The following is a 57,671-nucleotide window of genomic DNA, read 5'->3' on the forward strand; positions in this document are numbered from 1 at the left end:
GTACGGCCCCGCGGCCGGGCGGGCTCGGGCCGGGCCCCCCGGGGGTCAGCTCTCCCGGGGGCGCCAGGCGTCGACGAGGTCGTCGGGGGCGACCAGTCTCGCCTCGGCGGTCTCCGTGCCGCTGCGGGAGACGGCGAAGAGCGGGACCTCGGCGCCGGCGCCGGGCAGCTTCGAGCGGCGGATGATGAGCTCGTGCAGGTCGCGCCGGTCGAAGGGCCGGTCCTCGCGCCAGGTGACCGCGCCGACCATGGTGATCGTCTCGCCGACCGGCTCGCGGTCCGCCCCCACGATGTCGATCTCCGGGTCGCCGGTGCGGGTCCAGTAGCCGCCGATCGCGTCCGTGCGCCGGGGCAGCCCGTCCATCCGCCGCAGCGACTGCCTGACCAGCGGGACCACGGCCGCGCCGCGCCAGGAGTCCCAGGACCGGAGCACGCGGGCGAGGGTGAGGTCGCCCCGCCCGCGTTCGATCTCCGGGAGCCCGGGGCCGACGAAGGACAGCCAGAACCACAGGTGCGCGTCCGCGACCCGGTAGCGGGTCTCGCGTGACGGCCGGGTGGCCAGCGGCAGGTCGGCGGCGACCAGCCGCCTGTCCACCAGGGACTGCAGCGCCCGGTTGAGCGAGGCCCGGGGGACCTCGGGGACGGCGCGGCCGATGGCGGAGTGGGTGCGCGCCCCCGAGCCGACGGCGTTCAGTACGGCCCGCGCCTGCGCGTCCGGGGCCAGCTCCGCGGCCAGGGCGCGCTCGCCGGTCACCACCAGGGCCGAGGCGGGGTCGGCCAGGGCGCGCCGGAGGTACTCCCTGACCCTGAGCCCCCGCGGCCACCTCCCGCAGATCATCGGCAGGCCGCCGGAGACCAGGCGGGCGTCGACGGCCTCGGCCGCGGGCAGTTCCAGGGCGTCGGCCACGTCGGCGGGGGTCAGGGGGTGGACCACCATCTCGGTGGCCCGCATGTAGAAGGGCCTGCCGGGCCGGTTGACCGCCTCCATCACCGGCAGGTCCGAGCCGACGAGGACGAGCAGCACCGGGCGGCGCGACAGCTCGCGGGCGAACGTCACCTGCAGCGTGCCCTCGAAGCCGGGGTCGCCGGCCAGCAGGTGGGGCAGGTCGTCCACGACGAGGATGCTCGGGGCGTCCTGGGGCAGGGCCGCCGCCACGAGGGCCAGCGCGTCCTGCCACGATCCGGCGGACCGCCCGGCCAGGGACTCGGCGCCGGGGAGGCCGGAGGCGCCGGCCGCGGCGAGGAACTCGCGCAGCTGCTGGGCCGGCGACCCTCGGGGAGCGGAGTAGAACACGCACGGGACGCCCGAGCGCCGGGCGAACTCCTCCACCAGGCGCGACTTGCCGACGCGGCGGCGCCCGCGCATCAGGACGGCCCGCCCGGGCCGTCCTCCTCTGCCCCCCGACTCCACCCTGTCCAGCAGGAGCTGGAGTTTTCCCAGCTCAGCGGGCCTTTCAATGAACCGGTCCATCGCCCTCCGATGGTCTCAGCCGTGAGACTCTCTCCAGTGAGACTCTCCGGGCCGAGACCATCCCAAGCGGGCGTGTCATCCATGAGATGGCCAAATGCGCTCAGATTCCCGCCGGGAACGGTCGGGCGGCCCCCAGGCCCGGCGGCTGCAGACCCGGGACGCGCTGCAGACCCGGGACGGCTAAAGGCCCAGGACGGCTAAAGGCCCAGGACGGCGGACAGGTCGCTCTTCAGGGCGTCGAGATCCCGTACGGCCCGCGCCCGCGCGTCGGCGACCTCGCCGTCCACCGGGACGACGACCTCCAGATAGCACTTGAGCTTCGGCTCGGTGCCCGAGGGCCGGACCACGACGCGGGCACCGCCCGCCAGGACGTACCGAAGGCCGTCGGTGGGCGGCAGGCCGCCCGCGCCCGCGCTCAGGTCCTCGGCCGACTCGACCGCGCAGCCGCCGAGCTCCGCGGGCGGGTCGGCGCGCAGGCGGGCCATGGCCCCGGCGATCAGCGACAGGTCGGCGACCCGCACCGAGAGCTGGGAGGTGGCGTGCAGGCCGTACCTGCGGGCCTGGTCGTCGAGGAGGTCGAGCAGGGTACGGCCCTCGCGCCTGGCCCCGGCGGCCAGACCGGCGACGGTCAGGGCCGCGCCGATGCCGTCCTTGTCGTGGACGGGCAGGCCGGTCTCCGAGCCGACGCTGTAGCCCAGCGCCTCCTCGTAGCCGAAGACCATGCCCTCACCGGCCTTCATGATCCACTTGAAGCCGGTGAGGGTCTCGGCGTAGCGCACGCCGTACTCCGCGGCGATCTTGCCGAGCAGGGACGAGGAGACGATGGTGGTGGCCACCAGCCGGTCGCCGGAGGTGCTCCTGATCACGTGCTCGCCCAGGAGCGCGCCGACCTCGTCGCCGGTGAGCATCCGGTAGCCGCCGCCGGGCAGCGGCACGCCCACCGCGCAGCGGTCGGCGTCCGGGTCGTTGGCCAGCACGATGTCGGCGTCGATCTGCCCGGCCAGCTCCAGCGCGAGGTCCATCGCGCCGGGCTCCTCCGGGTTGGGGAAGGAGACGGTGGGGAAGTCCGGATCCGGGTCGGCCTGGGCCTTCACGGTCGCCGGGCTCGCGAACCCGGCGGCCAGGAAGGCGGCCGTGAGCGTGAGGCCGCCGACGCCGTGCAGGGGGGTGTAGGCCACCCGCAGGTCGCGGTCCTCGCCGAGCGGCAGCAGGGTCACCGCGTCCAGGTAGGCGGCGACGATCTCCTCGCCGAGGTCGGTCCAGCCGGGGTCGGCGGGGGAGCCGAGAGGCAGTTCGGAGACCGGCCCGACGGCGTCGATGGCCGCGGAGATCTCCGCGTCGATCGGCGGCACGATCTGGGAGCCGTCGCCCCAGTAGACCTTGTAGCCGTTGTCCCGGGGCGGGTTGTGGCTGGCGGTGACGGTCACGCCCGCGTCCGCGCCCAGGTGCCGCACGGCGAAGGCCAGCACGGGCGTGGGCAGCGGGGCGGGCAGCAGCGAGGCCCGCAGTCCCGCGCCGGTGAGCACGGCCGCGGTGTCGCGGGCGAAGACGTCGGAGTTGTGGCGGGCGTCGTAGCCGATCACGACGTGCCGGTCGGGACCGAGGACGGCGGCCAGGCCGGCGGCGGCGCGCATGACGGTGACCCGGTTCATCCGGTTGGGCCCGGCGCCCAGCTCCCCGCGGAGCCCGGCGGTGCCGAACTCAAGCTTGGCCTGGAACCGGTCGCGCAGCGCCGCCTCGTCGCCGCCGGAAAGGAGGGTCTCCAGTTCGGCCCGGGTCTGCGGGTCCGGGTCCTGGGCCAGCCAGGCCTGTGCGAGCCGTACGAGATCGCTGCTCATGTCACCTCATGCTCCGGGGCGGGGGGATCACCCCCGCCGGTTGTGCCTGGAGTCCGCGGGGCCGTGCCCGGGTGGACGGGGCCCCGCGGTCGCTTACAGCTTGCCGACGACCTGGCTCAGCAGCTCGCCCATCCGGGTGGCGGTGGCGCGGCCGACCTCCAGGACCTCCTGGTGGTTCAGCGGCTCGCCGACCAGACCGGCGCCCGGGTTGGTGACCAGGGAGATGCCGAGCACCTCGGCGCCGCCCTCGCGGGCCGCGATGGCCTCCAGCACGGTGGACATGCCGACCATGTCGCCGCCGATGGTCCGGCACATCTGGATCTCGGCCGGGGTCTCGTAGGTCGGGCCGCGGAAGGCGATGTAGACGCCCTCGGCCATGTTCGGGTCGACCTCGCGGACCAGGGCGCGCAGCCGCCGGGAGTAGACCTCGGTGAGGTCGATGAAGGTGGCCCCGGTCAGCGGGTTGGCGCCGGTCAGGTTGATGTGGTCGCTGATCAGGACCGCCTCGCCGACCTTCTGGGTCTCCGGGCGCAGGCCGCCCGCGGCGTTGGTCAGCACGACCGTGCGCACCCCGGCCTTGATCGCGGTCCGCACGCCGTGCACGACCGGCTCGACGCCCCTGCCCTCGTAGAGGTGGGTGCGGCCGAGGAAGATCAGGGCGTTCGCGCCGGTCGCGGTCCGCACGGCGCGGATCCGGCCCGCGTGACCGGCCACCGCGGCGGGGGCGAACCCGGGCAGGTCGGTCACCGGGATCTCGGCGACGGTCTCTCCGATCGCGTCGGCGGCCGGGACCCAGCCCGACCCCATCACCAGCGCGACGTCGAAGGAATCGACTCCGGTGGCGCTCCTCAGCGCGATCGCGGCGTCCGTGGCGAGTGCATAAGGGTCATTGGTCACCTCACCGAGCGTACTCGTCCGACCCTCCGGACCATGCCAGGGGCGCGTCGCGCCGCCCGATGAGGCGTCCGTCAGCCGCCCAGGGACGTGCAGGGACGGCCGCGCAGCGCCTTGACGTAGTCGTCGGGGGCCCCGGCGTGCTCGGCGGCGTCGGCCAGGATGCCGAGATAGCGCGCCGAGGGCAGGCCGCCCTCGTAACCGTCGAGCACGTAGAACCAGGCCACGACCTCGCCCTCGAGGGTCTGCACCCGCAGCCGCACCTTGTGGTAGAGGCCGCGGATGGCGCCCTCCCACTGGTCGAGGGAGGTCTCGTCCCACTCGGGGACGTCGTAGAGGACGACGAAGACCTCCTCGGAGGGGTCCTCGACGATGGTGGCGAGCGCGCCCTCCCAGCCGAGGTCGTCCCCTCCGAAAGTCAGACGCCAGCCCTGCAGCCAGCCCGACCCCCGCATGGGGGAGTGCGGGGCCCGCTGGGCCATCTGCTTGGGGTCCATGTTGCTGCCGTAGGCGGCGTAGACAGGCACGGCATCCAAGAGTAATCCACGATCGCGGAGATGCTCACTCTCCGGCGGCGCGCCGCTAATTTTCTCCGAATATGGGCGGTTTCCGTGATTTCGGGCCGTCACCGAGGGGGACCGGGCGGTGATGCGGTCCGGCGATGCGGGACAATGGGGGACGTGACAAGGATCGTGATCATCGGTGGCGGGCCCGGCGGATACGAGGCGGCCCTGGTGGCGGCGCAACTCGGGGCACAGGTCACCGTGGTCGAGCAGGACGGTCCCGGCGGGGCCTGCGTGCTCACCGACTGCGTGCCGTCCAAGACCCTGATCGCGACCTCCGTCCGCAAGCAGGCGCTGCTCGACGCCGCCGCCCTCGGCGTGCACTACAGCGGCGGCCCCGACGGCGACGTGGGCAGCCCGGTGGCGGACATGCCGCTGGTCAACACGCGTGTGAAGGAGCTGGCCCAGGCGCAGTCCGCCGACATCGCCGCGCGCCTGGCCGCCGAGGGCGTCGAGGTGGTCAGGGCTCCCGGGCGGCTGGTGGACCCGCAGGTGGTCCGGGCCGGCGACCGGACGATCCGGGCCGACGTCGTGATCGTGGCGACGGGCGCCACCCCGCGCATCCTGTCCACCGCCGAGCCCGACGGCGAGCGCATCCTCACCTGGCGGCAGATGTACGACCTGGAGGAGCTGCCCGAGCACCTCATCGTGGTCGGCTCCGGCGTCACCGGTGCGGAGTTCGCCGGCGCCTACCGCTCGCTCGGCTCCGAGGTGACGCTCGTGTCGTCGCGCGACCGGATGATGCCGAACGAGGACGCCGACGCCGCCGAGGTCCTGGAGGAGGTCTACCGGCGCCGCGGGATGAACGTCATGGGCCGCTCCCGCGCCGAGTCGGTCAAGCGCACCGCCGACGGCGTGGTGGTCACGCTGGAGGACGGCAGGACCGCGGAGGGCAGCCACTGCCTGATGACCGTCGGCATGGTCCCCAACACCGCGGGGATCGGCCTGGAGGAGGCCGGGGTCACCCTCGACCGGGGCGGGTTCATCCAGGTGGACAAGGTCTCCCGCACCTCCGCGCCGGGCGTCTACGCGGCCGGCGACTGCACCGGCGTGCTGATGCTCGCCTCGGTCGCCGCCATGCAGGGCCGCATCGCCGTCTGGCACGCCCTGGGCGAGGCCGTGCAGCCGCTGCGCCTGGCCACCGTGGCCTCCAACATCTTCACCGACCCCGAGATCGCCGCGGTGGGCGTCGCCCAGAAGGCGATCGAGGCCGGAGAGATCGACGCCAACGTGGTCAAGCTCCCGCTGGCCACCAACGCCCGGGCCAAGATGCAGGGCTTCCACGACGGCTTCGTGAAGCTGTTCTGCCGCCCGCACACCGGCATCGTCCTGGGCGGCGTGGTGGTCGCCCCGCGCGCCTCCGAGCTGATCCTGGCGGTCTCGCTGGCCGTCCAGCAGCGGCTCACCGTGGACCAGGTCGCCCACACCTTCGCGGTCTACCCGTCGCTGTCGGGCTCCATCACCGAGGCCGCGCGCCGCCTGATGCAGCCGATGACCCCCACCGGCATCTGACGGCGGCGGTTCTGACGACGGGGGTCACGCGGTCCGGCGCTCGCCGACCGGCTGCGGGACGGCGGCCTGCTCGACGCGGTCGCGGCCCCGGGCCTTGGCGGCGTACAGGGCCTCGTCGGCGGCGTTGAGCAGTTCGTCGACGCTCCGAAGGCCGGGGAAGGAGGCGAAGCCGATGCTGACGGTGACCGCGAGCCGGTGCCCGTCGGTTCTGGTCCGGCCCCGCGACACCAGCTCGCGCACCTCCTCCAGGCGGGTGCGGGCCACGTCGTCGCCCGCGCCGGGCAGGACGATCACGAACTCCTCTCCGCCCAGGCGGGCCACGAGGTCGTCGTGCCGGACGCCGGAGGCCAGCAGCCGGGCGACGGCGACCAGGACGGCGTCGCCGGCGGCGTGGCCGTAGGTGTCGTTGACCTGCTTGAAGTGGTCGACGTCGACGACGGCCAGGGTCAGCGGTGTTCCGCCGGCGGCGGCCTCGGCCAGCAGCTCCGGCAGGGTGTCCATCAGGTGACGGCGGTTGTACAGGCCGGTCAGCGGGTCCCGGACGACCTGCTCGCGCAGCAGCGCGTTGGCCTCCTCGACCTCGCGGCGCAACCGGTTGGCCTCGGTCACGTCCCGGGCCGCCATGGCCCAGCCGATGACGTTGCCCTTGCGGTCGCGCAGCGGGCCGATCCGCAGGTGCAGGTCGATCCCGCTGCCCGCCACGTCGGTGAGGGCCTGGTCGGTCTCGCCCTCCTCCCGCAGGTGCAGGTCCGTGCCGAAGACCTCGCGGGCCGGTGATCCGGTGAGCGACGCGGCGAGGGGTACGGCGGGCGGCGCGGACGACTCGGCGGGCGGTGCGGACGGAGATTCGGCGGGTGGGCCGGCGGGCTCGGTGGGCTCGGCGGCGGGTACGGCGGGCGGGTGCGCCGCGTCCGGGTGGATCCGTTCCGTCAGCCGGCGGGCGGCGGGGTTGTGGTCCAGGATCCGGCCGCACTGGTCGGTCACGATGACCGCGTCGGAGAGCGTGTCGAACACCTGCTGCCGCCCCACCGGGATCTGCTCCGGCAGGGTCGGGTGCGCCACCATCCGGTAGGCGATGATCACCGTGATGGCGAACCCGGCGGAGGTCATGTCCGAATAGCGGCCCTCCAGCGGCAGGCCGACCAGGTTGATCAGCAGCGGCGGCAGCGCGGTGCAGAGCGTCCAGTTGTAGATCCAGCGCTGCTCGCGCGGGCTCCGGCGGCGGGCACGGGCCACCCGGAACAGGGCGACGAGCACCAGGATGTAGCCGTAGACGACATGCGGCCAGTAGAGCGGCCCGATCTGGAGGATGAACTCCCCCTGCCAGGCCGCCCTGGTGACTTCGGGGATGAACAGCCGGTGCCACGGGTTGGTGGCGAGCAGGACGATCAGGATCGCCGGCTCGATCAGGAGCGGCGTCACCGTGCGCCACGAGACCCGCCAGGCGCGGTCCGCCACCGTCGACGCCAGGCAGAAGAACCCGGCGGTGACGACGGCCTCCGAGGGGAACAGGATGCTTCCCCACAGCAGCGCCTCGCCGGGGTCGCGGACCAGGAAGGCGATCACATCGGAGACCGCCCACAGCGCGACGCCCGTGGAGAAGAACGACAGCACTCCGAACAACGGAGCCTGGCGCCGCCGGGTCCAGCCGATGACGGCCCCGGAGACGGCCACCATGGCCGCCAGGGCGAATATCGCGATCAGCATCGGCACGGTGGCATTCCCCTCCTCGACGCGCCTGTCACACACCTCGTCGAGGTCCCATCGGCAGCGGGCCGGAGGAGTTGAGCCGATCCGGTCAGTCGCGCAGGGGGATCGAGACGTACGACGGGTTCCCGGCGGGCGAGGAGAAGGCGAGCTCCGCGCCCGGCGGGTTGTGCTCGATGTAGAGCGGATCGGCGGTGTCGACGACGAGGGCGAGCCGGTGACCGGCCGGGACGTCGTAGGCCGTGGAGAACAGCTCCAGGTCGAGGCCGAACGCCCTGCCCGGCCTCCTGCCGTGGAAGGTGGACGGCGCGTGCGTGATCAGCCTGCCCCTGCCGCCCGGGCCCACGTCGTAGAGATGGGCGACGACGGTGCCGCTCTCCCGGGTGGCGGTCACCGTGGTGTGCAGCTTCACCGTGCCGCGCACGCGCAGGCCGTCCGCGTGGCGCGGCGACTGCCAGACGGCGGCGCGTGAGCGCGGCAGCAGGGGGACCGTCACCTCCGGCGGGGCCTTGGCGAACTGGTCGAGGATGCCGGACAGGAACACCGTCCCGCCGTTCGCGCCGGAGTCGGCGTTCGCCGCTATCCGCCGGGTGCCGGTGAGCGGGACCTTCTCGGTCGCCGAGGTCAGGGCCCGCCAGGTGGGGTAGCCCTCGTAACCGCCGCCGGTGCGCGGCAGCACCCGGACCGGGTCCTCCCGGTCGATGCCGTTGTCCGTGCCTTTGAGGTGGTGGTCGAACCAGCGCCGGCAGTTCTTCCACACGTCGTTCGGCAGGCCCAGCAGGCCGGTCGCCTCGGGGGTCGCGTGGTCGCCCGGCCGCAGCTCCAGGCGCTTGGGCCCGGTGAGCCTCTCGTAGAAGCGCGCGTACTGGTTCGGCGGGAACAGCGACTCGCCCCAGGCGTTCCCCAGCATGATCGCGGGACCGTTGGCGTTGATCCTGGCCAGGTGGGCGGCGGGGGAGCGCACCCGGGCCCACGCGATCATCTCGGCCTCCCGGTTCAGCTCCGAACGGAAGAAGCCCCGCATGTGCCGCTGCAGCTCCGCGCTGGGACGTCCGGTGGCGAAGCCGGAGCCGACCAGGATCGCCGACGCCTGGGAGTGCTGGGTGCGGCCGCTGTAGATGGAGGCCACGAGGTCGGCCCAGCCGCTCATCGCGACGACGGCCCTGACCCGCCGGTCGAAGGCCGAAGCCAGCAGGCTGATGCCCGCGCCGTAGGAGACGCCGGCCATGCCGACCCTGCGCGGGTCGGCGGGGGTGTTGCGCAGCGTCCAGTCGATGACCTTCGAGGCGTCGGCGACGTCCCGGGGACCGGCGACGTCGATCTTCCCGCCGGACTGCCAGAAGCCGCGGGTGTTGTAGCTGACCACCACGTAACCGGCGCGGGCCATCTTCTGCGCCTGGACGAGATACTCCACCTGCGGCACGGACCAGCTGGTGGGCAGCACGATCACCGGATGGCGGCGCCCGCCGTTCCGGCCGCCGGGTGCGACGACGTTGGCCGCGAGCTTCGTGCCGCCGGCGCCGGTGACGGTGACGAACCGGATGGACGGCGCGGCCGTGTCCCCGGCGGTCCGGACGGGGGCCGCGTCTCCGCTCGTCCGGGCGGGGGCCGGGCCCCAGGCGGAGCCCAGGAGCGCCGCGGCCACGACGGCGACGGTGGTGGGTCGGGGGCGTGCATGTCTCATGGGCCGTCTCCTGCCGTCGCCGGCCGGTCGCGGCCGGTCTCACCCGGTGGTCGGTACGCCTGAGGGGAAAGTGACCCGACGGTAACCCGTTGTGTTACCGCTGGTAACCAGATGGCATGTTACGCGTCGGTAACAATCGCCGTTCCGGGGCTGTGCGGCAGGAGGGGAGATGTGAAGGAGGAAGGGCGCGCTCCGTCACGGTAAAAGCACCTTCTGCCGGGTACGGCCCGCGCCGAGCATCGCTGGCAGGAGCGGCGGGCGTCCGGCCGCCGCGATGATCGTCAGGAGTCCCCATGCGGCAGCGCGAACCTGGCGTCCCCAGGCGCCGGCGTGACCCCGGTGTCCTCGTACGGTGCGGTGTCCTCGTACGGAGTTGTGTTCTCGTACGGTGTGGCGTTCTTGCACGGCGCGGGCGGCGGGGAAGGACGGCGGCGGCGTTCCTGCTCGCCGGAGCACTGGCGGCCTCGCCGGCGGCGACCGGATCCGCCTCGGCCGCGAGCGGTCGGGCTCCGGCCGTGACGGGCCCCGCCTCGCTCGCCGTGTGCGACTTCACGATCGAGAACACCGACAACGTCATCGGCGACGAGGTCAAGGCGGTCGACCTGCAGGAGGGCGGGAACGGCGACGAGATCTTCCTGCGGATCGGCGGGAACCTCTTCCCGCTGTCCGGGGGGACCGTGCAGTTCCCGACCGCGGGGACGGGCCGGCCGGCCGGCGCGTTCGGGTTCGTTCCGCCGGTGCGCGTGCAGTTCACCGATGGCATCCTGGCCTTCCAGCTGATCGAGGACGATCTCACGCTCAACGACAGGATCGCCAACGTGGAACTGCCGTGCGGCAACGTGCGGACGCAGCTCTCCTTCACCAACCGGGCCGGGAACGCGACGTACGAGGTGGAGTTCGCGATCCGCGTCGTCGGGTGAGGAAGCGGGTGAGGACGACACTGGGCGGGCGCCGTACCGGATGGACCGGATGAACGGGACACCCGGCAGGCGCCGTACCGGATGGACGGGGTGCCGGGCGGGCGCCGTGGCCCGCCCCCAGCGATCCGCCCCCAGTGATCCGCTCTCGTGGCCCGCCGTCAGTGGACCCGGGCGCGCAGCCGTCCCAGGGCGGCCCTGCCGTCCTGTACGGCGCGGGCCACGAAGTGCAGCTCCTGCTCCCGCCTGGCCATCACCAGGGCGTTCTTGGCGGCCTCGTAGGCGTCGATGGCGTGCCGCCAGTCCTGGTCGGCCGTCATGCCGCCGCGCCCGCTGATCTGGAACTCGTAGTCGAGCTGGTCGATCTCCTCGCCGAGCCGGGTGATGTCCTCCTCGGCCCCCCGGCGCATGAGGGCGAAGCGGGCGTTGCGCCTGCTGCGCCGCTGGGCGCTGACGCCCCAGGCCACCACGGTGAGCGCCAGGCCCACCGCGCTGAGCACGACCATGACGAGGCCGATGGAGATCCCCTTGTCCTCCTGCGCGGCCACGGGGTCCGGGTCACCGGTCGGCGACTCCTCATCGGCTGCGTCGGGGGTCGGGAAGGCGAAATCGCTGATGTCCTGCGGGGTGCCCTTGGCGCCCTTGAGGTTCGCGTCGTCGGCCTGGGTGAAGGAGGCGTCCTGGACGGTCGCCCCGGTGAAGTCGGCCCCGCCCAGCTCGGCCTGGGTGAAGTCGACCTCGGTCAGGTCGGCGTCCTTGAAGGTGGCGTTGCGCAGGTTGGCCTGGCCCAGCTTGGCCTCGCGCATCTTGGCGCGGGTGAAGTCGGCCTTGCGAGCCTTGAGCTGACCGGGGGTGCTCTCGGTGAGGTCGGCGTCGACGAGCTTGGCGCTGGTGAAGACGGCCTGGGTCAGCTCGGCCCGGGTCAGGGTGGCCCCGGTCAGGTCCGCGTACGGGAACTGGGCCTGCCCCGCCTCGGCGTCGATCAGGATCGCGCCGCGCAGGTCCGCGTAGTCGGCGTGCATCTGGCCGAGGTTGGCCTCGGTGAAGTCGGCGCCGCGCATGTCGGCGTGCTTCAGGGTGGCCTGGGTGAACCTGGCCTTCTTGAGCGAGGCGTTGCGCAGGATCGCACCCGTCATGTCCTCCTGGACGAACTCGATGCCGTCCAGCTTGGCGCCGGTCAGGTCGGCGCAGCGCAGGTTGTCGGGGAGCTGGGCTCCCTTGGTGAAGTCCTTGCCGCGCAGGTTGGCGCCCTCGCCGGGGCGGCAGGGGTTGGTCTGCGCGGCGGTGACGTGCCCGGCCGAGGCGTGGGCGGGAGCGATGACGGACCCCGACAGCGCGAAAGTCGCGGCGATGAGTGTCAGGGGGATGGAACGACGCACGGGTGCCTCCTTCAACAGCAGTCCCGAGCGTGCCAGTGGATCATTTCATTCCGCTAGACACTCACTTGAACCGCGGACGGTCACCCCGGCCGGGGCACCTTGGCCACCGCGTATCCGCCGGGGGGAAGCAGCAGATTACCGGGGATCTTCCGTTCCCCGCCTCCGTGGTTGATCGCGAACAGCCATTCGCCGCGCCGTACGAGCTCGACCGGGGCGGGTGAGCCGAGGCCGAGCAGGCGGGCGTAGGCGTCGTCGGACAGGCGCGTGGAGACGTAGACGGCCCGGCCGTGACGTGTGACCGCCGGGGTGCCGTCGGGATAGCGGGCCAGGGCCTCGGCTCCGGCCAGGTGGACCCGCTCGGTCCACAAGGACGCGGTGTCGCCGGTGTCCAGCGTGACCGGCTCGCCGATCGGCAGGAACTCCTCCACCCGGACGCCGAGGACGCCGCGCAGGGCGCCCGGATAGCCGCCGACCCGGATCCGCGCGTGCTCGTCGGCGATGCCGCTGAGGAAGGAGACCACGAGGGTCCCGTGGCCGCCGTCCGCGTAGCGGCGCAGGTTGTCGGCCGCGTCCTCGGAGATCAGGTAGAGGCTGGGAACGATCACCAGCTCGTAGCCGGACAGGTCCGCCGACGGATGGACGAAGTCGGCGGTGACGCCGTGCCGGTAGAGCACCCGGTGCGCCTGCCGTACCGCCTCCAGATAGCCGATCCCGGTGGAGGGGAAGCCGGGCGACTGCAGCGCCCAGCCGGCCTCGGTGTCCCACAGGATGGCGGCCGGGGCCTCGACCGGGTCCCGGCAGGCCTCGGCGAGGGCGGGCAGCAGGTTGCCGAGGTCGCGGATCTCGCGGAAGATCCGCGAGTCCGGGCCGGCGTGCGGGACCATGCCGCCGTGCCAGAGCTCGGCCCCGCCCCGCGAGGCCCGCCACTGGAAGAACATCGCCCCGCGCGAGCCCCGGGCGACGTGCGACAGGCTCAGCCGGGTGATCTCCCCGGGCCGCTTGGCGACCATCCGGGGGCCGGTGTAGGTCACCACCGCCTGCTCCATCAGCAGCCACGGCCTCCCGCCCGCCCAGCCGCGCGCGAGGTCGGCGGCGAACGCGGTCTCCTCCGGGGGGTTCTCGGACGGATAGTGGTCGATCGCGACCAGGTCCACCTCCTGCGCCCACTTCCACTGGTCGACCGGGACCCAGTCGCCGAAGACGAAGTTCGTGGTGACGGGGACGTCGGGGGTGAGCTCGCGCAGGATCGCCTTCTGCTCGCGGAAGTGGCCGAGCATCTCGTCGGACAGGAACCGGCGGAAGTCCAGGACCTGGGCGGGGTTGGGCAGGTACTGGGTGGCGCGGGGCGGCATGATCTGCTCCCACGCCGAGTAGTACTGGCTCCAGAACGAGGTCGTCCAGGCGTCGTTCAGCGCCTCCAGCGTGCCGTGCCTGCCGCGCAGCCACGTCCTGAAGGCGGCGGCGACGTGGTCGCAGTGGCACCAGGTGCCGTACTCGTTGTGCACGTGCCACATGGCCAGCACCGGATGGTCGCGGTAGCGCTCGGCGAGCACGCGCGCGATGCGGGCCGAGGCCTCGCGGTAGGCCGGGGCGCTGACGCAGTAGGTGTCGCGGCTGCCGTGGCTCAGGCGGGCGCCGTCGGCGGTGACGGTGAGCGCGTCGGGGTGGGCCAGGGAGAACCAGGGCGGCGGGGAGGCGGTGGGCGTGGCCAGGTCGACCCTGACGCCGCCCTCGTGGAGCAGGTCGAGCACGCGGTCCAGCCAGCCGAAGTCGTAGGAACCCTCGACGGGCTCAAGCCGCGCCCAGGAGAAGACGCCGACGCTGACCAGGTTGACCCCGGCCTCCCGCATCAGCGCGACGTCTTCTCGCCAGACCTCCTCCGGCCACTGCTCGGGGTTGTAGTCCCCGCCGTAACACAACCCGTCGAGCCCTTTCGGCCAGCGCACTCTGGTTCCTTTGTTCGGATGGAATCTAAACTAATTATCCATGGATAACGGATTCGTCTCAAGGGTCGCGACCGGAGACTGGGAACGGGCACTGATCACCGGCAACGGCCGCCAGGGAGCCCTGGTCTACGGCGGTCCCGCCGGAGATCACGACGGTGTCACCGCTCCGGACGGCCCTGGCGGTCATGATGGTGTCGCGGTTCCGGGCGGCCCCGGTGAGCTCCGGGTAACGCTCTCACATGAACGCCTGTTCCTGCCGGTCGCCGAGCCGTTGCCGCCCCCGCGCACCGCCGCCGTCCTGCGTGAGTTGCGGGCCTCGCTGTACGGCGGCCGCCCCGGCGAGGCGGCCGACCGGGTCGTCGAACTGGCGACAGGCGAACACCCCGGCTACGCCGACACCCGCTGGATCGACCCCCTCATCCCCTCGGGCACCCTCGCCTTCACCCCCCGCTTCCCGCTCCCCGCAGCGAACCCCGCCATCCCCCCGCCATTGCCGGTATCGGAGGGCGAGTATCTGCGGAGTTGTGACTTCGCGAGTGGTCTGGTGACCCAGGAGTGGGGCGGGGTCCGGCAGGAGGTGTTCGTCTCCCGGCCGGCCGATGCGGTGGTGATCCGATGGTCGGGGGGCGAGGGCTTGCTGCGGCTGGTCCCGATCGAGGAGGAGCCGCCGGTTCCCATCCGGTTCACCACGGTCGTCGCTCCCGGCCGCCTGGTCCTGAACGCGGAGTTCGAGGTGCGGTGGCCGGGGGCGATCACGGGGTACACGGTCGAGTGCCGGATCGTCGGCACCGCCGAAACGCGCTCCGGCGGACTCCTGATCGGCGATGACGCCCTCATCCTCGCCCGAACGGTGATCCACGGCAGCCGGCCGGATCCCCTGGAAGAGATCCCCGCCGACTTCGACCTCCTCCTCCGCGGGCACACGGCCGTCCACGGCGACCTGTTCTCCCGCTCCTCCCTCCGCCTCGGCCGCCGTACACCGGCGCCGGAGGAGCGGGGGGCGGCGGGGTTCGGGAGGGGGGAGGGGATCGGGCGGTTGTTCGGGGCGGGGCGGTATGCGGTGATCTCCAGTTCGGGGGAGTCGCCGCCGACGTTGCAGGGGGTCTGGAGCGGGACGTACGACCCGCCGTGGCGCAGTGGGTTCACCATGGACGGGAATCTGGCCTCGGCGGTGGCGGGGCTGGCGGTCACCGGGACGCCGGAGCTGGCGACGGCGGTGTTCGACCTGGCGGACGCCATGATGGAGGACTTCAGGGAGAACGCCCGCAGGCTGTACGGCTGCCGCGGGATCCTGGTCCCGGCGCACATGTCCACCCACGGCCTGCACAACCACTTCGGGCCGATCTGGTGCCTGACCTTCTGGACGGCCGGGGCGGGCTGGCTGGCCCGGCTCTATCACGACCATTACGCGCACACCGGGGACACGGACTTCCTGCGTGACCGGGGGCTGCCGTTCATGACCGAGGCGGCCGTGTTCTACGAGGACTTCCTCACCGAGGACGGCGACTTCGTCCCCTCGTACTCGCCGGAGAACACCCCGGCGGACGGCGACTCCCAGGCGTGCGTCAACGCGACCATGGACGTCGCGGTCACCAGGGACCTGCTCCGCAACCTCGTGCACGCCTGCGAGGTGCTCGGCCTCGACCACGCCCGGTGGAGGCGGTTGCTGGACCGGCTGCCGGGCTACCGGATCGCGCCGACCGGAGAGCTGGCCGAGTGGATCGGCACGAGAAAGGGCACGGACGGGGCCGATCACTCACAACACGCCGCAGGCGGAGAGGCCGCGGGAGCGGTGGAGGACAACCACGCTCACCGTCACGCCTCGCACCTCTACCCCCTCTGGTACGAGCGGGACCCGGCCTTCGACGATCCCCGGCTGGAGGCGGCCGCGGCGCTCGCGGTCCGGCGGCGGCTGGAGTGGTGGCGGGGGGCGGACAGCGACGAGATGGCCTTCGGGCTCGTCCAGCTCGGGCTGGCGGCGGCGGCGCTGGGGCTGGCCGGGGAGGCGCACGAGGCGCTGACGCTGCTGGCCACCCGCTACTGGCGCGCCGACAACCTGGTCTCCACCCACAACCGGGACGCGATCTTCAACGTGGACGTCTGCGGCGGGCTGCCCGCCCTGGTGGCCGCGATGCTCGTCCGCTCCTCGCTGCCGCCCTCCGGATACGGCCGGGTCGACCTGCTGCCCGCCCTCCCCGAGGCGTGGCCGTACGGCGAGGCGAGAGGGCTGGTCGTGCGCGGCGGGACCGTCGAGCGGCTGACCTGGGAACCCGGGCGGATCGAGGCCGTGGTCAGGGCGTGGCGGCCGCTCCTGGTCACCTGCGGTCTCCAGCGCGCCCGGGTGCCCGCCGGGGAAACGCTCCCATTGACGTTTGTTGGTTTGGACGCAAAACTAATTCAGGAACTGGAAGCCTGAAGCGCTGGAGCCCCCATGCCGTACCGCCCTCCTCTGATCGCGCACGAGTACTTCGTCGCGGACCCGCCGGAACTGCCCGTGCGCTCGCACGGCGAGGGCGGTCTGTCGGCGCTGACGGCGGCGGAGCCGGTGGCGGCCGACGAGGCGGGGGTGACGCTGAAGGCGTCGACCTCGGCCGGCGAGACCCTCGTGGTCCAGGTCGGCGTGGCGGGCGAGGGTGTGATCCGGGTCCGGCTCGGCCAGGACGCGGACGCCCGGACCCGGTCGGCCCGGGCGATCTCCATGGTCACGCCGGGCACCTTCGCCGGGGCGCGGGTGGAGAGCCTGGCGGCCCCGGGCGGTGACGCGCTCACCGCGGAGGTGGCCGGGGGCGGCGGCGTGCTCCGCGCGGGCGCGGACGGCGGAGTGCCCGGCGCCGTCGTGGTCGACGCGGGATCGCTCCGCGCGGAGATCACCCTTTCCCCCTGGCACCTGAGGTTCACCGACGCCTCCGGGGCGACCGTGCTGGAGCAGGATCCGGGCCACACCGACATCAGCGGCCGGCTGCGCACGCTCCCGTTCGGCCGGTCCCTGGCCGGCGGCGAGGTGGCCGGTTACCACGAGAGTTTCAGCGCCCCCGCCGACGAGGCGTTCACCGGGTTCGGCGAGTCGTTCACCCCGCTGGACAAGCGCGGCCAGCGGCCGGTCATGTGGAACTTCGACGCCTTCGGCGCCGAGTCCCAGCGGGCCTACAAGAACGTGCCGTTCTACCTGTCCAGCCGGGGATACGGCGTGCTGGTGGACAGCGGGACGCCGGTCGAGTTCGACGTGTGCCAGTCCACCCACAGTTGCGTGCAGATCGTCGTCCCGGACGACCTGATCGACTACTACGTGATCGCCGGGCCGACCCCGCCGGAGGTGCTCGACCGGTTCGACCGGCTGACCTGCCGTCCCCTGCTCCCGCCGAAGTGGGCGTTCGGCACCTGGATCTCCTCGGGGTTCTTCGTCGACACCCAGGAGCGGGTGACGAACCGGGCGCGCACCATCCGCGAGCGCGGCATCCCCTGCGACGTGCTCCACCTGGACACCTACTGGCAGACCGACGGGCACTGGTCCGACCTGCGCTGGGACGAGGCCAACTTCCCCGACCCGGCCGGGATGCTGGCCGAGCTGGAGGAGATGGGGTTCAAGGTCTGCCTCTGGATGAACCCCTACATCTCCCACCGCAGCCCGGCCTTCCCGGCCGCCGCCGAGGCCGGGTACTTCCTGCGCAGGCCCGACGGCGAGGTCTACGTGGCCGACTGCTGGCACGGCTCCTACCCGGCCTGCGGCATCGTCGACTTCACCAACCCCGAGGCCGTCGAGTGGTTCCGGGGCCTGCTGCGCCCGCTGCTGGAGCAGGGCGTGCAGGTCTTCAAGACCGACTTCGCCGAGGGCGTGCCGCACGACGCGGTCGCGGCCAACGGGATGACCGGCACCGAGCTGCACAACGTCTACACGCTGCTGTTCAACGACGTGGTCTCGGAGGTGACCCGCGAGGTCGCCGGGCACGGCATGGTCTGGGCCCGCTCGTCCTTCCTGGGCGGGCAGCGGCACTCGGCCCAGTGGAGCGGCGACACCTACACCAGCTACCCGGCGATGGGCAGCACGCTGCGCGGCGGCCTCGCCCACGGCCTGTCGGGCATCCCGTTCTGGAGCCACGACGCCGGCGGCTTCACCGGCCGTCCCACCGACGACCTGTACGTCCGCTGGACCCAGTTCGGCGCGTTCTCCCCGCTGCTGCGGCTGCACGGCACCACCAGCCGCGAGCCGTGGGAGTTCCCCGAGGTGGAGGCCGAGGCCGTGGCCGCGCTCAAGCTGCGCTACCGGCTCATGCCGTACCTCTACACCGCCGCCGTCGAGGCCGCGCGGACCGGGGCGCCGATGATGCGGGCGCTGTGCGTGGACCACCCGGACGACCCGGTCGCCTGGCAGGCCGACCTGGAGTACCTGCTCGGCCGCGACCTGCTGGTGGCCCCGATGACCTCCCCGGACGGCGTGCGGCGGGTCTATCTCCCGGCCGGCGACTGGGTGGACCACTGGACCGGCGAGGTGCACGCGGGCGGGCGCTACGTCACGGTGCGCACGCCGCTGGACCGCATCCCCCTGTTCGTACGGCACGGCGCGCTCATCCCGGTCCTGACGGAGCCGGGCGACGCGGTCGGCGACGGGCCCTTCGGAGAGATCACCCTGGTCGGCTACGGAACGGCCACGGGCACCGCCGTGATCGCCGACGTCGACGGGAGCACCACGGTCACCGTGACCGAGGACGGCGTCCGGGTGGACGGCCCCGCCCGGATCGCGGGTGTCGAGCGGGCCGGCGGCCGCTGACCGGCCCTTGAAGGAAACCTCGGGGGACTCCCCACAGGAAGAGAGAACGATGTCCAAGGTGAGAACCTGTGTGGCCGCTCTGGCCATGCTCGCGGCGCTGGCCGCCTGCGGGAGCACCGAGCCCGAGGCGGGCGGTCAGGCCGCCTCCGGCGGTCCCCGCGTGCTGAAGCTGTGGCACTACGAGAGCGCCGACGGCGCGATGGGCAAGGCCTGGGCTGAGGCGATCAAGCAGTTCGAGGCCTCGCACCCCGGGGTCAAGGTCCAGTTCGAGGAGAAGGCGTTCGAGCAGATCCGCCAGTCGGCGGGCATGATCCTCAACTCGGACGAGGCCCCGGACGTGATGGAGTACAACAAGGGCAACGCCACCGCCGGTCTGCTGTCCAAGCAGGGGCTGCTGACCGACCTGACGCCCGAGGTCACCAGGCGCGGCTGGGACAAGCTGCTCAGCCCGTCGCTGCAGACCACCGCCAAGTACGACGACCGGGGCATCATGGGCTCCGGCAAGTGGTTCGGCGTGCCGAACTACGCCGAGTACGTGATGGTCTACTACAACAAGGACCTGTTCGAGAAGCACAAGGTCGAGGTCCCGACGACGTTCGACGAGTTCACCGCCGCCATGGACGAGTTCGTCAAGGACGGGGTGACCCCGCTGGCGGTCGGCGGCGCGGAGTACCCGGCCCAGCAGATCTTCTACCAGCTCGCCCTGTCCAAGGCGCAGCGGCCGTGGGTGGACGGCTTCCAGCTCTACAAGGGCAAGGTCGACTTCCACGGACCGGAGTTCACCTACGCGGCCGAGACCACGGCCGACTGGGTGGAGAAGGGCTACATCGCCAAGGACTCGGCCGGGGTCAAGGCCGAGGACATGGGGGTGTCCTTCATGGGCGGCAAGTACCCGATCGTGATCACCGGCTCCTGGTGGTACGGCCGGTTCGCCTCCGAGATCAAGGACTTCGAGTGGGGTTCGTTCCTGTGGCCGGGCAACACCATGCACGCCGGATCGAGCGGGAACATCTGGGTGGTCCCGGAGAACGCCAAGAACAAGGACCTGGCCTACGACTTCATCGACATCACGATGAAGAAGGAGATCCAGAACCTGCTCGGCAACTCCGGGGGCATCCCGGTGGCCGCCGACCCCGCCGCGATCACCGACCCGAAGAACAAGGAGCTGATCGAGAACTTCACCAAGCTCTCGACGGGTGACGGGCTCGCGTTCTACCCCGACTGGCCCGCGCCGGGCTACTACGACGTGCTGGTCGCCGGGGTGCAGAACCTGATCAACGGCAGCAAGACGCCCTCCGCGGTGCTGGACGAGATCGCCGGGCCGTACGAGGAGAACCTCGCCGACATCGGCAACTGACCCTCTGACCGGCGACTGACGCCCGGATCGGCAACCGACACTCGGAGAGAAAGATGGCAGTGCACGCTCCGGCCGCGCGGCCGAAGGCGGTCCGCGAGCCGGAGCCGCGCCCCCGGCGCCGCAGTACCGGTGGCTACTGGGTGTTCCTGCTGCCCAGCGCGGTGCTGTTCACCGCGGTGATCCTGGTGCCGTTCCTGATGAACATCGGGATCTCCTTCACCAGGTGGCAGGGGATCGGCGACCCGCGATGGCTCGGGATCGACAACTACACGCGGCTGTTCGCCGACGAGCGCTTCTGGGCCTCGTTCCGCAACAACGTCGCGCTGATCGTGGCCATGGCGATCGTGCCCACGGTCGTCGGGCTGGTCCTGGCGGCGACCCTGTTCGACTACGTGGGCAAGAAGTTCGGCCCCCGTACGGCCAGCACCCTGCGGGCCGCCTACTACCTGCCGCAGGTGCTGCCGATCGCGATCGCCGGCATCGTCTGGGGATGGATCATGCATCCCCGGTACGGCGCGCTGAACGCCTTCCTGGGACTGTTCGGCGCGGAGCCGCGCAGCTGGCTGGGCGATCCCGGCTGGGCGCTGCCGAGCGTGATGCTGATCATGGTGTGGTTCCAGATCGGCTATCCCGTGGTCATCTTCATGGCGGGGCTGCAGCGGGTGGACCCGGCGCTGTACGAGGCGGCGGAGATGGACGGGGCGTCGTGGTGGCGGCGGTTCTGGCACATCACGATCCCGCAGATCCGCCCGGAGATCTATGTGGTCCTGCTGACCTGCACGATCGCCGCGCTCAAGGTCTTCGGCCCGATCTTCGTGCTGACCCGCGGCGGCCCCGGCGGCGCCACGCTCGTGCCGTCGTACTTCAGCTACCAGAACTTCTTCGAGAAGGCCAACGTCGGGTACGGCGCCGCGATCGCGACCGTGCTCACCCTGGTGATCATCGCGGTCACGGTGTTCTTCCTGCGGATCCAGGACAACGAGGACGGGCAATCATGATCCGGAAGTACTCGGTCCTGGTCTCGCTGGCCGTGCTGGCCGTCGTGATGCTGGTGCCGTTCGTCATCGTCACCCTCAACGCGGTGCGCTCCCCGCAGGACTACTCCGCGAACGGGCCGCTGAGCCTGCCCGACGGTCTCTACTTCGACGGGATCGTGGAGTTCTGGAACCGGGTCGACTTCGGCGGCAAGCTCTGGAACAGCCTGGTGATCAGCGGCTCGGTGGCGGTGCTCGCGGTGATCCTGTCGGTGCTCAACGCCTACGCGCTCGGCATCGGCCGGGTGCGCGGACGGGTCTGGATCCTGGTCGTCTTCCTGGTGGCCAACACGCTGCCGCAGGAGGCGCTGGTCTATCCGCTGTACTACCTGTCGAAGCAGGCCGGGCTCTACGACAGCAGGCTCGGGGTGATCATCATCTTCACGGTGATCCAGAGCGCGTTCGGCACCTACCTGCTCGCCTCGGTCCTCGGCCGGTTCCCGCACGAGATCCTGGAGGCCGCCGCGATCGACGGGGCCGGCAAGTGGCGGGCGCTGTGGCGGATCGTGGTCCCGATCAGCCGCCCGACGCTCTCCGTGCTGCTGATCTTCTTCTTCATCTGGACCTGGAACGAGTTCTTCCTCCCGCTGGTCTTCCTGATCTCCAACGAGAACCAGACCGTCCCCGTCGCGCTGGGCGTGCTCCAGGGGGACAAGATGATGGACGCCACCATGTCGAGCGCCTCGGCGCTGCTCGGCATCCTGCCCGCGGTCGTCTTCTTCCTGATCTTCCAGCGCACCCTGACCCGCGGCGTGACCGTGGGCGCGATCAAGTAGCGACCGAGTGTCCAAGCGCTTCGAATCCCTGACCTGGAGGCGCAATGCCCTTTCCCAAGCCCGCCGCGGCGGCGGCCGTACTCGCTCTGACCCTGGGGTTATGTGCGGCGCCGGCGCACGCGGATCCGCAGTATCCCTTCCGTGACCCGGCGCTCCCGCTCCAGCAGCGGATCGACGACCTGCTGGGCCGGCTGACCCTGGCCGAGAAGGTCTCCTGGCTCCACCAGTACCAGCCCGCGGTGGAGCGGCTCGGCATCGGGCTGTTCAAGACCGGGACCGAGGCGCTGCACGGCGTCGCGTGGTCCACCGACATCGACGACGGCGGCAGCGTCGTCACCGCGCGCGGCACGGTCTTCCCGCAGGCCGTCGGCCTGGCCAGCACCTGGAACCCGGACCTGATCGAGAAGGTCGGCTCCGTCGTCGGCGACGAGGCGCGCGGCTACCACTCCGAGAACCCCCGGCTGTGGGGCCTGCAGCTGTGGGCGCCGGTGGTCAACCTGCTGCGCGACCCGCGCTGGGGACGCAACGAGGAGGGCTACTCCGAGGACCCGCTGCTGACCGGGGCGATCTCCACCGCGTACGGCCGGGGCATCCAGGGCGACGACCCCGACCACCTCAAGGCCGCCCCGGTGCTCAAGCACTACATGGCCAACAACAACGAGATCCGCCGGGACACCACCAACTCCAGCCTGCGGCCGCGGGTCATGAACGAGTACGAGATCCCGGCGTTCAAGACCGCGATCTCGGCCGACGCCGCCACCGGCGTGATGACCGCCTACAACCTGGTCAACGGCCGCCCGGCCACGGTCACCGACCTGAACTCCGGCATCCGCAGGTGGACGGACCGGACCCTGTTCACCGTCTCCGACGCCGGCGGGCCCAACAACCTCACCGGCTCGCAGCAGTACTTCGCCACCAGGCCCGAGGCCGCCGCGGCGATGATCAAGGCCGGGGTCGACAGCTTCACCGTGGACGACACCAACGGCGCCCCGACCGTCGCCTCGGTCGACGCCGCCCTCGCCCAGGGGCTGCTCACCGAGGCCGACATCGACCGGACGGTGCGCAACATCCTCAGCGTGCGCTTCCGGCTGGGCGAGTTCGACCCGGACGGCGGGCCGTACGGGAAGATCACCAAGGCGGTGGTGGACAGCCCCGCGCACCGCGCGCTGAACCGGCGCACCGCCGCCGAGGCGATGGTGCTGCTCAAGAACTCCCGCGGGGCACTGCCGCTCGACCCGGCCAGGAAGGTGGCGGTCATCGGCCCGCTGGCCAGGACCCTCTACACCGACTGGTACTCGGGCAAGCCGCCCTACCAGGTCACCCCGTTCGACGGGATCAAGGAGCGGGTCCCGGCCGCCGTCGGCACCGAGGCCGCCGACCGGATCGCGCTCAAGGCCGACGGGAAGTACCTGACCGCCGGGACCGGTGCGGGCGCCGACCTGAAGCTCTCCGGGACCACGGCGGGGGAGACCGAGCAGTTCGACGTCTTCGACTGGGGCGAGGGCGTCGTGACGCTGCGCAGCGTCGCCAACGGCAAGTACGTCAGCCGCGCCAACTGGTCCACCCTGGTCAACAACCAGGACCAGCCCACCGGCTGGTTCGTCCAGGAGCAGTTCAAGCTGGAGGCCCAGGCCGACGGCACGACGCTGCTGCGCTACGCCGGCTACGAGACCGCCGAGCCGTGGTTCGGCCCGAACGTCTATGTGAAGGCCGCCGCCGACGGCACGCTCTCGCTCACCACCGCCGACGGCGCCACCCGGTTCACCAAGGAGATCGTGCGCAGCGGGATCGCCGAGGCCGTCGAGGCGGCCGAGAGCGCCGACGTGGCGGTGGTCGTGGTCGGCAGCATGCCGTTCATCAACGGCCGCGAGGCCCACGACCGCACCGACCTGAACCTCGCCGCGGGCCAGCAGGCCCTGGTCGAGGCCGTGCACAGGGCCAACCCCGACACCGTGGTGGTCCTGGAGAACAGCTACCCGACGACGATCGACGCGCTCCAGGAGAAGGTCCCGGCGATCCTGTGGACCACCCACGCGGGCGCCGAGACCGGCCGCGCCCTGGCCGACATCCTGTACGGCACCGCCAACCCGGCCGGGCGCCTGACCCAGACCTGGCCCCGCGCGGGGGCGAAGCTCCCCGACATCCTCGACTACGACATCATCAAGACCGGCTCGACGTACCTGTACTCCGAGGACAAACCGCTGTACGCCTTCGGACACGGCCTGAGCTACACCACCTTCGGCTACCAGGGGCTGCGGGCGGTGCGCGACGGCGACGGCCACCGGGTGAGCGTGAAGGTCACCAACACCGGGTCCCGGGCCGGTGACGAGGTCGTGCAGCTCTACACCCACCAGCACAGCTCGCGGGTGAAGCAGCCGGTCAGGCAACTGCGCGGCTTCGAGCGGGTGAGCCTGGCGCCGGGCGGGTCGAAGACGGTGACGTTCCGGGTGAAGACCGCCGACCTGGCGCTGTGGGACGTCACCCGGAACCGATTCGCGGTCGAGCCGTCCACCCACGACGTGCTCGTCGGCTCGGCCTCCGACCGCATCCGCCAGCGGACCACGATCCGGGTGGACGGCGAGCGCATCCCCGCCCGCGACCTGACGAGGCCCACCCGGGCCGCCGACTTCGACGACCACTCCGGCGCCGAGCTGGTGGACGAGACGAAGACGAGCGGGGACGCGGTGGCGCTGTCCTCCGGTGAGTGGCTCGCCTTCTCCGGCGCCGACCTCGGCCGGGGCGTCACCGGGATCACCCTCGGCGTCGCGGCCGCAACGGCCTCGTCGGTGGAGGTCCGCCAGGGCTCGCCGACGGGCAGGCTCCTCGGCACGGTCACGGTGCCCGCCACCGGCGGCGTCTACCGGTGGGGTACGGCTGCCGGCGCACTCTCCAGGGCGTCCGGCAGACAGGACGTCTATCTCGTCGCCCGGGGAGACCTGCGGCTCAAGGAACTGGTCCTGACCCGTTGACCTTCCGCCTCCGCCGTACGGCCCGCGTCCCCTCCACCGGGGCGCGGGCCGTACGGCCGTCCGGGCCCGAAAAAATCTCGGGAAGACAGTTGCATCTTCTGGCGGCGATAACTTATAACTCTATTAAGAGGTTTTCGAGAAGGCAGGCGTGAGGAAACCTGCCAGGTCCAACGGAGGTGGTTACCGATGCTGCTGACGTCGATCGACCCGTTCGTTCAGGAGTTCGACCGTCAGTTCGACCGGCTCACGCGACAGGCCCTCGGGTGGCGTGAGGGCAGCGCGGGTTCGGCCATGCCTCTGGACGGCGTCCGCCGCAAGGACGACGTCCTCCTCAAGTTCGACCTGCCCGGCATCGACCCCGACTCGATCGAGGTCACCGTCGACCGCGGGGTGCTGTCGGTGAGCGCCCGCCGCGAAGAGGAGTACGGCGAGGACGAGCGCGTGTTCGTGCGCGAGCGCCAGATGGGCACCTTCACCCGCCGGGTCTACCTGTCCGAGCACCTCGACAGCGAGAAGATCGACGCCGCCTACTCCAACGGCGTCCTCGCGGTGCGCATCCCGGTGATCGAGAAGGCGAAGCCCCGCAAGATCGAGATTCAGAAGTCGTCCGGCCAGAAGTCGATCAGCGTCTGACGGAGCCGCGACGGGGTGGGCGCCGCAGTCCGGGCGCCCGCCCCGTCGGCGTTCCGTCGGCTCCGGTTCGGCAAGTCCCGCCGGCCTGCGCCGGGAAAGAGAGTGACCATGGTCCGCCTGCCCTTCGACGACGAACACGCGCCGCTGTACTCCGTCGGCCAGGTGGCCGACATGCTCGACGTTCAGCAGGCGTTCCTGCGTCGCCTCGACGAGCACGACGTGGTCCGCCCCTCCCGCTCGTCCGGCGGTCAGCGTCGCTACAGCCGCCACGAGATCGGCGCCGTCCAGGACGCCGTCCGCCTCGTCGGCGAGGGCATGAGCCTCGTCGCCGTCCGCCGCATCTTCGAACTGGAACAGCAGGTCCGTGAACTGAAAGCCGAACTGGCCCGCGAACGCGCCACCCGAGCCGCACGCGGGGAATGATCGCCGCATCTGCGGACGGTCCGGGGCGGCTCAGGAGATGCGGATGTCGCGTTGCCGGAGCTCGGTCATGACCGTTGAGACCGTGACGAAGTCGTTGTCGACGTGAAGCAGGGTGAGTTCATGGTGGACGGCGGTCGCGCAGAGCAGGAGGTCGATCGCCCCTGCTGAGCGATGTTGGCCCTTCAGGGTGAGTTTGTACTGTGCCTGCTCGGCCCAGCGCCATGCGTTCTTGGGAACGGCGGCGAGCTGACACAGATCGTTCAGCTCCGTCTCCAGTTCGTCCCGATGATCCGGGCCGGTCGCCGAGTAGAGGAACTCCGTGCGAGTGGGTTCGCAGATGCTCAGCGCTCTGGAGGTGATGCGGTCCGCCCAGGCTTCCTGTGTCTCCGGCGTGCGGAGGAGGTGCCATAGGGCGGAGGTGTCGATGAGGTAACCCGTCAAGAGAAGGCGTCCTTGCGCGCGCGCTTGGCCTGCTCGTGGGCCGAGATGGCCTCGTCGAACTCTCCGCGCGCCGCTCGGGCGGAGAGCTTCTCGAGCGCCTCGATGCGCTTGATGCGGGCTACGTATTCCCGCAGAGCCGCATTCACGGTGTCCTTCTTCGTAGTGGTGCCGAGGATGCGCATGGCCTCGGCGAGGGCCTCGTCGTCGATGTCGATCTGGGTGACGCTCACGTGCGCCCTCCTTTGTTGGTCACCTATAAACATATTGTACATCGGCACCATTGACTCAGGGGTGACACCGTGAAAGCGGATGCATGGGCTGGCGGGAATCAGCCCTTTACGGCGCCGATGATGACGCCCTTGGTGAAGTGGCGCTGGACGAAGGGGTAGACGAACAGCACGGGGAGCAGTGCGACCACCACGATGGCCATCTGCAGGGCCAGGCTGGGCGGGAGGGCCTGGCCGCCGGCGACGGTGGCCTCGCTGCTCTGGCCGACGACCAGGGCCTGGCCCTGGAGCACGTACTGCCGGAGCACCACCTGCAGCGGCCACTTGGCGTTGTCGTTCAGGTAGAGCACGGCGTTGAAGAACGAGTTCCAGTAGCCGACCGCGTAGAACAGGCCGATGACCGCGGTGACGCCCTTGGACATCGGCAGCACGATCCGCCACAGGATGCGGAACTCGCTCGCGCCGTCGATGCGGGCGCTGTCGGTCACCTCCGCGGGGATGTTCATGAAGAAGGCCCGCATGACCACGAGGTTGAACGCGCTGACCGCGCCGGGCAGGATCAGCGACCAGTACGAGTCGATCAGGCCCAGCGAGCTGACGAGCAGATAGTTCGGCACGATGCCGGGCCCGAACAGGAACGTCATCAGGATGAGGAAGAGCATCGGCCGGTGCAGCAGCGAGCCCGGCCGCGACAGGCCGTAGGCGGCCAGGACGGTGACCGAGAGGCTGATCGCGGTGCCGACGCCGGTCACGCCGAGACTGACCAGGACGGACCTGGTCACCACGCCGCCGGCGAACAGCTGCTCGTAGGCGGCGAGGGACAGCTCACCGGGTACGGTGACCAGCCCGCCCGCCGCCGAGACCGCCTCCTGGGTGGAGAGGCTGGTCAGCACGACCATGTAGAGCGGGAAGAGGACGGCCACCGCGATGAACGTCAGGACGGCGCCTTTGAGGAGGGTTCCGGCGCGGCTGGGGCGCTCGGCCCAGGCGGGTAGCGTTGTCATGATCGTTTGTAGATTCCCTGCTCGCCGAACCGATGGGCGACCTTGTTGGCGATGAGGATGAGGATCAGCCCGACCAGGCCCTTGACCAGGCCCGCGGCGGCGCCGTAGCTCCACTCGCCGGTCAGCAGCGTGCGCCAGTAGACGAAGGTGTCTAGCACCTCGGCGGCCTCCCGGCCGACCGCGTCGCGCTGCAGGAAGAACTGCTCGAAGCCGACGTTCAGCGCCTCGCCCAGCCGCAGGATCAGCAGCAGGATGATGACCGGGCGCAGGCCGGGCAGGGTGATGTGCCACATCCGCCGCCACCGGCCCGCGCCGTCCACCGCCGCCGCCTCGTAGAGGTTCTGGTTGATCGCGGCGAGCGCGGCCAGGAAGATGATCGTCCCCCAGCCGGCGTCCTTCCAGATGCTCTCGGCGGTCACCAGCAGCAGGAAGGTGTCCGGGTTGGTCATCAGGTCGACGCCCCGGTACCCGTTGTCCCGCAGGATCTGCGAGAGCAGGCCCGCGCCGCCGAACATCTGCTGGAAGAGCGTGACGACCAGCACCCAGGAGAAGAAGTGCGGCATGTAGACGATGCTCTGGATGAACAGGCGCATGCGGGGCCGTACGACGCTGTCGAGCAGGACGGCCAGCATGATCGGGACGGGGAAGTAGAAGACCAGCTGGAACGCCGTGATCGACAGGGTGTTGAGCGTCGCGTCCCAGAAGCTCTGGTCGAACAGCAGCCAGTGGAAGTTGGACAGGCCCACCCAGGGGCTGTCCTTGATTCCCACGTAGGGCGAGTAGTCCTGGAAGGCGATGACGTTGCCGAACAGCGGCACGTAGTGGAACACGATCAGCAGGCCGACCGCGGGCAGCGCCATGAGCAGCAGCTGCCAGTCGCGCTTGAGGCGGGCGCCCAGTGACGCGGGGCGGGGCCGGGCCGCCTTCCCGGCGGCCTTCTTCCCGAATCTCCCGGGCTTCCCGAATCTCCCGGGCTTCCCGAATCTCCCGGGCTTCCCGGGGCCCGCGCGGTTCTGATCGGCCGTCGCCGGTGTGCCGGTGCCGGCGGGTGCGGTCAGGTCACCCGCCGGCCCGGAGTTCACGGTGTCCTTAAGCACGGCCGTTGTCCTGCAGGACCTTCATGTAGAAGTCGCGGGCCTCGTTGCCGCCGTCACGCTGCCACTCGGAGACGATCTGCTTGGCGTCGCTGACGGGACGGCGTCCGCGCATGATGTCGGTGAACTTGTCCTCGGTCGGCACCTGCAGGCCGGAGTACTTCGAGGGCCGCTGCACGCGGATGCCGTCGAAGGGGCCCTTCTCCAGATACTGGAAGCTGGCGTTCTGCCACTCCACGTTGAGCTTGACCGCGTCCGGATAGGGCCAGTCCACATACAGCGGGCGCCCGCCGAGGAAGCCGTAGGTGTAGGCGACCTCCTTGCGGCCGAGGTCGGTCAGCTCGGGGATGCCGTTGTCGCCGCGCTTGAAGTGCTTGCCCTCCACACCGAAGTTCGACAGCTCGTACTCCCTGGTGCCGAACGGCGCCGCGCACCAGTTGAGGATGGAGAGGATCTCCTCCACCTTCTCCTTGGGCAGGCCCTTCTTGACGAAGGTGAAGATGCCGGCCGCGGTGCCGTGGTACATCAGCGGGGTGCCGCCGTCGTGGGCGAAGACCGGGAAGGCGCCCATGGCGAAGTCGGGGTTCTTGCCCCGGTGCTGCTGGAGCAGCTCCTTCCAGCCGCCGAGGCCGTCGCGGTAGACGAGGATCTGCCCGGCCGCCATCAGGTCCTTCTCGTTGGCGCCCTTGCTGCTGACCACGCTGGGGTGGACGAGCTCCTCCTTGAAGACCTTCTGCATGAAGGCGAGCATCAGCTCGAACTCCGGCGTCTCGTACTTGTGCACGAGCTTGCCGTTCTCGTAGCGCCACTCCTGCGGGATGCGGAAGGTCGGCCACATCATCTCGTGGATGCTGCCGAACGCCCAGCGCTTGGCCTTGGCGTCGGTGATCTCCTTGCCCAGCTCGAACAGCTCGTCGGCGGTCTTGGGATTGGTGTTCCAGCCGTTCTTGTCGAAGAGGTCCTTGCGGTACAGCAGGGCGAAGGGGTACGGCTCGGTGGGGAAGGGCACCGCCATCAGTTTGCCGTTCCAGACCGACCACTGCCAGGCGGCGGTGGGCAGGTTGGCCAGCAGCGGGTACGGCTTGACCTTGTCGCCCTGCAGGTAGGGGGTGAGGTCCTCGAAGGCCTTGTCGACGGCGGTGTTGAAGTCCGCCATCTTGTCGATCTCCCAGCTCGGGATGACCATGATGTCGGGGATGTCCCCGGCGGCGAGCCGCGCGATCGCCTTGTCGACGTAGACCGTGCCGTCGGTGATCTGGAACTCCACGGTCGCGCCGATGTCGGCGTTGGCGGCCTGGAAGTAGGAGTTGTCGGCCAGTCCGGGCGGGGGCGGGCCCCACAGCGGGGTCATCGCCTTGTAGGTGCCGCCCTTGCCGGCCTTCTGGGTCAGCGCGGCGGTGGGGGTGGCGGGATACCGGGTGAAGCCGCCGCTGACGTCGGGCACGCCGGGCAGGGTCGAGACGGTGCCGGGCAGGTCGGGCTTGACCCCCGGGAACGCGGTGTAGGTCGGCGTCAGTGATGTCAGCTTGTCGGCGGCGGCGGCCGTGGCGCCGCCGCTTCCGGGCCGGGTGCCGGTCGGGGCGGAGCAGGCGCCGAGCAGGCCGCCGCCTGCGACGGCGACCGCGCTGAGTCCTACCAGGCCGAGGAATCCGCGGCGGCTGGTCGTCGCGCCCTCGGGATGAGTGTTCACGGCGCGTTCCCTTCGTAGGTCTTGGATCGGGGGTGTCGGTCGAGGACGGGTCGCGATAGAGTTAGTTCGTCTTTCGACCAAACAAATTAGTCGAGGGCGACTCCCGCCACAAGGGGCCGTCGATCGCGGTTACCGGGGCGGGTGCGGCATGATGGGGCCAGCCGGGGGCGTCCGCGGACATCACCTGGGCCGATCAGGACGGGACTGACCTTGATCACATCTACGACGAACCCGCAGCCGGCAGACTTCGCCGACGTACGGGCCACCAACCTCGCCGTGGTGCTGAGGTTCGTGCGGGAGCACGCGCCGTGTTCCCGTGCGGACATCGCGGCCTCCACCGGGCTCAACAAGGCGACCGTATCGAGTCTGGTCGCCGACCTTATCGACCGTCGCCTGGTCCGCGAGACCGGGCTGACCGAGAACCGGGTCGGCCGTCCCGCCACGATGCTCGTGCTGGACGGTTCGCCGTACGCCGCGATCGGCGTCGAGATCAACGTCGACTACGTCACCGCGGTGGCGGTGGACCTGTCGGGGGAGCGGCTGCTGTCCTGGCGCCGGTCGTTCTCCGGGGCGACCAGTTCGGTCAGCCAGGCCGTCGTGGCCGTGGCGGGGCTGGTGCGCCGGGTGACGAACCGGATGGCCAAGGAGGAGCGCCAGGTCCTCGGCGTCACCGTGGGTGTACCCGGTCTGGTCGGCACCGACGGCACGGTGCTCATCGCGCCCAACCTCGGCTGGCGCGACGCCGACCTGGCGGGCGACCTCACCAAGGCGCTGCGCGACCCGGGCTTCGGGGTGCAGATCGACAACGACGCCAACCTCGCCGCGCTGGCCGAGCACCGCTTCGGGCCGCAGGCCGGCACGGCGAACCTGGTCTACCTGACCGGCGAGATCGGGGTCGGCGCCGGGATCATCCTGGACGGGCGGCTGCGCCGGGGCGCCCGGGGGTACGGCGGCGAGATCGGCCACATCCAGCTCGACCCGCTGGGCGCCGAGTGCCGCTGCGGGCGGCTGGGCTGCCTGGAGGCTGTCGCCGGGATCGGCGCGGTGCTCCAGCACGCCGCGCTCTCACCGGCCGAGGTCGAGATCGAGATCGAGGAGGTGGTACGGCTGGCCCGCTCGGGCGAGCGCCGTACCCTCGACCTGCTCGCCGCGGTGGGGCACAACCTGGGCAAGGGCGTGTCCGTGATCGCCAACCTGCTCAACCCCGAGGTCGTCATCCTGGGCGGCTACTACGTGCCGCTGGCGCCGTGGCTGCTGCCCGCGGTCGGCGAGGAGATGCGCGGGCGCACCATCGCGCCGGACGGCGGGGGATGCCGGGTCGTGGCCTCCACGCTGGGGTACGGCGCGGCGGCCCTGGGCGGCGCGGCCCGGGTGCTCGACACGGTCGACTCCGGCCGCCTGCCGCGTCCCTCCTGAAGCCCTCCGCCGCCCCGCCCGCCTGAATCTTTCATCCGGCCGCCGGGGGACCCGCTCCGGCCCCGAACCGCCGCGTTCCGCCCCGTCGGCTCCCGGCTGCCCTTTCCCGGACGCCCCGGGATCGGTGATCCGTTGGTTATCCGGCGGCTCTTGACCTGAGCCTCACAGCCAGGCACCCTTCAGGGAAGCTCCGTTCGAAACACGTGTGTAACGAGCGGAGCTTTCCTGGACCGACTATCGAAGCGCTTCGACAAGAAGCGCCGCCCGCCCCGTTGTCGAAGCGCTTCGACGCTCTCAGAGGGATGGTCCCCCCATGAACGAACCGTTCCGCGACCCGGAGCTCCCGCTCCCCGCCCGCATCGCCGACCTGCTGGGCAGACTGACGGCGGAGGAGAAGATCGGGCTGCTCCACCAGTACCAGGCTCCGGTCGAGCGTCTCGGCATGGGCGTGTTCCGGACCGGCACCGAGGCCCTGCACGGGTTGGCCTGGCTGGGGCCGGCCACGGTCTTCCCGCAGGCCGTCGGGCTGGCCAGCACCTGGGACCCGGACCTGGTCCGCCGGGTCGGCGAGGCGACGAGCGACGAGGTCCTGGCCTTCCACCACAAGGACCCCTCCGGCGCCGGGCGGAACGTGTGGGCGCCGGTGGTCAACCCGCTGCGCGACCCCCGCTGGGGACGCAACGAGGAGGGCTACTCCGAGGACCCGTGGCTGACCGGCGTCATGGCCACGGCGTACGCCTCCGGCCTTCGTGGGAGCGATCCCAACGTGCTGAAGACGGCCCCCACCCTCAAGCACTTCCTCGCCTACAACAACGAGACCGACCGCTGCGTCACCTCCAGCAACCTGCCGCCCCGGGTGCTGCGCGAGTACGAGCTGCCCGCCTACCGGCCCGCCCTGGAGCACGGGGCGGCCGTGGCCGTGATGCCCTCCTACAACCTGGTCAACGGCCGTCCGGCGCACCTGAGCCCGCTCATCAACGAGGTCCTGCGGGAGTGGGCCGCAGGCGACCTCCTGGTGGTCAGCGACGCCTACGCCCCGGGCAACTTCACCGGCCTGCAGGCCTACTACGACGACGTCGCCGAGGCCTACGCCCACGCGATCAAGGCGGGGCTGGACAGCTTCACCCAGGACGACGACCGCACCGAGGCCACGCTCGGGCACATCCGCGAGGCGCTGGAGCGCGGCCTGCTCACCGAGGACGACCTCGACACCGCCGTACGGCACGCGCTGTCGATCCGCTTCCGGCTCGGCGAGTTCGACCCCGCGACGCCGTACGACGACGTGACCGAGGCCGTGGTCAACTGCCCCGAGCACCAGGACCTGGCACGCGAGGCCGCCCGGCGCTCGATCGTGCTCCTGGAGAACGACGGCATCCTCCCGCTGTCCGGCGTGCGGCGGGTCGCGGTGATCGGCCAGCTCGGCGACACCCTGATGGAGGACTGGTACTCCGGCACGCTGCCCTACGCCGTCACCGCCCGCGCCGGGATCGCCGAGCGGTGCGAGGCCGTCTTCTGCGAGGCGGTGGACCGCGTCACCCTGTCGGCCGAGGGCGGGCACGTCGTGGCCGACCCCGGCGGCGGGCCCCTGGGGATCGGCGCGGAGCCCGGCCTGTTCGACCTGTTCGACTGGGGCGGCGGCGCCTACGCCCTGCGGGCGGCGGCGACCGGCCGCTACCTGTCGGTGGACGACGACGGCGTGCTCGTCAACGACCAGCCGGGGCCCAACGGCTGGGAGGTGCGCCAGACCTTCCGCCTGGAGGACCGGCCGCGCGGCACCGTGGCGCTGCGGCACATCTCCACCGGGCGCTACGTCGGCCTGCAGCCCCCGGCGGCGGGCGCGGACGGCGTCGCGCCGGACGCCTCCGGCGCGGTCCTGCGGCTGGTGGACGACGCGGACGCGGCGGTCTGGCTGAGCGTGGAGGCGGTCGTGAGCGGCGCCGAGAGCGCCGCCTCCCTGGCGGCGGGCGCGGACGTGGCGATCGTCGTGGTCGGCGACCACCCCCTGGTCAACGGGCGCGAGACCGAGGACCGGCTCGACCTCGCGCTGCCCCCGGCGCAGGAGGCCGTGGTCAGGGCGGTGCGCGCGGCCAACCCGAGGACCGTCATGGTGATCAGCAGCGGTTATCCGGTGACCTGGTCGGCCGAGGGGCTGCCCGCGGTGCTGTGGTCCTCGCACGGCGGCCAGGAGTACGGCCACGCGCTGGCCGAGGTGCTCTTCGGCGACGCCGACCCCGAGGGGCGCCTCACCCAGACCTGGTACCGCTCGGCCTGCGAGCTGCCCGACCTGCTCGACTACGACATCATCGCCTCCGACGCCACCTACCAGTACTACCGCGGCGCCCCGCTGCACCCCTTCGGCCACGGCCTGTCCTACACGACCTTCGACTACGCGGACCTGACCGTGTCGGTGGAGGGCGGCAGGGTCACCGCCTCGGCCGTCGTGCGCAACACCGGCTCCCGGCCCGGCGTGGAGGTCGTCCAGCTCTACACCCACCAGCAGCGCTCCCGGGTCAAGCAGCCCCTGCGCCGCCTGCGGGGCTTCGCCAAGGTACGGCTGGCGCCCGGCGAGAGCGAGACGGTGAGCTGGACCCTCGACACCCGCGAGCTGGCCTTCTGGGACGTGACCCGCAACCGGTTCGTGGTCGAGGACGCGCCCCACAAGATCATGGTCGGCCGTTCCGCCCGCGACATCCGCCTGTGCGCGCCGTTCCACGTCGAGGGCGAGACCATCCCGCCCCGTGACGTGCTCGCCGGTCCGGTCGGGGCGGCCGACCACGACGAGTACGACGCGGTGGAGCTGGTGGACGCCTCCCGGGTCTCCGGCGACGCCGTGCGCTCGGCCGCCGAGGGGGCCTGGCTGCTGTTCCGCGAGGTCGACTTCGGGCCGGGCGCGGCCGCCTGCACGGTCGAGGCCACCAGCACCGAGGGCGGCGTGCTGACCCTGCGGCTGGACGACCCCCTGTACGGTCCCGCCGTCGCGGCCGTTCCCGTTCCCCGCGCCGGACGCTACGACCTGGCCCCCGTCCGCGCCGCGCTTGCGGAGACCTCCGGAGTCCACGATCTTTATGTGGTGTTCGAGAATGCCGGAATGACCGTATCCCGTCTTGTCTTCGAGCCGGCGGAGAACGCATGAGTGGCCGGGCCGTGACGATCACGGAGGTCGCCAGGCACGCCGGGGTGGCCGTGAGCACCGTGTCGTACGTGCTCAGCGGGAAGCGGGCGATCTCGGCCGACACCCGGCGGCGGGTGCTCGACAGCGTGCGGACGCTGGGCTACCACCCCAACGCCGGGGCCAGGGCGCTGGCCAGCCGGCGGGCGAACGTCATCGCGCTGGTGCTGCCGCTGCGCGCCGGCATGCACGTCCCGGTGCTGATGCAGTTCGCCACCTCCGTGGTCACCGCCGCGCGGCAGTACGACCACGACGTCCTGCTGCTCACCGCGGACGAGGGGCCCGACGGGATCCGCAGGGCCGCCGCCAGCGCGCTGGTGGACGGGCTGGTGCTCATGGACGTGGAGCTCCACGACACCAGGGTGCCGCTGCTGCGCGATCTCGCCGAGCCGAGCGTGCTCATCGGCTTCCCGGCCGACACATCCGGGCTGACCTGCGTGGACCTCGACTTCGCCCGGGCCGGCGCGCTCTGCGTGGAGCACCTGGCCCAGCACGGGCACCGGGAGGTGGCGCTGCTGGGCGCCCCGGCGGTGGTCTACGAACGCGGCACCGGATTCGCCAGGCGGACCTGGGAGGGCTTCACCGAGGCGGCGGCCGCGCACGGCCTGACGGGGGTCGCGCTGCCCTGTGAGGAGACCTTCGAGCAGGTGGCCGCGGTGGTCGGCGAGCTGCTCGACACCCGCCCCGACCTGACCGCGCTGGTGGTGCACAACGAGGCCGCGGTCAACCACGTGCTCGGGGCGCTGCGCCAGCACGGCAGGCGGGTCCCGCAGGACATCGCGGTGGTCGCGATCTGTCCCGACGACATAGCGGAACGCTCCAGCCCCGCGCTGACCTCCGTGCTGATCCCCGCCGAGGAGGTCGGCCGCCAGGCGGTGCGGCTGCTGATGGACAAGCTCGAAGGCCGCACCGTGCCGGAGGGCACGCTGCTCCAGCCCCGCCTGACCGTCCGCGACAGCACGGCGGCCTCCGGGCGCTGACCGGGGAAGGCGACGCCGGCCGGGGATCGGGGGCGTCGGCCGGGAGGCCGCGGTGCACGCCTGCCGGGAGTCGCGGGCGGATGCGCTGGGAAAACGAAGGCGGGCACGCCCCGGAAGGGGCGTGCCCGCCTTCTGCAGGCTTCCGGCCGTGGTGATCCGGGGTGACTACCAGTCGCCTCCGCCGAAGTCTCCGCCACCGAAGTCTCCGCCGCCGAAGTCGCCCCAGCCGCCGCCGCCGAAGTCTCCGCCGCCCATGTCGCCACCGGCGTCGGACAGGCCCTCCTCGTAACCGGCGCCGTAGCCCATGCCGTAGCCGCCCATGCCCCAGCCGCCCATCATGCTGCCGAGCATGGTGCCGACGAGCATGCCGGTCATCACGTCGCCGAAGCCGCCGTAGTAGCCGTAGGCGTAGGGCTGGTAGGCCGGGCCCGCCTCGTAGTACGGGCGGGACTGACCGTTGACCATGACCTGGCGCGACTGCGGCTCGAAGCCGCGCTCGACGGCCTCGGCGTCGGCCGCGCAGGCCGGGACGTCGCGCACCGCGCCGCCGGGCGGGGCCCAGCGCACGTCGCGGGCCGAGGGGCCGTGCTGCGGGTTGAAGAAGCACGGCGGGCGCCGCTCGGGCAGCGGCTCCTTGTTGACGCGCGCCCGCACGCAGGCCAGCGCGTAGCGGCCCTCCTCCAGCGCGGTGGTCACGTTGCGCAGGTCGTCGGGCTGCTTGGCCGCGGTGAGCTCCGCCTTGGCCCGCTCGTAGGCGTCCAGCGCGCGGGTCCAGTCCTCCTGGTGGTCGCCGCCGTCGGCCAGCATCTTGACGTCCATGTCCAGATCGGTGATCTCCTCACCGAGCTTCGTGACGTCCTCGTCGACCGTCTGCTTGACCGCGGCCAGCTCGGCGGCCTCGCGCGCCAGCCGGTCCTTCTTCTTCTTGCGGGAGTAGAGGAACAGGCCCGCGCCGCCGGCCAGGGCCAGCACCAGGATGCCGACCAGCACGCCCACGCTGGAGCCGCCCGAGGATCGGGAGCCCGGGTCGGAGACGGAGCGGCCGTTGGCGACGTCGTCGGCCAGCCGGACGAAGGTGGCGGTGCCCTCGGTCATGTTGGGCGCCCTGCTCGCCTGCCGGTAGGCCCGGTCCAGCTCCCGCTTCCAGCCCGGGACGCTGGGCCGGTAGAGCAGCTGGTCGCTGCCGTTGACGACCACGACGACGTTGTCTCCGCCGATCTGGTCGTTCAGCGACTTGAGGAACGTCGAGGCCTCGGAGCTGTTCTTGATCGACCCTGAGGGCAGGACGGCGAGGTAGACGTTCGAGGCCTCCCCGACCGCCGAGCGCATGGCGTCCACGGCGCCCTCCGGCGCACCGGTCGCGGAGTCGTAGTAGAAGCGGTCACCGCTCTGCAGATCAGAGGCGATGGGACCGGGATCGGGAGCCGCGGCGTTCGCCGCGGGCGCGAGCATGAAGATGGCCAGCAGCCCGGCGAAGGTCGCGATGATCGCGGCACCGAGACGACCTGGCATGGTTTGTTTGGTGGTCACGGCAAAAAGCCTCCTTCGTCCGATTAGGACGAATGAGCGGACATGGGAGTTCCCTACTACCCGACCGTATCCCCTCAACCCTCGAATTGGCTGCCCAGCTCGGTCATCCGGGTGGAACATTCACCGCGCACCGGTGCTCAAGCGTCCTTGATGTCACAGATCACCGCGCCGGCGCTGACGCTCTGGCCGACCGCCGCCGTCAGGCCGGTGACCGTGCCCGCCTTGTGCGCGGTCAGCGGCTGCTCCATCTTCATCGCCTCCAGGACGACGATGGTGTCCCCGGCCGCGACGGTGTCGCCGTCGGAGGCGATGACCTTCACGATCGTGCCCTGCATCGGGCTGACCAGCGCGTCCCCGCCGGCTGCGGCCTTCTTGGCCGCTCCGCCGCGCCGCCGGGGCGCCGCCGCGGTGGCGGCGCGGGCCGGGCCCGCCGTACCGAATCCGGCGGGCAGGACGACCTCCAGCCGCTTGCCGCCCACCTCGACCGTGACCCGCTCGCGCTCGGCGGACTCCTCCGCCTGCCCGGCCTCCCCGGCGTAGGGGGCGATCGTGTTGTCGAACTCGGTCTCGATCCACCGGGTGTGCACGGAGAACGGCTCGTCCTCGCCGGCGGGGGCGAAGGCCGGGTCCTCGACGATCACCCGGTGGAAGGGCAGCACGGTCGGCATGCCGTCGACCTCGAACTCGGCCAGCGCGCGCCGGGCGCGCTCCAGGGCCTGGCGCCGGGTGGCCCCGGTGACGATGAGCTTGGCGACCAGGGAGTCGAACTCCTGCGGCACGGTCATGCCGGTCTCGTAACCGGCGTCCAGCCGTACGCCGGGGCCGGAGGGCGTGATCATCCGGGTGATCGTGCCCGGAGCCGGCAGGAAGCCGCGGCCGGCGTCCTCGGCGTTGATCCGGAACTCCAGGGAGTGGCCGCGCAGCGCCGGGTCGCCGTAGCCGAGCTCCTCGCCCTCGGCGATCCGGAACATCTCGCGGACCAGGTCGATCCCGGCGACCTCCTCGGTGACCGGGTGCTCGACCTGAAGGCGGGTGTTGACCTCCAGGAAGGAGATCGTGCCGTCCTGGCCGACGAGGAACTCGCAGGTGCCCGCGCCGACGTAGCCGGCCTCCCTCAGGATCGCCTTGGAGCTGTCGTAGAGCAGCTCCCGCTGGGCGTCGGACAGGAACGGGGCGGGGGCCTCCTCCACCAGCTTCTGGTGGCGGCGCTGCAGGGAGCAGTCACGGGTGGAGACGACCACCACGTTGCCGTGCGCGTCGGCCAGGCACTGGGTCTCCACGTGCCGGGGCCGGTCCAGATAGCGCTCGACGAAGCACTCGCCCCGGCCGAAGGCGGTGACGGCCTCGCGGGCGGCCGACTCGTACAGGCCGGGGATCTCCTCCAGGGTGCGGGCGACCTTCAGGCCGCGCCCGCCGCCGCCGTACGCCGCCTTGATCGCGATGGGCAGGCCGTGCTCGGCGGCGAAGGCGACGACCTCCTCCGCGCCCGACACGGGGTCCTTGGTGCCCGCGACCAGCGGCGCGCCCACCTTCTGCGCGATGTGCCGGGCCTGGACCTTGTCGCCGAGCGCGGTGATCGCGGAGGGCGGCGGGCCGATCCAGGTCAGGCCGGCGTCGATCACGGCCTGGGCGAACTCCGCGTTCTCGGCGAGGAAGCCGTAGCCGGGGTGGACCGCGTCGGCCCCGGTCTCCGCGGCGATCCGCAGCAGTTTGGCGATGTCGAGGTAGGTCTCGGCCGGCGTCCGGCCCGCCAGGGCGTGCGCCTCGTCCGCGACGCGGACGTGGAGGGCGTCCAGGTCCTGGTCGGAATAGACCGCGACGCTGGCCAGCCCGGCGTCCTTGCAGGCGCGGGCGATCCGCACGGCGATCTCACCACGGTTGGCGATAAGGACCTTCTGCACCGACGTGGATCCCTTCAGTACGGCGAACATGGGGGCTGGCGGGCCTCCACCGGAGTGTAAGCGTCATCTGATCACCAGGTCTCCCTGGGGGTCTACCTGCCCAGGTAGGCGCCACCGTTGACATGGACGACCTGTCCGGTGAGGTGGCGGGCCTCGGGGGAGGAGAGGAACCTGACGGTCTGGGCCACGTCGTCGGGCGTGCCGGCGCGGCCGTTCCTGGTGCTCTCGACCCGGCGCCGCACGCCCTCCTCGGTGAGGCGGCCCCGGAAGAACTCGGTGTCCACGATCAGGCCGGGGGAGACCACGTTGGCGGTGATGCCGCGGGGGCCCAGCTCGGCCGCCAGGTCGGCGGTCCAGGCCTCCAGCGCCGCCTTCGCCGCGCCGTACGAACCCGAGCCGGTGCCCCTGGCCGCGATCGAGCCGATCATGACGATCCTGCCGTGGTCGGGCATGCGGGGGACCAGCGCCGTGGTGACCAGGACGGCCGACAGCAGATTGGCGTTGAGGTTGGCCCACCAGCCCTCGGCCACGTCCATGAGGTCGTCGTCGGCGACCGGGCGGTCCAGGTTGGTGTTGCCGCCCGCGTTGTTGACCAGCACGTCCACCCGGGCGGGCAGCCTGTCCAGGGACTCGCCCACGGCGACGGGATTGGCCGCGTTGAACGCGACGTAGGCGGTGCGGGCCGGGTCGCCCAGCCGGTCGCAGGCCTCCTTGAGCACCTGCTCGCGCCGTCCGGTGACGGTGACCCGGTCACCCTGGGCGACGAACGCCGCCGCGACCGCGTATCCGATCCCGGTGCCGCCACCGGTCACTACGATTTCCCGCATTGGACGCAGCCCTTTCCGTACGGACAAATCCATAAAAGGAGCAACGATATCTAGCGGGGACCATAGCCGATAGGTATAACGCAGATGACAGCGGATCCGTACACCTATCGTGAGTGCGTTTGGCGCCCCCCTGACACCGACTCTGAAGGAGACGGGCATGAGCCAGAACTTGCTCGGCGGCAACCCTGCGGAAATGCAGCAGATGGCCACCCAGTTCACTCAGCAGGCCGATCAGGTGCGGGCCACGATGGCGGCCCTGGACCGTGAGGCCGCCAAGGTCGGCACGGCCTGGACGGGCCCCGGCGCCCAGCGTTTCGGTGAGGCCTGGCAGAACTACCGCACCGCCTTCCAGCGCATGGCCGAGGAGCTCACCGAGGCCGCACGGGTCATCAACACCTATCGCGGCAACATCGAGTCGGCCACTCGCTGACGGCCGGTCCCGAGCGCCCCTTCCCGCCGGGTTTTTCCGTCCCGCCGGATATGGGGCGCTTCCTCATGCCCTGACAAGCCCGTCACGGCATCGATGAGCCCGTTACGGCATCGCGCTCTGGACCGGGGTGACGGTGCCCAGGGTGACCAGCAGGCCCCGGCCCGGGGGACCGCCGACCGCGCCCCGCGGCAGCCGTACGGTGAACAGGTCGCCGTCGGCGGGGCTCTGCACCGACAGCAGCAGGCCGGTGCGGGACTTGCGGGCCTCGGCGGTGAAGCCCCGATAGGCGGTGGTCAGGTCGCCGGTGGTGCCGCCGACGATGAGTCCGTGCTCGCCGTCGCGGCCGGTCCGCAGCACCCGCTCCAGGGCCGTGCCGAGCGGGGAGTCGGCGGAGACCAGCTCGGCGTCGTCGACGATCACGACGTAGCGCTCCTGGCCGGCCACGGCCCCGTCCAGGTCGCCGGCGGAGTCGAGCACGGCCAGCACGCCGGGCTCGTCGACCAGCGTGCACAGGGGGCTGCGCCGCGGGGTCACCAGGACCACGGGGGTGCCGTGCGAGAGCAGGGAGCGGGCGGCCGTCAGCAGGACCGACGAGCGGCCCGAGCGCGGCGGGCCCGCCACGACCGCGCCGGGACCCTGGGAGAGCAGGTCGACGCCGAGCGGGGCCAGCGCGTCGCCCCCGGCGCCGAGCAGCGCCCACAGGGGTGAGGGGGGCTCGAAGGACGGCGCCAGCGCCATCGCCTGGGCGGCGGTGATCCGCATCGGCAGCGGGTCCACCCGCAGCGGCGGCTCCCCGTCCCAGATCCACCCGGCGGGTTCCGCCACGTCCCGCCCGCCCGGGACGTCCCGGGCGCTCACGGTTTCCTCGGCCGGGGCGTCCGGCACGGTCCCCGGGAACCTGGCGGGCACCGTACGGGCCAGCGACTGCAGGGCGGAGACCTGGGCCGGTCCGGCGGGGTCGTCGTCGAGCAGGGCGATCTGGCTCTCGGTCAGGCCGTGCTCCCCCAGGGACAGGGCCCGGCCGGGAACCAGGACGGAGGGCAGGTCCTTGACGGGCAGCCCGGCCAGCCCGTAGTCGGCGGGGTCGGCCAGGCGCAGGATCAGCCGGTCCTCGAAGACCGTGGAGATCTGCCCGATCAGCGCGGACCGGTCGCCGGTCACCACGGCCCGCAGGCCCACCGCCGGGCCCTCCCGCAGCAGCTGCATCAGCGAGTCGACCAGCCGCCCGTAGTCGTAGCCCTCGAACGCGGCGACGAACCCCTCCCACCGGTCGAGCATCAGCACCAGCCAGGGCGGTCGCGGCCCGGTGCCGTGGGCGCGCAGCTCGGCCAGGGAGGCGTGGCCCGCCTCGGCCAGCAGCTGCTGGCGCCGTCCCACCTCGGCCCGCAGCCGGGCCAGCAGGCGCTCCACCCGGTCGAGCTGGTCGCGGGTCACGACGGCGCCGCAGTGCGGCATCGCCACCAGCGGGAGCATCGCCCCCGACCCGCAGTCGATCACATGCAGGTGCACGTCCTGGGGGGAGACGTTCGCGGCGATCGCCCCCGCCAGCGTGCGCAGCGCGGTGGACCGCCCGCTGCGCGCCGCCCCGGCCAGCAGCAGGTGCCCGCCGTGCGCCAGGTCCAGCGTCAGCGACCGGCGGTCCTGCGCCCACGGCAGGTCGGTCACGCCGAACGCCAGCGGAGGGACCTCCTCACCGCCCGCCCGGTACGGCGCGGCCCAGCCGGACAGGCCGGTCCCCGGACGCGGCGTGGCGCCGTGCGGGGACCCGCCCGGCGGGTGCGGCGCCGCCCTGTGCGAGGACTCGTCCGCCGGATGCGGCGCCGCCCTGTGCGAGGACTCGTCCGCCGGGCGCGGTGTGGTCCTGCGCGGGGATCCGCCCGAGCGGTACGGCGCCGCGCGCCTCGGCCCGTCCCCGGCGGAGGGAGGCGGGGAGAGCCCGGGGAGGCCGGGCAGGACCACGAGGCCGGGCAGCGGGTCGAGCCAGGGGCTCGGCCGACGCGCGATCCCCGCCGTCCGGGCCGCCTCGGCCAGGGCGTCGGCGAGCAGGGACAGGTCGGTGACGGGGGAGCCGTCCATCCCCGCCTCCTGCGCGGTGAGCGGATGCCCCAGGTCACGCCAGCCCAGCTCGGTCACCCTGGCCCTGGCCTCGGCCCGCTCGCCGGGGCCGCGCCCGCCGATGCGCGCGGTCTGCACCGCCGTGGCCGCCCCCGCGCCCGACTTCACGTAGCACCGGCCGGGGGCGGACTTGGGGATGTGCGCGGCGTCCGGCCGGTCGATGACGTCGGTGGACTCGGAGGACTCGGTGACCCGCAGCGCGATCCGCAGGGAGGTGTTGGCCTGGATGTCGGCGGTCACCACGCCGCCGGGCCGCTGGGTGGCCAGGATCAGGTGGATGCCCAGGGAGCGTCCCCGGCGGGCGATGTCGACCAGGCCGGTCATGAAGTCGGGCAGCTCGCTGACCATCGCCGCGAACTCGTCGATCACCAGCACCAGCCGGGGCAGCGGCCCGAGCGGCTCGCCCCGCCCCCGCAGCGGGGTGACCGGCGAGGACCCGCCCGCGACCAGCAGGTCCCTGGAGGCGCGGGCCCGCTGGGCGTCGCGCAGCTCGTGGTAGTCCTCGACGTCCTTGGCCCCGGCCGCCAGCAGCAGCCGCTCCCTGCGCCGGATCTCGGCGGCCAGGGAGGCCAGGGCCCGCCGGGTCAGGTGGCCGTCCAGGTCGCTGACCATGCCGACGGTGTGCGGCAGCCGTACGCACTCCTTGAAGGCCGCCCCGCCCTTGTAGTCGATCAGCACGAACGTCATCTCGTCCGGCCGGTTGGCCACCGCGAGCGAGCAGATCAGCGTCTGCAGCAGCTCGGACTTGCCCGCGCCCGTGGTGCCCGCGATGAGCGCGTGCGGCCCGTCGGTGCGCAGGTCGACGGAGAACGGCCCGTCCGGGCCGGCCCCGATCACGGCCTCGGTGGACCGGCCCCACCGGGCGGCCACGGCCGCGGCCGAGGGGGCGGGCAGCCGCAGCAGGTCCAGCAGCCGGGCGGACCCGGGCAGGGCCAGGCCGGGGTCCTCGCGGCTGACGTCGCGGATCGGGGCCAGGGAGCGGGCCAGCCGGTCGCACCAGGAGGAGGGGACCCGGTCGGCCAGGATCTCGCCGAGGCCGTCCAGCCCGCCGCCGCGCAGGCGGAGCCGGCCGTCGGCGGTGGTCTGCGCGACGGTGGCGCACTCCTCGGGCAGCAGCCGCTGGTCGCCGTCTATCGCCAGGGTGTAGACGCCGGCGCGGGGGCCCTGGCGCAGCACCTGCGGCATGCCGGGCAGCGCGCGCAGGACCTGGGCGCCGTCCAGGATCACCAGCACGTCGTGCGGGCGTTCGTCGTAGACCGGGGTGAACTCCCGAGAGCCGCCCGAGCCGTCCCAGCCGCCCGCGGTGGGGGGACCGGCGCCCAGGTCGCCCCAGCCCGAGGGGGATCGGCCTGTTTTCGGTGAGGTGCCGTCCTCGCCGAGGCGCTCCGCGATCAGCGCGGTCAGCTCGGCGACCCGCCGGGCCGCGGCCTCCGGATCGGCGCCGACCAGCGCCGCGCAGTCCTCGCCGCCGTGCGGGGCGCAGTGGGGCAGCCAGCGCACCCAGTTCCAGCGCTCGGCGCCGTCACCGTGCGCGGACAGCACCACGATCGCCAGGTCGCGCGGGCTGTGCAGGGCGGCGGCCTGGCCGACCAGCCAGCGCGCCAGGCCCACGGCGGTCTCGCGCGGCCCGGTGAGCCCGGCCACGCCGAGCCGCCGCATCGCCAGCGCCACGGGCACCGCCCGGCAGACCGGCGGGTCCGGCACGGGCATGCCCGCGGGGGCGCTGCGCTCGGGCACGAGCTCCAGGTCGGCGGGGAGGTCGGCCAGCCCGACGCGCAGGCGGAGCGCGTCGGGGTCGTGGTCGCGGCGCTCCCACAGCCGCCGCCGCGGGCCGGTCGCGGTGAGCAGCACCTCGGCCGGGTCGGGCGCGGCGGCGCGGCGCACGGTCTCGTCGGCGGCGCGGGCCAGCTCCAGGTCGGCCTCGAAGGCCGCCATGCGCTCGCGGTACTCCTTCATCTGCATGCGGTGGCGCTTGCGCCCGTGCCGCCGGTCGCTCCACCACTGGCCGAACATGATCAGAGGGCTCATCAGGGCGAACAGCAGGAAGTACCAGAGCTGGAACGCCCAGGCCAGGACCAGCCCGAGGACCAGGGGCAGGAGGGCGGCCAGGAGCTGCAGCCGCATGGTCTCGGCCCGCACCGGCTCGGCCGGGACCTCCAGGCGCCGCGCCCTGTCCGGGGGCCGGAGCCGGGGCGGCCGGTTGTAGGAGAGCCCGCCGTCGGGCTGGGCGTCCAGGTGCGCGTCCGGAGGCTCGACCGCCTTCAGCGTCAGCACCGAGGACCCGCAGGTCAGCAGCGCGTGCTCGGGCCAGTCCACGGCCTCCTCCAGCGGCCGTCCGTCCAGCTCGGGCGCGGCCTCCTCCGGCGGCCGCCCGGCCGATCCCGGCGCGCCCGGGTCCGTCGCGGTCCGCCTCGGCGACGGCCCGTGCGGCTCGGGCGCGGCCTCCTCCGCGGGTTCCACCGTGACGGCCTCGGGGGTGAGCCGGACGACGGCCGCCCGGGCGGGCAGAAAGGGGTCGTGGACGGCCACCGAGCACGCGGGGTCGGAGCCGACGGTGTGCACGCCGATGCCGAGCCGGTGCACCGATCCGGCGGCGGGGCCGCCGACCACCCGGACCTCCACTACGCCCCCGGGCTCCTCGGCCAGCGTCGAGACGGCCAGGCGCCGGTCCAGGGTGACCAGGTCGCCGTCGCGCAGGAGGCCGCGCACGGGGGCGTCGGGCGCCAGCTCGCGGCCGTTCAGCCACAGCGAGGGGGTCTCGCCGGTCTCGCCCAGGCCGTAGGGGGCCCTGTTGCGCGTCAGCCGTACCACGTTGCCGGTGTTCGCCTGCCGGTCTCCCGGCTGCCCGGCCAGCGCCTCGGCGAGCCGCGCCACCGTGGTCGTCTCGTCGCCCTCGACCATGACGTCGCGGTCGGCGTGCTCGCTGAGCACGGTGAGCATGATCCGCATCGCGCTCTCCTAGGGGTCGGGCGCCCTGTTTCAACCTAGCGACCGGGAGCGGCCGGGGAAGAGGAGTTCACGGCAAAGACGGAGGCCGTGGAACGGTATGTGGAAAACGTCGCAACCTGTGGATAACTGTCCGCCGTGATCCGAGCGTTATGCCGATTCATGTGGGGATATGGGGTGATTTCGGGGCTTCGGGGTGGCTGGGGAGTTCCGGGAGGTGCCTGTGGAAAACTCGGTGGAAACCTGGGGATTGCGCCGGTCACGGACAAGGTCGCGCAAGGCGTCCGTCTTCTCCTCCAGGAGGCCGGCGTAGGCGCTCACTTCGGAGGTGACCTCGGCCAGCCCGCTCGCCGCCCGGTGCAACCCCTCGATGACCTTCTCGGCGGCGGGGGCGGCGGCGATCCGCTCTGCGCCCCGGCGGCCGAGCCGCCCGGCGACCGATCGGAGGAGGAGGCCGGCGCGTCCGGTGGAACCCGTGGAGCGTGACGTGCGGCGCCTGAACCACTTGGCCATGAGACAAGAATGGCATGTTTTGAACGAGTTCAGTATGAAAAGCAGGCATATCCGCGTGTCGAGGGAGTGAAGAGGCGGGAGGGGAAGATGTGAATCGGGAGAGGAAAGATGTGACAGGTGGTGCGCGGGGTTATCGGTGTCCTTATCATCGAGATAAGGGCCGTGTCATCTCCCTGATTCGCAAGTTCTCGGTAGATCGTCATTGACAGATGTATTGCTGCCGAACGAGCATTGGTCCTCGCTTTTCCCGGGCATCCGGCAGGCAGGGTGCACATAATGGCGTAAATTCGTCCGTAATCCCCGAATATGATCTCTGGGAGTCCCCCGCCCATGAGGACCAGCGAGAAGCCAGCGGGCCGCGCCCCGGTGAACGCCGAGCGGCCAGGTTCGGCGGGCGCCCTGTCGGGGCCGGCGTCACGCAAACTCCCCGTTCCCCCGCGCGAACGAAAACCGGCACTCGCGGCCCTGGCCGTCCTGCTGATCCTCGGCGGCGCGCTGGCGACCACATTGCTGGTCCTGCGCAGCGGTGACCGGGTCTCCGCGATCCAGATCGTCCAGCAGGTCGGATCCGGCCAGCGCATTCCGGCCACGGCGATGCGCGAGGTCCAGATAGCCGACACCGGCATCGACTTCGTGCCCTACGCCCAGTACCGGAGCATCGCCGAAGGCGAGAACCACGCGCTGGTCACCCTGCTGCCGGGAACGCTCCTGACCCGCCAGATGGTGGTCTCCACCAGCAGGGAGCTGGGCCCGGGCAAGTCGCAGGTGGGCCTGTCGCTCAAACCGGGCCAGACCCCCGGCACCCTGATCAGGGGAGACCGGGTCCAGATCATCCACGTGCCCGGCCGGGGCGCCACCGCGCAGGGCGAGGTGCTGGCGCAGAACGCGCTGGTCCACCAGGTCGGCGAGGGCCGCGCGTCCGGCCAGATCACGGTGATCGTGGACAGCTCGGTCGCGCCGGAGATCGTCGCCTACGCCTCCAACGGCGAGATCGCCGTGGCCGAGCTGCCGGGAGCGCGCTGACGTGGCGCTCATCGTGCTGGCCGCCGACAAGGGCGCGCCCGGCGTGACGACGGCGGCCACGGCCCTGGGCGCCATCTGGCCGCGCCCGGTGCTGCTGGCCGAGTGCGACCCGGCCGGCGGCGACCTCGCCTACCGGCTCCCGGCCGCCGACGGGGGTGTGCTCAACCCCGGCAGGGGCCTGCTCACCCTGGGGGCCACGGCCCGCCGGGGCCTGGGCCCCGCCCTGATCCACGAGCACACCCAGAAGATCGTCGGCGGGCTCGACGTGCTGGCCGGCCTCACCCACGGCGAGCAGGCCGCCGGGCTGACCTGGCTGTGGGGCCCCCTCGGCCGGGCGCTGGCCGCGATGCCGCACGCCGACGTGCTGGCCGACTGCGGGCGGCTGGGCGCGCATCCGGAGCTGGGCGAGCTGATCGCCGAGGCGGAGCTGACGGTCCTGTTCACCAGGGCGAGCCTCGACCACGTCGCCCACCTGCGCGAGCGGCTGCAGGTGCTGCCCCGCGGGACGCGCGTCGGAGTGGTGACGATCGCCGACCCCCGGCAGTACCGCGCGACGATCGACGAGGTCCGCCGGATCGTGGCGGCCACCAGCAGGGACGTCGCCTTCGTGGCCGGGCTCGCACACGACCCCAAGGGCGCCGAGCTGCTGCGCGGCCAGTGGGGCGGGCGCCTGGACCGCTCGCTGCTGATCCGCACCGCCCGCGAGCTCGCCGGCCGCCTGGCCGCCCAGGTGACCCCGGGCCGTACGGCGGCCGCCGCGGAGACCGCGCCGTGAGGCGCGCGGACGCCGGACGGCGGGAGGGCGCATGAGCATCGACCACACCCTCGTCAAGAGGTTCCGGCAGGAGGTCGGCGACCGGCTGGCCCACCAGCGCCGTCTGGACCAGGCCTCCGGCCTGCCCCCGATGACCGGGGAGGACGAGCGCCAGTTCGCCCGCGCGCTGATCGCCCAGGTGCTGGAGGAGTTCGCGCGCGGCGAGATCGGCGTCGGCCGTACCCCGCCCACCGCCGAGGAGGAGGAGGCGCTCGCCGCCGGGATCCACGCGGCGCTGTTCGGCGTCGGCCGCCTGCAGCCGCTGCTCGACGACCCCGAGGTCGAGAACATCGACATCAACGGCTGCGACCGGGTCTTCGTCGGCTACGCCGACGGTCAGGAGCTGATGAGCGATCCGGTGGCCGACTCCGACGAGGAGCTGGTCGAGCTGATCCAGATCCTCGCCGCCTACAGCGGCCTGTCCAGCCGGCCCTTCGACACCGCCAACCCCCAGCTCGACCTGCGCCTGCCGGACGGCTCGCGGCTCTCGGCGGTCATGGACGTGACGGTGCGCCCCGCCGTCTCCATCCGCCGCTCCCGGCTGGGCAAGGTCTTCCTCAGCGACCTGGTGGGCAACGGCACGCTCAGCCCCGAGCTGGGCCGCTTCCTGTCGGCCGCCGTGGCCGCCCGTAAGAACATCATGATCGCCGGATCCACCAACGCCGGGAAGACGACCCTGCTGCGCGCGCTCGCCAACGAGATCCCGCCGGCGGAGCGGCTGATCACCGTGGAGCGGGCGCTGGAGCTGGGGCTCGACCAGTTCCCCGAGCTCCACCCCAACGTGGTGGCCTTCGAGCAGCGCCTGCCCAACTCCGAGGGACAGGGCGAGATCACCATGGCCGAGCTCGTCCGCCGCTCCCTGCGCATGAACCCCTCCCGGGTGATCGTGGGCGAGGTCCTCGGCGACGAGATCGTCACCATGCTCAACGCGATGACCCAGGGCAACGACGGCTCGCTGTCCACGATCCACGCCAACTCCTCGATGGAGGTCTTCAACCGGATCGCCACCTACGCCCTGCAGGCGAGCGAGCGCCTGCCGGTCGAGGCCACCCACATGCTGATCGCGGGCGCGATCGACTTCGTGGTCTTCATCGAGAAGCGCAACGACTACGCGGTCGGGGGCACGCTGCGCCGCTTCGTATCCAGTGTGCGCGAGGTGGCCGGGGTCGACGGCAGGGTGCTCTCCTCGGAGGTCTTCACCATCGGACCGGACGGCCGCCTGCTGCCGCACGCCCCGGTGTCCTGCCTGGAGGATCTCGCTCCGCACGGCTACGACCCCCGGGGGTGGGCGTGATCTCCTTCCCTCCCGGACTGCTCGACCCGCTGGTGCTGCTGGCCGGGGCGGCGGTGGGCGGCGGCCTGTTCCTGCTGGCCCTGGCACTGTACGGCGTGCGCCCCCGCCCGGCCCCGGCGCGCAGGGCCGGGCGGCGCGAGCTGCTGCGGGCCCTGTCCACCCGGTCCGCGGTGGGAGTGATCGCCGGGGTGGCCGTGCTGGTGGTGACCGGGTGGCCGGTGATGGCGGCCGGCGCCGTACTGCTGGCCCTGGGGTGGCGCGGCCTGGCGGGCGGCGCGGCCGAGGAGCGGGCGGCGATGCGGCGGCTGGAAGGGCTGGCCGCCTGGACCGAGTCGCTGCGCGACACCATCGCCGGGGCGGCGGGCCTGGAGCAGGCGATCCCGTCCTCGATCCGTGCCGCCTCGCCCTTGCTCCGCCCGCACCTGCGCGCGCTGGTGGACCGGCTGCACACCCGGATGCCGCTGCCCGACGCGCTGCGCCTGTTCGCCGACGAGCTCGACGACCCCTCGGCCGACCTCGTGGTCGCCGCGCTGATCCTCAACTCCCGGCTGCGCGGTCCCGGCCTGCGCGACGTGCTCGGCGCGCTGGCGGTGTCGGCCCGCGAGGAGCTCGACATGCGCCGCCGCGTCGAGGCCGAGCGCCGCTCCACCCGGCGCAGCGTGCAGATCGTGGTCGGTACGGCGGTCGCCTTCGCGGCTGCGCTGGTGGTCTTCAACCCCGACTACGTCTCCGAGTACGACGACGCCCTCGGTCAGGCCGTGCTCGTGGTGGTGGCCGGTTTCTTCGGCGCCGGGTTCGCGTGGATGCGCCGTCTGGCCCGCTTCGACAAGCCCGCCCGCCTGCTGGGCCCGTCCGCGGGCCGGGACGGCGCCACGGGAGGTGCACGGCGATGAGCTCCAGGCGTCGCGGGAGGTGGACCGCGATGAGTTCCAGGCGTCGCGGGAGGTGCACGGCGATGGCCGGGGCTCCGGCGGTGGGAGGTGCACGGCGATGACCGAAGCGCTGCTGGCCGGAGGCGGGCTGGGGCTGGGCCTGTTCCTGCTGGTGCGGGCGTTGTTCCCGGCCAGGCCGGGTCTGGTGACGCGGCTGCTGGCCCTGGACGCCGCCCGCGAGGGCACCGGCGCCCCGCACCCGCAGCTCGTCCTGCCCGATGAGGAGGTCGGCGCCTTCCGGCGCGGGCTGGGCGTCAAGCTGGCCCGCCTGTACGCCGCCCGGGGCTGGGAGGTCCGTTCGGCCCGCGCGGACCTGTCCCTGCTGGGCAAGTCGTTCGAGGGGTTCCTGTCCACCAAGGTGCTGCTGGCCGTCTCGGGGCTGCTGGCCTTCCCGCTGCTGGCCGGATGGCTGGCGTTGATGGGCTGGGGGATCTCGCTGACCGTCCCCCTGTGGGCGGCGCTCGCCTTCTCCGCCGTGTTCTTCTTCCTGCCCGACCTGCAGATCAAGCGGGACGCCGCGCGGATGCGCCGCGACTTCCGGCACGTGGTCGGCGCCTTCCTCGACCTGGTGGCGATGAACCTGGCCGGAGGCCGCGGCGTGCCCGAGGCGCTGATGATGGCCGTCTCCGTGGGCGCCGGCGGGCCCGACGACGAGGCGTCCCACTGGGCGATGGCCCGGATCCGCGAGGCGCTCGCCAACGCCAGGATCGTCGGCATCACCCCCTGGCAGGCGCTCGGTCAGCTCGGCGACGAGATCAACGTCGACGAGCTGCGCGACCTGTCCGCCGCGCTCGGCCTGGTCGCCGACGACGGCGCCAAGGTCCGCGCCTCCCTGACCGCCCGCGCCGCGACCCTGCGGCGACGCGAGCTCGCCGAGGTGGAGGGGCAGGCGGGCGAGCGGTCCCAGTCGATGCTCGTCGCCCAGCTGCTGCTCTGCGCGGGCTTCGTGATCTTCCTGAGTTTCCCGGCCGCTATGAAGATGTTGGGGTCCTGACCATGCTGAACCATCCGTGGATCGTCTACGCGGTCGCCTTGCTGAACGTCCGGATCGACAAGGCGCGCAACGCCCCCACCCGCGGCGCCTCGGCCGTCGAGTGGGTCATCATCACCGCCATCATCGCCGGGGTCGCCCTCGGCCTCGCCACTCTCATCAGGACTCTCGTCCAGGACAAGCAAACGGAGATCTCCGACCAGTTCGGCGGAGGAGGGGGCGGGGGCGGCGACGGAGGCGGAGGTGACGGCGGTGGCGGAGAGCCGTGACCCCGAGGGACGTGACGCGGGCAGCCGTGAGGTGGCGGGCCGCGGCGCGGAGAGCCGTGACCGGGAGCGGGGGGCCACCGCCGTCGAGCTCGCGATGATCATGCCGGTGGTGCTGATCGTCATCCTGCTCGTCGTGCAGTTCGCCCTGTGGTTCCACGGCCGGCAGGTGGCCGACGCCGCCGCGAGGGAGGGGGCCCGCCTGGCCAGGGTCGACACCGACTCCTGGCAGCAGGACGCCGAGTCGCGGGCGCGGGAGGTCCTGGAGGCCGTCGGGCCCGAGCTGCTCGGCGGGGCCACCGCCACGGCCTGGGAGCAGGACGACCGGCGCGGCGTGGAGATCACCGCCACCGCGGTCCAGGTCATCCCGCTGCTGCCGGCCACGACGTTCACCATCACCGCCCGCTTCGGCGGCCCGGTCGAGTGCTTCCGCCCCGACGACGGGAGTGAGGGATGCGAGTGAGATCCCGGGACGACCGCGAGCGGGGCTCGCTCTCGGCGGAGACGGTGCTGCTCGCCCCGGTCTTCCTGCTGTTCCTGCTGTTCCTGGTCGGCGCCGGGCGGATCGTGGAGGCGCAGGGCGAGGTCAACGGCGCGGCCAGGGACGCGGCGCGGGCCGCCTCGGTCGAGCGCACCAGGAGCGAGGCCGAGACCGCGGCCACCGAGGCGGCGCAGGACTCCCTGCCGGACGAGTGCGAGCCCCAGGTCAGCCTCTCGGGCACGACCTGGGAGGAGGGCGGGCAGGTCAGGGTCGAGGTGAGCTGCTCGCTCGACCTGGGATTCCTCGGATTCGGCGCGGCCAAGGAGATCCGGGGCGACTCGGTCGTCCCGCTCGAGCAGTTCCGGAGGGTCGAGTGAACCGGCCACCCCACGCCGAGGCGTCCCCGGTTCTCCGGCGGGAGCGGGGGTCGATGTCGGTCTTCACGGTGCTGTTCTCCGTGGTGGTCTTCCTGCTGGCCGGGTTGCTGGTGGACGGCGGGGCGGCGATCAACGCCCGGTTGCGGGCCTCGGACATCGCCGAGCAGGCCGCGCGGTCCGCCGCCGACCAGATCGACGTCGAGTACCTGCGCGAGACCAGCCGGGCCCGGCTGCTGGAGGGCGACAGCGTGTGCGCCGCGGCGGAGGAGATCGTCTCCGCGCACGCGTCCGGTGAGGTCCGGCTCGTCTCGTGCGAGCCCCGGCCGGAGGAGGTGGAGGTCGCCGTCTCCGTCCGCTGGACGGCGTTCTTCCTGGCCGCGCTGGGCTTCCCCGGCTCGGAGATGGAGGCCGTGGCCGTCGCGGGGCCGGACACCGGACAGGAGGCTCCATAACCGGTCGGGCCGATTGCAATGAAGCGCCAGACCGATTAGGGCCGACCACTGGCCGAGCCGGGGACAGAAGACCACGCTGGACATGGAGGGAGACGCATGCCGACGCGACAGCCCATGCGCATCGAGCCCAAGCGCACCGCTGGCGACCTGTTCGCCGGATTCGGGGCGCTGATCGTGCTGATCGCGCTCGTCGGCGGGGTCCCCTACGCACTGCTCAGGTTCGCGGGTCCGCCGCTCCCGCCCGAGCTGCTCGACCTCGACCTGATGAACAGCCAGGTCGGCACGGGGACGCTCGTCGCGATCCTGGTGCTGCTGGTCTGGCTGGCCTGGCTCCAGCTGGTCGTGTGCGTGATCGTCGAGCTCTACGCCGGGCTCCGCAGGGTCGGCATGCCCGCCAGGGTCCCGATGTCGGGCGGCACCCAGGTGCTGGCCAACCGGCTGGTCTCGGCGGTGCTGCTGCTGTTCACCGTCTCGGCGGTCGCCGTACCGATGATGCGGACGGCCGGCCCGCCCGTCCGCCCCCTCCCCGCCGCCGCGACCCTGGACACGCCCCCGCCGAGCGCCGATCGGGCGCCGCTGGCCCCGGTGGAGAAGGCCAAGAAGGTCTACGTGGTCCAGCCGCCCCACGGCCGGCACCACGAGAGCCTGTGGGAGATCGCGGAGAAGTGCCTCGGCGACGGCCGCCGCTATCCGGAGATCTACCGGCTCAACCAGCACAAGGAGCAGCCCGACGGCAGCCGTCTCCACATGGCCGACCTGATCAGGCCCGGCTGGGTCCTCGACATGCCGGACGACGCCAGGAACATCCACGTCGTCCCCGCGACCCAGAGCCGCGCCGCCACCCTCGACGAGCACCCCGGCAAGCCCGCCGAACTCGACGGCCGCACCCAGTACTTCACTCCCGGCGGCGCCGACCCCGTGGAACGTCCCCCGGTCACCGAGCGGGACACCCCGGCCGACGACCGGGACACCTCGGTCCTGCCGAGCCGTCAGACGGACCGGCCCGGTACGGCACGGGACACCGGCCCCGGCGACCGCCCGGCCGTGGTCACCGACCGGGACGGGCGTCCGCAGGAGGCCGCCGACCAGGGCGGACGCCCACGGGACGTCACCGACCTGGGCCGGGTGGGAGGCGGCGACTCCGGGACGGCGGCCGGCGACGACCTGCCGGACTCCGTACGGGACCCCGGAGGGGAGGCGGGACAGGACTCCGTACGGAATCCCGGAGCCGGATCCGGACAGGACTCCGCCGAGGGCTCCGAACGTGGCTCCGGGCACGAGGAGGGAGAGGAAGACGAGTCGGTTCAGGGATCCGGGAAGGGCGACGGCCGGCGTCCCGCGACCGGAAAGGACGGCTCGGGGTCCGCAGCCGGACAGGAAGGACCGGGGCCGGCTCAGGGGGCCGGGCAGGACGACAACCGGGGCCCCGCGGGCGGGGACGTGGAGGAGGACTCCGGGCTGGGACCGCTGGACTACCTGGCGGGCGCCTCGCTCGCCGCGGCCGGGTTGCTGGTGGCGCTCGGCCGCAGGCGCAGGGAACAGCTCTGGCACCGGGCGTTCGGGCGCAGGATCACCCGGCCGCGGGAGGACGCGGCCCAGGCGGAGCTGGCGCTCAGGCTGGGCGCCGACGCACCGGGCAGCCGGATGCTGGACCTCGGGCTGCGGCTGCTGGGCAGGTCCCTGGCGGCCGGGGGACGGGTTCCCCCGACGATCTACGCCGCCCACCTGTCCCCGCGCCACCTCGACCTGTGGATCCACCCGCCGGAGCCGCAGGCCCCCGAGCCCTGGGAGGCGCACGACGGGGGCCAGGTGTGGCGGCTGCCCGCGCACGAGGGCAGGATGATCGACGAGCAGGGGCTGGCCGGGGCGCCGGCGCCGTACCCGGGACTGGTCTCCCTCGGTTCCACCGGCGAGGGACGGGTGCTCGTCGACCTGGAGGCGGCCCACGGGCTGATCAGCCTCACCGGGGTACGGACCGTCCCGGCGCTGGCCGCGCTCGCCGTCGAGCTGGCCACCAACCGCTGGTCCGACCGGATGCGCGTCACGCTCGTCGGCTTCGGCGAGGAGCTGACCGCGATCGCCCCCGACCGGATCAGATACGCGGCGAGCCTGGCCGAGGTCCTGCCGGAGCTGGAGGCCGAGGCGCGGACGGGGGAGGGCGGCCACGGCGCGGAGGTGCTCACCGGGCGGATCACCGGCCGCGCGGCCGACCCCGCCTGGTCACCGCACTACCTGCTGTCGGCGATCACCCCCAACGCCGAGGAGGCCGACCTGCTGGCGGTGCTCGCCCGCAAGGGCGTCCGGACGGCCCGCGGGTACGTCATCGCGGGCGAGGTCCCGCACGCCACGTGGAACTGGGAGATCACCGAGGACGGCCGGGCCACGATGGACGCGCTCGGCTTCGAGGTGGACGCCCAGCTGCTGCCGCGGCGGCACTACCGGGCGCTGATCGACCTGTTCCGCACGGCCGGGCGGTTCGAGGGCGAACCGCTGCCCGACGAGCCCGAGCCGGTCAGCCAGGCGCCCTCGGTCGAGGTCCGCATCCTCGGCCCGGTCGAGATCGCCGGTCCGCCGCCGATGGAGGAGGGCAGGGCCGCGCTCGCCGTCGAGCTCGTCGTCTACCTGGCGACCCACCCCGGCGGCGTCCACCCGGTCGTGCTCGGCGGCGTCCTGTGGCCGCGCGGGGTGCAGGCCGTGGTGCGGGACGCCACGATCGCCCGCGTCGCCGCCTGGCTCGGCTCCGACTCCGCCGGGCGGCCCAATCTGTTCACCGACGAGGACGGCAGGCTCAGGCTCGGTCCCGGCGTGCGCACGGACTGGGCGCTCTTCCGCGCCTTCGTCCACCAGTCGCACACGGACGCCGCGGCGCGCGCCGTGCTGCTGGACAAGGCCCTCGGCCTGGTGCGCGGCCCGCTGCTGAACGGCCGCCCGCGAGGCCGCTACGCGTGGCTGGCCGCCGACGACCTCGAGTACGACGTGGCGGCGAGCGTCGCCGACGCGGCGCACCGGCTCTGCGAGATACGGCTGGCGCACGGCGAGCCCGACCGGGCGGTGGCCGCGGTCCGGGCGGGACTGCTGCTGGCCGCCGACGACGAGGGGCTCTGGCGGGACCTGCTGCGGGCCACCCAGATGACCGGTGACCCCGCCCGGCTGCGGGCGGTGGCCGACGCCCTGCACCGGCGGGCCGCCTCCCATCCGTACGGCGGGGGGATGGCGCCGGAGACGGAGGCGCTCATCGACGAGTTGCTGCCCACGTGGCGGATGAGCTCGGCGCCCTCGGCATGAGCGCGCGCGGCAGAGCGGCCATGCCGATCCGCGCATACCGCTGGTCCCCTACGGCGCGCGCTTCTAGCGTGATCGGCGTGGGTGCCGTGATCGTGCTGGCGCTGACCGGGCTGACGGGCTGTTCCCCGCCGGCCGACGAGACGTTCGTCCCGGCCGACCGGCCGGCGGGCACGCCGTCCGCGTCGGCTCCGGGCGTCTCCTCCAGTCCGTCCGGCTCGCCGTCGCCCGCCGGGAGCCCGCTGAAGCCCGAGAGCATCCGGGTGGCGCCGGGCGTGCGGGTGACGGTCGAGCCCCCGGCCACGGCCGACCCCGCGACCGCCGAGATGATCGCCGCCTTCCGCGACTACTACGCCGGGTCCCTGCGGGTGGTGGCCGCCGGGGAGAACGGCCCGGCGCAGGGCGACACCGCCTATCTCGACCTCCTCGGCGAGGACGCGGTCCGGCAGGACCACGCGTGGGTGTCCGGCTACCGGGACAAGCACCGGGCGCTGCGCGGGACGACGCGGCTGTACGGGTTCGAGGCCGAGCCGCTGGAGCGCGGCGTACGGCTCAACGTGTGCGTGGACATGTCGCGCACCCGGACGGTGGACACGCGCACGGGCCGGACGGTCCCGGGGCGGGACGAGTGGATGCGCAGGCCCTTCCTGCACGCCGCCGACATGTGGGAGGACGGCGACGGCGTGCGCCGGATCCAGTACCTGCGCCACGCCCTGTATCCCAGCGAGCGAGCCGAGAGGTGCATCCGATGATCACGAATGGGATCGCCGTGGGGACCCTGCTGCTCGCGATGGGTACGGCGGCACCCGCCGTACCGGCCGGGGTGGGTCCGGCGGTGACGGCCGAGCCGCCCTCCGGGGAGGGCTTCCAGGACGGCCGTACGGCCGGCGTCCGGCTGCAGAACTCCCAGATCGTCATCACCGGGAACGGCCTGCGGGGCGGTGCGGGCGACGGTTACCGGATCAAGCGCCCGTGCTGGTACGAGCCGGGCAAGGACGCGAGCGGCATGCTGGAGTCGCAGGAGAGCCTGCGGGCCTGGTGGTTCCGCTTCACCCCGAACCCGACCGAGGAGAAGTTCCAGGAGTTCCTCAAGCAGTTCAAGGACAAGATCGGCAAGCCGGGGCGATGGTGGGCGCCCGCGTACAACGCGGCCGATCCCAACGGCCACTCCTGCTGGAACGGGCTGGAGCCCTTCGTGTGGGTGCCGCCCGGGACCACCCCTCCGGCCGGGATCACCCTGGCCGAGCTCGTCGAGATCGCCCGCGCCGCGCTGACCGTGCCCGAGCCGCGGATCAAGCTCAGTCCGGACGCCAAGAGCTACGTCAACCTGCCGACCTGGGTCTGGCTGGACGGCGTCGGGGCGCCCACCCGCTCGGTGACGGCCACGATCCCGGGCTTCATGAGCGCGACCGTCACCGCCACCCTGGAGGACATCCGGATCGACCCCGGCACCACCGCGGACCGCGCCGAGGTCAGGGAGGACTGCGGGCCGGGCGGCAGGCCGTACACCAGGGGCGCCGAGTTCACCTGCGGCGTGCGCTATCTCCGCGCTTCGGCCGACCAGCCGCGGGAGGTCTACGAGCTGACGGTGACCACCGTCTGGCCCGTG

Annotated in this window: 44 protein-coding genes (1 of these 44 running past the window's edge); 26 read left to right on the top strand and 18 right to left on the bottom strand. The window is 72.4% G+C overall.

Annotated elements, in window-relative coordinates:
- Positions 1-45 precede the first annotated feature (45 nt).
- From Psi01_RS01100 to Psi01_RS01115, 4 genes are all read right to left on the bottom strand, one after another.
- The gene (locus tag Psi01_RS01100; RefSeq protein ID WP_204061999.1) at positions 46-1,470 is read right to left on the bottom strand and encodes an ATP-binding protein; all 1,425 of its coding nucleotides are present in this window, start codon (positions 1,468-1,470) and stop codon (positions 46-48) included.
- A gap of 197 nt (positions 1,471-1,667) precedes the next feature.
- A complete protein-coding gene (locus Psi01_RS01105; RefSeq protein ID WP_204062000.1) occupies positions 1,668-3,308 on the bottom strand; it encodes a phospho-sugar mutase in 1,641 nt (546 codons plus the stop codon).
- A 93-nt stretch (positions 3,309-3,401) separates the two neighbouring features.
- Positions 3,402-4,205, bottom strand: a complete 804-nt coding sequence (locus Psi01_RS01110) for a purine-nucleoside phosphorylase (protein WP_204062001.1) — start codon at positions 4,203-4,205, stop codon at positions 3,402-3,404.
- 71 nt (positions 4,206-4,276) lie between these two features.
- The gene (locus tag Psi01_RS01115; protein WP_204062002.1) at positions 4,277-4,729 is read right to left on the bottom strand and encodes a gamma-glutamylcyclotransferase family protein; all 453 of its coding nucleotides are present in this window, start codon (positions 4,727-4,729) and stop codon (positions 4,277-4,279) included.
- Between the two features lie 153 nt (positions 4,730-4,882).
- On the opposite strand from Psi01_RS01115, the gene Psi01_RS01120 reads away from it, so the two are divergent.
- Positions 4,883-6,277, top strand: a complete 1,395-nt coding sequence (locus Psi01_RS01120) for an NAD(P)H-quinone dehydrogenase (RefSeq protein WP_204062003.1) — start codon at positions 4,883-4,885, stop codon at positions 6,275-6,277.
- 24 nt (positions 6,278-6,301) lie between these two features.
- On the opposite strand, the gene Psi01_RS01125 is transcribed toward Psi01_RS01120, so the two are convergent.
- Together Psi01_RS01125 and Psi01_RS01130 are read right to left on the bottom strand one after the other, a co-directional pair.
- Positions 6,302-7,984, bottom strand: a complete 1,683-nt coding sequence (locus Psi01_RS01125; protein WP_239126919.1) for a diguanylate cyclase — start codon at positions 7,982-7,984, stop codon at positions 6,302-6,304.
- A 91-nt stretch (positions 7,985-8,075) separates the two neighbouring features.
- On the bottom strand, positions 8,076-9,668 hold the full coding sequence (locus Psi01_RS01130; protein ID WP_204062005.1) for a CocE/NonD family hydrolase: 1,593 nt from the start codon (positions 9,666-9,668) through the stop codon (positions 8,076-8,078).
- 515 nt (positions 9,669-10,183) lie between these two features.
- On the opposite strand from Psi01_RS01130, the gene Psi01_RS01135 reads away from it, so the two are divergent.
- Positions 10,184-10,588 (top strand): hypothetical protein, encoded by a 405-nt coding sequence (locus tag Psi01_RS01135; protein ID WP_204062006.1) that lies wholly within the window; start codon positions 10,184-10,186, stop codon positions 10,586-10,588.
- A 158-nt stretch (positions 10,589-10,746) separates the two neighbouring features.
- On the opposite strand, the gene Psi01_RS01140 is transcribed toward Psi01_RS01135, so the two are convergent.
- Together Psi01_RS01140 and Psi01_RS01145 are read right to left on the bottom strand one after the other, a co-directional pair.
- A complete protein-coding gene (locus tag Psi01_RS01140) occupies positions 10,747-11,964 on the bottom strand; it encodes a pentapeptide repeat-containing protein (RefSeq protein ID WP_204062007.1) in 1,218 nt (405 codons plus the stop codon).
- Positions 11,965-12,044: 80 nt separating this feature from the next.
- Positions 12,045-13,910: a beta-galactosidase gene (locus Psi01_RS01145; protein ID WP_204062008.1), complete on the bottom strand. Its 1,866-nt coding sequence runs from the start codon at positions 13,908-13,910 to the stop codon at positions 12,045-12,047.
- A gap of 40 nt (positions 13,911-13,950) precedes the next feature.
- On the opposite strand from Psi01_RS01145, the gene Psi01_RS01150 reads away from it, so the two are divergent.
- From Psi01_RS01150 to Psi01_RS01185, 8 genes are all read left to right on the top strand, one after another.
- Entirely contained in the window at positions 13,951-16,326 is a 2,376-nt protein-coding gene (locus Psi01_RS01150) for a glycosyl hydrolase family 95 catalytic domain-containing protein (protein WP_204062009.1), read from the top strand.
- Positions 16,327-16,341: 15 nt separating this feature from the next.
- Positions 16,342-18,675, top strand: coding sequence for a TIM-barrel domain-containing protein (locus Psi01_RS01155; RefSeq protein ID WP_204062010.1), 2,334 nt, complete (start codon positions 16,342-16,344; stop codon positions 18,673-18,675).
- Positions 18,676-18,724: 49 nt separating this feature from the next.
- A complete protein-coding gene (locus Psi01_RS01160; protein ID WP_204062011.1) occupies positions 18,725-20,032 on the top strand; it encodes an ABC transporter substrate-binding protein in 1,308 nt (435 codons plus the stop codon).
- Between the two features lie 53 nt (positions 20,033-20,085).
- Complete coding sequence (locus tag Psi01_RS01165; RefSeq protein WP_204062012.1) at positions 20,086-21,030, top strand: carbohydrate ABC transporter permease; 945 nt, start codon at positions 20,086-20,088, stop codon at positions 21,028-21,030.
- On the top strand, positions 21,027-21,842 hold the full coding sequence (locus Psi01_RS01170; protein WP_204062013.1) for a carbohydrate ABC transporter permease: 816 nt from the start codon (positions 21,027-21,029) through the stop codon (positions 21,840-21,842). Before Psi01_RS01165 ends, Psi01_RS01170 begins: the two co-directional genes overlap by 4 nt.
- A 44-nt stretch (positions 21,843-21,886) precedes the next feature.
- The gene (locus Psi01_RS01175; protein ID WP_204062014.1) at positions 21,887-24,811 is read left to right on the top strand and encodes a glycoside hydrolase family 3 protein; all 2,925 of its coding nucleotides are present in this window, start codon (positions 21,887-21,889) and stop codon (positions 24,809-24,811) included.
- A 186-nt stretch (positions 24,812-24,997) separates the two neighbouring features.
- The gene (locus Psi01_RS01180) at positions 24,998-25,444 is read left to right on the top strand and encodes an Hsp20/alpha crystallin family protein (RefSeq protein ID WP_204062015.1); all 447 of its coding nucleotides are present in this window, start codon (positions 24,998-25,000) and stop codon (positions 25,442-25,444) included.
- A gap of 108 nt (positions 25,445-25,552) precedes the next feature.
- Positions 25,553-25,867 (top strand): MerR family transcriptional regulator, encoded by a 315-nt coding sequence (locus Psi01_RS01185; RefSeq protein WP_204062039.1) that lies wholly within the window; start codon positions 25,553-25,555, stop codon positions 25,865-25,867.
- 30 nt (positions 25,868-25,897) lie between these two features.
- Here the strand turns inward: Psi01_RS01185 and Psi01_RS01190 are convergent, their stop codons facing one another.
- The 5 genes from Psi01_RS01190 to Psi01_RS01210 all read right to left on the bottom strand — a co-directional run bounded on the left by Psi01_RS01190 (position 25,898) and on the right by Psi01_RS01210 (position 30,323).
- Entirely contained in the window at positions 25,898-26,308 is a 411-nt protein-coding gene (locus Psi01_RS01190; protein ID WP_204062016.1) for a PIN domain-containing protein, read from the bottom strand.
- On the bottom strand, positions 26,305-26,538 hold the full coding sequence (locus Psi01_RS01195; RefSeq protein ID WP_204062017.1) for a type II toxin-antitoxin system VapB family antitoxin: 234 nt from the start codon (positions 26,536-26,538) through the stop codon (positions 26,305-26,307). Before Psi01_RS01195 ends, Psi01_RS01190 begins: the two co-directional genes overlap by 4 nt.
- A 98-nt stretch (positions 26,539-26,636) precedes the next feature.
- Positions 26,637-27,539 (bottom strand): carbohydrate ABC transporter permease, encoded by a 903-nt coding sequence (locus Psi01_RS01200; protein ID WP_204062018.1) that lies wholly within the window; start codon positions 27,537-27,539, stop codon positions 26,637-26,639.
- The gene (locus Psi01_RS01205; protein WP_204062019.1) at positions 27,536-28,636 is read right to left on the bottom strand and encodes an ABC transporter permease; all 1,101 of its coding nucleotides are present in this window, start codon (positions 28,634-28,636) and stop codon (positions 27,536-27,538) included. Before Psi01_RS01205 ends, Psi01_RS01200 begins: the two co-directional genes overlap by 4 nt.
- A complete protein-coding gene (locus Psi01_RS01210; RefSeq protein WP_204062020.1) occupies positions 28,629-30,323 on the bottom strand; it encodes an extracellular solute-binding protein in 1,695 nt (564 codons plus the stop codon). The genes Psi01_RS01205 and Psi01_RS01210 overlap by 8 nt, the downstream gene beginning before the upstream one ends.
- Positions 30,324-30,533: 210 nt before the next feature.
- Between Psi01_RS01210 and Psi01_RS01215 the strand changes: the two genes are divergently transcribed.
- The 3 genes from Psi01_RS01215 (at position 30,534) to Psi01_RS01225 (ending at position 35,888) form a co-directional block, all read left to right on the top strand.
- Positions 30,534-31,739 carry an ROK family transcriptional regulator gene (locus tag Psi01_RS01215; protein ID WP_204062021.1) on the top strand — a complete coding sequence of 402 codons (1,206 nt, stop codon included), beginning with the start codon at positions 30,534-30,536 and terminating at the stop codon, positions 31,737-31,739.
- Positions 31,740-32,052: 313 nt separating this feature from the next.
- The gene (locus tag Psi01_RS01220; protein WP_204062022.1) at positions 32,053-34,872 is read left to right on the top strand and encodes a glycoside hydrolase family 3 protein; all 2,820 of its coding nucleotides are present in this window, start codon (positions 32,053-32,055) and stop codon (positions 34,870-34,872) included.
- Positions 34,869-35,888, top strand: coding sequence for a LacI family DNA-binding transcriptional regulator (locus Psi01_RS01225; RefSeq protein WP_204062023.1), 1,020 nt, complete (start codon positions 34,869-34,871; stop codon positions 35,886-35,888). Before Psi01_RS01220 ends, Psi01_RS01225 begins: the two co-directional genes overlap by 4 nt.
- A 165-nt stretch (positions 35,889-36,053) precedes the next feature.
- Here Psi01_RS01225 and Psi01_RS01230 read toward each other — a convergent pair whose 3' ends face one another.
- The 3 genes from Psi01_RS01230 to Psi01_RS01240 all read right to left on the bottom strand — a co-directional run bounded on the left by Psi01_RS01230 (position 36,054) and on the right by Psi01_RS01240 (position 40,146).
- Positions 36,054-37,418, bottom strand: coding sequence for a hypothetical protein (locus Psi01_RS01230; protein WP_239126905.1), 1,365 nt, complete (start codon positions 37,416-37,418; stop codon positions 36,054-36,056).
- A gap of 137 nt (positions 37,419-37,555) precedes the next feature.
- The gene (locus tag Psi01_RS01235; RefSeq protein ID WP_204062024.1) at positions 37,556-39,319 is read right to left on the bottom strand and encodes an acetyl/propionyl/methylcrotonyl-CoA carboxylase subunit alpha; all 1,764 of its coding nucleotides are present in this window, start codon (positions 39,317-39,319) and stop codon (positions 37,556-37,558) included.
- Between the two features lie 92 nt (positions 39,320-39,411).
- Complete coding sequence (locus Psi01_RS01240; RefSeq protein WP_204062025.1) at positions 39,412-40,146, bottom strand: SDR family NAD(P)-dependent oxidoreductase; 735 nt, start codon at positions 40,144-40,146, stop codon at positions 39,412-39,414.
- Between the two features lie 109 nt (positions 40,147-40,255).
- On the opposite strand from Psi01_RS01240, the gene Psi01_RS01245 reads away from it, so the two are divergent.
- Positions 40,256-40,576 (top strand): WXG100 family type VII secretion target, encoded by a 321-nt coding sequence (locus tag Psi01_RS01245; RefSeq protein WP_373872419.1) that lies wholly within the window; start codon positions 40,256-40,258, stop codon positions 40,574-40,576.
- Between the two features lie 102 nt (positions 40,577-40,678).
- On the opposite strand, the gene Psi01_RS01250 is transcribed toward Psi01_RS01245, so the two are convergent.
- Entirely contained in the window at positions 40,679-45,640 is a 4,962-nt protein-coding gene (locus Psi01_RS01250; RefSeq protein ID WP_204062026.1) for an FtsK/SpoIIIE domain-containing protein, read from the bottom strand.
- Positions 45,641-45,787: 147 nt separating this feature from the next.
- Positions 45,788-46,150 (bottom strand): hypothetical protein, encoded by a 363-nt coding sequence (locus Psi01_RS01255; RefSeq protein ID WP_204062027.1) that lies wholly within the window; start codon positions 46,148-46,150, stop codon positions 45,788-45,790.
- A gap of 330 nt (positions 46,151-46,480) precedes the next feature.
- Here Psi01_RS01255 and Psi01_RS01260 point away from each other — a divergent pair, with 330 nt between their 5' ends.
- The 12 genes from Psi01_RS01260 to Psi01_RS01315 all read left to right on the top strand — a co-directional run.
- Complete coding sequence (locus tag Psi01_RS01260; protein ID WP_239126906.1) at positions 46,481-47,173, top strand: hypothetical protein; 693 nt, start codon at positions 46,481-46,483, stop codon at positions 47,171-47,173.
- A 1-nt stretch (position 47,174) separates the two neighbouring features.
- Entirely contained in the window at positions 47,175-47,948 is a 774-nt protein-coding gene (locus Psi01_RS01265; protein ID WP_204062029.1) for a hypothetical protein, read from the top strand.
- Positions 47,949-47,979: 31 nt separating this feature from the next.
- Positions 47,980-49,281: a TadA family conjugal transfer-associated ATPase gene (locus tag Psi01_RS01270; RefSeq protein WP_204062030.1), complete on the top strand. Its 1,302-nt coding sequence runs from the start codon at positions 47,980-47,982 to the stop codon at positions 49,279-49,281.
- Positions 49,278-50,174, top strand: a complete 897-nt coding sequence (locus tag Psi01_RS01275; RefSeq protein ID WP_204062031.1) for a type II secretion system F family protein — start codon at positions 49,278-49,280, stop codon at positions 50,172-50,174. The genes Psi01_RS01270 and Psi01_RS01275 overlap by 4 nt, the downstream gene beginning before the upstream one ends.
- Before the next feature lie 97 nt (positions 50,175-50,271).
- A complete protein-coding gene (locus Psi01_RS01280) occupies positions 50,272-51,207 on the top strand; it encodes a type II secretion system F family protein (protein ID WP_204062032.1) in 936 nt (311 codons plus the stop codon).
- Positions 51,208-51,209: 2 nt separating this feature from the next.
- On the top strand, positions 51,210-51,473 hold the full coding sequence (locus Psi01_RS01285; RefSeq protein WP_204062033.1) for a Flp family type IVb pilin: 264 nt from the start codon (positions 51,210-51,212) through the stop codon (positions 51,471-51,473).
- The gene (locus tag Psi01_RS01290) at positions 51,457-51,933 is read left to right on the top strand and encodes a TadE/TadG family type IV pilus assembly protein (RefSeq protein WP_239126907.1); all 477 of its coding nucleotides are present in this window, start codon (positions 51,457-51,459) and stop codon (positions 51,931-51,933) included. The genes Psi01_RS01285 and Psi01_RS01290 overlap by 17 nt, the downstream gene beginning before the upstream one ends.
- Positions 51,924-52,328 (top strand): TadE/TadG family type IV pilus assembly protein, encoded by a 405-nt coding sequence (locus Psi01_RS01295; protein WP_204062034.1) that lies wholly within the window; start codon positions 51,924-51,926, stop codon positions 52,326-52,328. The genes Psi01_RS01290 and Psi01_RS01295 overlap by 10 nt, the downstream gene beginning before the upstream one ends.
- Entirely contained in the window at positions 52,325-52,780 is a 456-nt protein-coding gene (locus Psi01_RS01300) for an Rv3654c family TadE-like protein (RefSeq protein WP_239126913.1), read from the top strand. The genes Psi01_RS01295 and Psi01_RS01300 overlap by 4 nt, the downstream gene beginning before the upstream one ends.
- A 96-nt stretch (positions 52,781-52,876) precedes the next feature.
- Entirely contained in the window at positions 52,877-56,065 is a 3,189-nt protein-coding gene (locus Psi01_RS43995; RefSeq protein WP_275424478.1) for a hypothetical protein, read from the top strand.
- A 77-nt stretch (positions 56,066-56,142) separates the two neighbouring features.
- Entirely contained in the window at positions 56,143-56,814 is a 672-nt protein-coding gene (locus Psi01_RS01310) for a hypothetical protein (protein ID WP_204062035.1), read from the top strand.
- A protein-coding gene (locus Psi01_RS01315) for a hypothetical protein (RefSeq protein WP_204062036.1) crosses the window boundary here: on the top strand, positions 56,811-57,671 show its 5' portion. 108 nt of this gene lie beyond the right edge of the window; 861 of the gene's 969 nt are visible here — the first part of the coding sequence; it begins with the start codon at positions 56,811-56,813; its stop codon lies beyond the right edge, outside the window. Before Psi01_RS01310 ends, Psi01_RS01315 begins: the two co-directional genes overlap by 4 nt.

It is taken from the genome of Paraplanobispora siamensis (genome assembly GCF_016863175.1).
Lineage (GTDB): Bacteria > Actinomycetota > Actinomycetes > Streptosporangiales > Streptosporangiaceae > Planobispora > Planobispora siamensis.

Excerpts from the sequence above, each read along its gene's own strand:
- Psi01_RS01150 (WP_204062009.1), top strand. The coding sequence starts at position 13,951 with ATGGATAACGGATTCGTCTCAAGGGTCGCGACCGGAGACTGGGAACGG.
- Psi01_RS01280 (WP_204062032.1), top strand. The coding sequence starts at position 50,272 with ATGACCGAAGCGCTGCTGGCCGGAGGCGGGCTGGGGCTGGGCCTGTTC.
- Psi01_RS01180 (WP_204062015.1), top strand. The coding sequence starts at position 24,998 with ATGCTGCTGACGTCGATCGACCCGTTCGTTCAGGAGTTCGACCGTCAG.
- Psi01_RS01250 (WP_204062026.1), bottom strand. The coding sequence starts at position 45,640 with ATGCGGATCATGCTCACCGTGCTCAGCGAGCACGCCGACCGCGACGTC.
- Psi01_RS01200 (WP_204062018.1), bottom strand. The coding sequence starts at position 27,539 with ATGACAACGCTACCCGCCTGGGCCGAGCGCCCCAGCCGCGCCGGAACC.
- Psi01_RS01295 (WP_204062034.1), top strand. The coding sequence starts at position 51,924 with ATGCGAGTGAGATCCCGGGACGACCGCGAGCGGGGCTCGCTCTCGGCG.
- Psi01_RS01125 (WP_239126919.1), bottom strand. The coding sequence starts at position 7,984 with ATGCTGATCGCGATATTCGCCCTGGCGGCCATGGTGGCCGTCTCCGGG.
- Psi01_RS01270 (WP_204062030.1), top strand. The coding sequence starts at position 47,980 with ATGAGCATCGACCACACCCTCGTCAAGAGGTTCCGGCAGGAGGTCGGC.
- Psi01_RS01105 (WP_204062000.1), bottom strand. The coding sequence starts at position 3,308 with ATGAGCAGCGATCTCGTACGGCTCGCACAGGCCTGGCTGGCCCAGGAC.
- Psi01_RS01170 (WP_204062013.1), top strand. The coding sequence starts at position 21,027 with ATGATCCGGAAGTACTCGGTCCTGGTCTCGCTGGCCGTGCTGGCCGTC.
- Psi01_RS01240 (WP_204062025.1), bottom strand. The coding sequence starts at position 40,146 with ATGCGGGAAATCGTAGTGACCGGTGGCGGCACCGGGATCGGATACGCG.
- Psi01_RS01160 (WP_204062011.1), top strand. The coding sequence starts at position 18,725 with ATGTCCAAGGTGAGAACCTGTGTGGCCGCTCTGGCCATGCTCGCGGCG.
- Psi01_RS43995 (WP_275424478.1), top strand. The coding sequence starts at position 52,877 with ATGCCGACGCGACAGCCCATGCGCATCGAGCCCAAGCGCACCGCTGGC.
- Psi01_RS01225 (WP_204062023.1), top strand. The coding sequence starts at position 34,869 with ATGAGTGGCCGGGCCGTGACGATCACGGAGGTCGCCAGGCACGCCGGG.
- Psi01_RS01100 (WP_204061999.1), bottom strand. The coding sequence starts at position 1,470 with ATGGACCGGTTCATTGAAAGGCCCGCTGAGCTGGGAAAACTCCAGCTC.
- Psi01_RS01165 (WP_204062012.1), top strand. The coding sequence starts at position 20,086 with ATGGCAGTGCACGCTCCGGCCGCGCGGCCGAAGGCGGTCCGCGAGCCG.
- Psi01_RS01185 (WP_204062039.1), top strand. The coding sequence starts at position 25,553 with ATGGTCCGCCTGCCCTTCGACGACGAACACGCGCCGCTGTACTCCGTC.
- Psi01_RS01130 (WP_204062005.1), bottom strand. The coding sequence starts at position 9,668 with ATGAGACATGCACGCCCCCGACCCACCACCGTCGCCGTCGTGGCCGCG.
- Psi01_RS01220 (WP_204062022.1), top strand. The coding sequence starts at position 32,053 with ATGAACGAACCGTTCCGCGACCCGGAGCTCCCGCTCCCCGCCCGCATC.
- Psi01_RS01285 (WP_204062033.1), top strand. The coding sequence starts at position 51,210 with ATGCTGAACCATCCGTGGATCGTCTACGCGGTCGCCTTGCTGAACGTC.
- Psi01_RS01155 (WP_204062010.1), top strand. The coding sequence starts at position 16,342 with ATGCCGTACCGCCCTCCTCTGATCGCGCACGAGTACTTCGTCGCGGAC.
- Psi01_RS01175 (WP_204062014.1), top strand. The coding sequence starts at position 21,887 with ATGCCCTTTCCCAAGCCCGCCGCGGCGGCGGCCGTACTCGCTCTGACC.
- Psi01_RS01255 (WP_204062027.1), bottom strand. The coding sequence starts at position 46,150 with ATGGCCAAGTGGTTCAGGCGCCGCACGTCACGCTCCACGGGTTCCACC.
- Psi01_RS01260 (WP_239126906.1), top strand. The coding sequence starts at position 46,481 with ATGAGGACCAGCGAGAAGCCAGCGGGCCGCGCCCCGGTGAACGCCGAG.